General features: G+C 38.9%; 53 protein-coding genes (1 of these 53 running past the window's edge). 10 read left to right on the top strand and 43 right to left on the bottom strand.

What is annotated here, in order from left to right; all coding sequences use genetic code 11:
- The 3 genes from fusA to rpsL all read right to left on the bottom strand — a co-directional run.
- Positions 1–97 carry the 5' portion of an elongation factor G gene (fusA, locus tag IGL31_RS00265; protein ID WP_002294317.1) on the bottom strand. Its footprint begins 1,991 nt before the window's first position, so 97 of the gene's 2,088 nt are visible here — the first part of the coding sequence; its start codon is at positions 95–97; its stop codon lies beyond the left edge, outside the window.
- A 93-nt stretch (positions 98–190) separates the two neighbouring features.
- Positions 191–661 carry a 30S ribosomal protein S7 gene (gene rpsG, locus IGL31_RS00260; protein WP_002290440.1) on the bottom strand — a complete coding sequence of 157 codons (471 nt, stop codon included), beginning with the start codon at positions 659–661 and terminating at the stop codon, positions 191–193.
- 83 nt (positions 662–744) lie between these two features.
- Complete coding sequence (rpsL, locus tag IGL31_RS00255; RefSeq protein ID WP_002294318.1) at positions 745–1,158, bottom strand: 30S ribosomal protein S12; 414 nt, start codon at positions 1,156–1,158, stop codon at positions 745–747.
- A gap of 318 nt (positions 1,159–1,476) precedes the next feature.
- Here rpsL and rpiA point away from each other — a divergent pair, with 318 nt between their 5' ends.
- The 3 genes from rpiA (at position 1,477) to gpmA (ending at position 3,732) form a co-directional block, all read left to right on the top strand.
- Positions 1,477–2,160 (top strand): ribose-5-phosphate isomerase RpiA, encoded by a 684-nt coding sequence (gene rpiA / locus IGL31_RS00250; RefSeq protein WP_002294319.1) that lies wholly within the window; start codon positions 1,477–1,479, stop codon positions 2,158–2,160.
- A 132-nt stretch (positions 2,161–2,292) separates the two neighbouring features.
- The gene (locus IGL31_RS00245; RefSeq protein ID WP_002294320.1) at positions 2,293–2,874 is read left to right on the top strand and encodes a recombinase family protein; all 582 of its coding nucleotides are present in this window, start codon (positions 2,293–2,295) and stop codon (positions 2,872–2,874) included.
- Between the two features lie 171 nt (positions 2,875–3,045).
- Positions 3,046–3,732, top strand: a complete 687-nt coding sequence (gpmA, locus tag IGL31_RS00240; protein ID WP_002294321.1) for a 2,3-diphosphoglycerate-dependent phosphoglycerate mutase — start codon at positions 3,046–3,048, stop codon at positions 3,730–3,732.
- Positions 3,733–4,029: 297 nt separating this feature from the next.
- On the opposite strand, the gene deoD is transcribed toward gpmA, so the two are convergent.
- The 12 genes from deoD to IGL31_RS00180 form a co-directional block, all read right to left on the bottom strand.
- On the bottom strand, positions 4,030–4,737 hold the full coding sequence (gene deoD, locus IGL31_RS00235; protein ID WP_002289197.1) for a purine-nucleoside phosphorylase: 708 nt from the start codon (positions 4,735–4,737) through the stop codon (positions 4,030–4,032).
- 16 nt (positions 4,738–4,753) lie between these two features.
- Positions 4,754–5,572: a purine-nucleoside phosphorylase gene (locus IGL31_RS00230; RefSeq protein ID WP_002289198.1), complete on the bottom strand. Its 819-nt coding sequence runs from the start codon at positions 5,570–5,572 to the stop codon at positions 4,754–4,756.
- 23 nt (positions 5,573–5,595) lie between these two features.
- Positions 5,596–6,762 carry a phosphopentomutase gene (deoB, locus tag IGL31_RS00225; RefSeq protein ID WP_002289199.1) on the bottom strand — a complete coding sequence of 389 codons (1,167 nt, stop codon included), beginning with the start codon at positions 6,760–6,762 and terminating at the stop codon, positions 5,596–5,598.
- A gap of 98 nt (positions 6,763–6,860) precedes the next feature.
- Entirely contained in the window at positions 6,861–7,817 is a 957-nt protein-coding gene (locus tag IGL31_RS00220) for an ABC transporter permease (RefSeq protein ID WP_002289200.1), read from the bottom strand.
- On the bottom strand, positions 7,817–8,950 hold the full coding sequence (locus tag IGL31_RS00215; RefSeq protein WP_002289201.1) for an ABC transporter permease: 1,134 nt from the start codon (positions 8,948–8,950) through the stop codon (positions 7,817–7,819). The genes IGL31_RS00220 and IGL31_RS00215 overlap by 1 nt, the downstream gene beginning before the upstream one ends.
- Complete coding sequence (locus IGL31_RS00210) at positions 8,943–10,505, bottom strand: ABC transporter ATP-binding protein (RefSeq protein ID WP_002289202.1); 1,563 nt, start codon at positions 10,503–10,505, stop codon at positions 8,943–8,945. Before IGL31_RS00210 ends, IGL31_RS00215 begins: the two co-directional genes overlap by 8 nt.
- Before the next feature lie 211 nt (positions 10,506–10,716).
- Complete coding sequence (locus IGL31_RS00205) at positions 10,717–11,799, bottom strand: BMP family lipoprotein (RefSeq protein WP_002289203.1); 1,083 nt, start codon at positions 11,797–11,799, stop codon at positions 10,717–10,719.
- A gap of 65 nt (positions 11,800–11,864) precedes the next feature.
- Positions 11,865–12,263: a cytidine deaminase gene (locus IGL31_RS00200; RefSeq protein WP_002298572.1), complete on the bottom strand. Its 399-nt coding sequence runs from the start codon at positions 12,261–12,263 to the stop codon at positions 11,865–11,867.
- Positions 12,264–12,283: 20 nt separating this feature from the next.
- A complete protein-coding gene (deoC, locus tag IGL31_RS00195) occupies positions 12,284–12,946 on the bottom strand; it encodes a deoxyribose-phosphate aldolase (RefSeq protein WP_086299946.1) in 663 nt (220 codons plus the stop codon).
- A gap of 45 nt (positions 12,947–12,991) precedes the next feature.
- Positions 12,992–14,293, bottom strand: a complete 1,302-nt coding sequence (locus IGL31_RS00190; RefSeq protein ID WP_002289207.1) for a pyrimidine-nucleoside phosphorylase — start codon at positions 14,291–14,293, stop codon at positions 12,992–12,994.
- Positions 14,294–14,433: 140 nt separating this feature from the next.
- Positions 14,434–15,450 (bottom strand): LacI family DNA-binding transcriptional regulator, encoded by a 1,017-nt coding sequence (locus IGL31_RS00185; RefSeq protein ID WP_002291103.1) that lies wholly within the window; start codon positions 15,448–15,450, stop codon positions 14,434–14,436.
- Positions 15,451–15,755: 305 nt separating this feature from the next.
- The gene (locus IGL31_RS00180) at positions 15,756–16,361 is read right to left on the bottom strand and encodes a class I SAM-dependent methyltransferase (protein WP_002304012.1); all 606 of its coding nucleotides are present in this window, start codon (positions 16,359–16,361) and stop codon (positions 15,756–15,758) included.
- A gap of 195 nt (positions 16,362–16,556) precedes the next feature.
- Here IGL31_RS00180 and coaA point away from each other — a divergent pair, with 195 nt between their 5' ends.
- On the top strand, positions 16,557–17,480 hold the full coding sequence (coaA, locus tag IGL31_RS00175) for a type I pantothenate kinase (RefSeq protein WP_002288627.1): 924 nt from the start codon (positions 16,557–16,559) through the stop codon (positions 17,478–17,480).
- Positions 17,481–17,538: 58 nt separating this feature from the next.
- On the top strand, positions 17,539–19,104 hold the full coding sequence (gene guaA, locus IGL31_RS00170) for a glutamine-hydrolyzing GMP synthase (RefSeq protein ID WP_002298578.1): 1,566 nt from the start codon (positions 17,539–17,541) through the stop codon (positions 19,102–19,104).
- Between the two features lie 83 nt (positions 19,105–19,187).
- Here the strand turns inward: guaA and IGL31_RS00165 are convergent, their stop codons facing one another.
- Entirely contained in the window at positions 19,188–19,385 is a 198-nt protein-coding gene (locus IGL31_RS00165; protein WP_081156559.1) for a hypothetical protein, read from the bottom strand.
- A 234-nt stretch (positions 19,386–19,619) separates the two neighbouring features.
- Here IGL31_RS00165 and IGL31_RS00160 point away from each other — a divergent pair, with 234 nt between their 5' ends.
- Positions 19,620–20,237: a CPBP family intramembrane glutamic endopeptidase gene (locus tag IGL31_RS00160; RefSeq protein WP_081156560.1), complete on the top strand. Its 618-nt coding sequence runs from the start codon at positions 19,620–19,622 to the stop codon at positions 20,235–20,237.
- Positions 20,238–20,933: 696 nt separating this feature from the next.
- On the opposite strand, the gene IGL31_RS00155 is transcribed toward IGL31_RS00160, so the two are convergent.
- The 9 genes from IGL31_RS00155 to IGL31_RS00115 form a co-directional block, all read right to left on the bottom strand.
- Positions 20,934–21,050 carry a putative metal homeostasis protein gene (locus IGL31_RS00155; RefSeq protein ID WP_002288644.1) on the bottom strand — a complete coding sequence of 39 codons (117 nt, stop codon included), beginning with the start codon at positions 21,048–21,050 and terminating at the stop codon, positions 20,934–20,936.
- A 475-nt stretch (positions 21,051–21,525) separates the two neighbouring features.
- Positions 21,526–22,404, bottom strand: coding sequence for an acyltransferase domain-containing protein (locus tag IGL31_RS00150; RefSeq protein ID WP_025479233.1), 879 nt, complete (start codon positions 22,402–22,404; stop codon positions 21,526–21,528).
- A gap of 297 nt (positions 22,405–22,701) precedes the next feature.
- A complete protein-coding gene (locus tag IGL31_RS00145; RefSeq protein ID WP_086299947.1) occupies positions 22,702–23,727 on the bottom strand; it encodes an FUSC family protein in 1,026 nt (341 codons plus the stop codon).
- 272 nt (positions 23,728–23,999) lie between these two features.
- Positions 24,000–24,431, bottom strand: coding sequence for an HIT domain-containing protein (locus IGL31_RS00140; protein ID WP_025480016.1), 432 nt, complete (start codon positions 24,429–24,431; stop codon positions 24,000–24,002).
- A 126-nt stretch (positions 24,432–24,557) separates the two neighbouring features.
- Complete coding sequence (locus tag IGL31_RS00135) at positions 24,558–25,487, bottom strand: ATP-binding cassette domain-containing protein (RefSeq protein WP_086299948.1); 930 nt, start codon at positions 25,485–25,487, stop codon at positions 24,558–24,560.
- Entirely contained in the window at positions 25,477–26,565 is a 1,089-nt protein-coding gene (locus IGL31_RS00130; RefSeq protein ID WP_002292656.1) for an ABC transporter ATP-binding protein, read from the bottom strand. Before IGL31_RS00130 ends, IGL31_RS00135 begins: the two co-directional genes overlap by 11 nt.
- Before the next feature lie 10 nt (positions 26,566–26,575).
- Positions 26,576–27,487 (bottom strand): oligopeptide ABC transporter permease OppC, encoded by a 912-nt coding sequence (gene oppC, locus IGL31_RS00125; protein WP_047928056.1) that lies wholly within the window; start codon positions 27,485–27,487, stop codon positions 26,576–26,578.
- A 25-nt stretch (positions 27,488–27,512) separates the two neighbouring features.
- Positions 27,513–28,994 carry an ABC transporter permease gene (locus IGL31_RS00120; RefSeq protein WP_010723449.1) on the bottom strand — a complete coding sequence of 494 codons (1,482 nt, stop codon included), beginning with the start codon at positions 28,992–28,994 and terminating at the stop codon, positions 27,513–27,515.
- Positions 28,995–29,075: 81 nt separating this feature from the next.
- Positions 29,076–31,061 (bottom strand): peptide ABC transporter substrate-binding protein, encoded by a 1,986-nt coding sequence (locus tag IGL31_RS00115; RefSeq protein ID WP_086299949.1) that lies wholly within the window; start codon positions 31,059–31,061, stop codon positions 29,076–29,078.
- Positions 31,062–31,684: 623 nt separating this feature from the next.
- On the opposite strand from IGL31_RS00115, the gene IGL31_RS00110 reads away from it, so the two are divergent.
- Positions 31,685–32,188, top strand: coding sequence for a VanZ family protein (locus IGL31_RS00110; RefSeq protein ID WP_086299950.1), 504 nt, complete (start codon positions 31,685–31,687; stop codon positions 32,186–32,188).
- Positions 32,189–33,000: 812 nt separating this feature from the next.
- On the opposite strand, the gene IGL31_RS00105 is transcribed toward IGL31_RS00110, so the two are convergent.
- Together IGL31_RS00105 and IGL31_RS00100 are read right to left on the bottom strand one after the other, a co-directional pair.
- Positions 33,001–33,138, bottom strand: coding sequence for a hypothetical protein (locus IGL31_RS00105; protein WP_002294338.1), 138 nt, complete (start codon positions 33,136–33,138; stop codon positions 33,001–33,003).
- 94 nt (positions 33,139–33,232) lie between these two features.
- Positions 33,233–33,811 (bottom strand): TMEM175 family protein, encoded by a 579-nt coding sequence (locus IGL31_RS00100; protein ID WP_002288651.1) that lies wholly within the window; start codon positions 33,809–33,811, stop codon positions 33,233–33,235.
- Between the two features lie 168 nt (positions 33,812–33,979).
- On the opposite strand from IGL31_RS00100, the gene IGL31_RS00095 reads away from it, so the two are divergent.
- Positions 33,980–34,177, top strand: a complete 198-nt coding sequence (locus IGL31_RS00095; RefSeq protein WP_002294340.1) for a hypothetical protein — start codon at positions 33,980–33,982, stop codon at positions 34,175–34,177.
- Positions 34,178–34,279: 102 nt separating this feature from the next.
- Here the strand turns inward: IGL31_RS00095 and IGL31_RS00090 are convergent, their stop codons facing one another.
- Complete coding sequence (locus IGL31_RS00090) at positions 34,280–35,098, bottom strand: ZIP family metal transporter (protein ID WP_002294342.1); 819 nt, start codon at positions 35,096–35,098, stop codon at positions 34,280–34,282.
- Between the two features lie 164 nt (positions 35,099–35,262).
- Between IGL31_RS00090 and spxB the strand changes: the two genes are divergently transcribed.
- Positions 35,263–36,993, top strand: a complete 1,731-nt coding sequence (spxB, locus tag IGL31_RS00085) for a pyruvate oxidase (RefSeq protein WP_002301048.1) — start codon at positions 35,263–35,265, stop codon at positions 36,991–36,993.
- 429 nt (positions 36,994–37,422) lie between these two features.
- Here the strand turns inward: spxB and IGL31_RS00080 are convergent, their stop codons facing one another.
- Positions 37,423–37,944 carry an HdeD family acid-resistance protein gene (locus tag IGL31_RS00080; RefSeq protein ID WP_002309892.1) on the bottom strand — a complete coding sequence of 174 codons (522 nt, stop codon included), beginning with the start codon at positions 37,942–37,944 and terminating at the stop codon, positions 37,423–37,425.
- A gap of 248 nt (positions 37,945–38,192) precedes the next feature.
- Between IGL31_RS00080 and IGL31_RS00075 the strand changes: the two genes are divergently transcribed.
- Complete coding sequence (locus IGL31_RS00075) at positions 38,193–39,815, top strand: ABC-F family ATP-binding cassette domain-containing protein (RefSeq protein WP_010829507.1); 1,623 nt, start codon at positions 38,193–38,195, stop codon at positions 39,813–39,815.
- 128 nt (positions 39,816–39,943) lie between these two features.
- On the opposite strand, the gene IGL31_RS00070 is transcribed toward IGL31_RS00075, so the two are convergent.
- The 14 genes from IGL31_RS00070 to dnaA form a co-directional block, all read right to left on the bottom strand.
- Entirely contained in the window at positions 39,944–40,807 is an 864-nt protein-coding gene (locus IGL31_RS00070) for a DegV family protein (protein WP_002288377.1), read from the bottom strand.
- 786 nt (positions 40,808–41,593) lie between these two features.
- Positions 41,594–42,886: an adenylosuccinate synthase gene (locus IGL31_RS00065; protein WP_002288375.1), complete on the bottom strand. Its 1,293-nt coding sequence runs from the start codon at positions 42,884–42,886 to the stop codon at positions 41,594–41,596.
- A gap of 532 nt (positions 42,887–43,418) precedes the next feature.
- Positions 43,419–44,786 (bottom strand): replicative DNA helicase, encoded by a 1,368-nt coding sequence (gene dnaB / locus IGL31_RS00060; RefSeq protein ID WP_002288373.1) that lies wholly within the window; start codon positions 44,784–44,786, stop codon positions 43,419–43,421.
- Between the two features lie 273 nt (positions 44,787–45,059).
- Positions 45,060–45,512, bottom strand: a complete 453-nt coding sequence (rplI, locus tag IGL31_RS00055; RefSeq protein WP_086299952.1) for a 50S ribosomal protein L9 — start codon at positions 45,510–45,512, stop codon at positions 45,060–45,062.
- Positions 45,513–45,517: 5 nt separating this feature from the next.
- Entirely contained in the window at positions 45,518–47,491 is a 1,974-nt protein-coding gene (locus tag IGL31_RS00050) for a DHH family phosphoesterase (RefSeq protein ID WP_002288371.1), read from the bottom strand.
- A 142-nt stretch (positions 47,492–47,633) separates the two neighbouring features.
- Positions 47,634–47,870 carry a 30S ribosomal protein S18 gene (rpsR, locus tag IGL31_RS00045; RefSeq protein WP_002288370.1) on the bottom strand — a complete coding sequence of 79 codons (237 nt, stop codon included), beginning with the start codon at positions 47,868–47,870 and terminating at the stop codon, positions 47,634–47,636.
- A 25-nt stretch (positions 47,871–47,895) separates the two neighbouring features.
- A complete protein-coding gene (gene ssb, locus IGL31_RS00040) occupies positions 47,896–48,408 on the bottom strand; it encodes a single-stranded DNA-binding protein (RefSeq protein WP_002288368.1) in 513 nt (170 codons plus the stop codon).
- Between the two features lie 49 nt (positions 48,409–48,457).
- On the bottom strand, positions 48,458–48,757 hold the full coding sequence (gene rpsF / locus IGL31_RS00035) for a 30S ribosomal protein S6 (protein ID WP_002288366.1): 300 nt from the start codon (positions 48,755–48,757) through the stop codon (positions 48,458–48,460).
- Between the two features lie 235 nt (positions 48,758–48,992).
- On the bottom strand, positions 48,993–51,464 hold the full coding sequence (gene gyrA / locus IGL31_RS00030; protein ID WP_002325156.1) for a DNA gyrase subunit A: 2,472 nt from the start codon (positions 51,462–51,464) through the stop codon (positions 48,993–48,995).
- Between the two features lie 19 nt (positions 51,465–51,483).
- Positions 51,484–53,430: a DNA topoisomerase (ATP-hydrolyzing) subunit B gene (gene gyrB / locus IGL31_RS00025; RefSeq protein WP_002288364.1), complete on the bottom strand. Its 1,947-nt coding sequence runs from the start codon at positions 53,428–53,430 to the stop codon at positions 51,484–51,486.
- Positions 53,427–54,551, bottom strand: coding sequence for a DNA replication/repair protein RecF (gene recF, locus IGL31_RS00020; RefSeq protein WP_081156902.1), 1,125 nt, complete (start codon positions 54,549–54,551; stop codon positions 53,427–53,429). Before recF ends, gyrB begins: the two co-directional genes overlap by 4 nt.
- Positions 54,538–54,780 carry a S4 domain-containing protein YaaA gene (gene yaaA, locus IGL31_RS00015; RefSeq protein WP_002295251.1) on the bottom strand — a complete coding sequence of 81 codons (243 nt, stop codon included), beginning with the start codon at positions 54,778–54,780 and terminating at the stop codon, positions 54,538–54,540. Before yaaA ends, recF begins: the two co-directional genes overlap by 14 nt.
- A gap of 228 nt (positions 54,781–55,008) precedes the next feature.
- Positions 55,009–56,139 (bottom strand): DNA polymerase III subunit beta, encoded by a 1,131-nt coding sequence (gene dnaN / locus IGL31_RS00010; protein WP_002288361.1) that lies wholly within the window; start codon positions 56,137–56,139, stop codon positions 55,009–55,011.
- A 197-nt stretch (positions 56,140–56,336) separates the two neighbouring features.
- On the bottom strand, positions 56,337–57,671 hold the full coding sequence (gene dnaA, locus IGL31_RS00005) for a chromosomal replication initiator protein DnaA (RefSeq protein ID WP_002288360.1): 1,335 nt from the start codon (positions 57,669–57,671) through the stop codon (positions 56,337–56,339).

Below are 57,671 nucleotides of genomic sequence, written 5' to 3'. Positions count from 1 at the left end.
AGTACAAGATACGTTCAGTAGCAGTCGTTTTACCAGCATCGATGTGGGCCATGATACCGATATTACGAGTGTTTTGTAAAGAAAATTCTCTGGTCATTCTCCTTGTTTCTCCTCTCTTTACTATCTAGTTGCTAAAAATAAGGACACTATCTGAGGTCGACTTATAAAAGCCGACCAAACAGAGAGAATCTTACCAGCGATAGTGAGCAAACGCACGGTTGGCATCAGCCATTTTATGAGTGTCTTCACGTTTTTTAACAGACGCACCTGTGTTGTTTGCAGCATCCATAATTTCTTTTGCTAAGCGTTCTTCCATTGTGTGTTCACCGCGCAAGCGAGCGTAGTTTACTACCCAACGAAGACCTAGAGTAACGCGGCGTTCAGGGCGAACTTCAACTGGTACTTGGTAGTTTGAACCCCCAACACGACGTGCTTTAACTTCAAGAACAGGTTGAACGTTTTTCATTGCTTGTTCAAACACTTCTAATGGATCGTTACCTGTAGATTCTTTGATCAAGTCAAAGGCATTATAGATAATGTTAGCTGCAATCCCGCGTTTTCCGTCAACCATTACACGGTTGATCAAGCGAGTTACTAATTTTGAGTTATAAATAGGATCTGGTAAAACATCACGTTTTGCAACAGGACCTTTACGTGGCATCCGTAACTCCTCCTTCCGAAATATTGTTCATAGTAATTACTTCTATATAGTAGAAGCAAGTTTCATTTGTTTAATAATTAAAATTAAGCTTTAGGTTTTTTAGTTCCGTATTTAGAACGGCTTTGTTTACGGTCGTTAACACCAGCAGTATCTAAAGCACCGCGAACGATATGGTAACGTACCCCTGGTAAGTCTTTTACACGACCACCGCGTAATAATACAACACTGTGTTCTTGTAAGTTATGACCAATCCCTGGGATATAAGCAGTAACTTCAATTAAGTTTGACAAACGAACACGTGCATATTTACGTAAAGCTGAGTTCGGTTTTTTAGGTGTCATTGTACCCACACGAGTTGCTACCCCACGTTTTTGAGGTGAGTTTACGTTAGTTTGAGTTTTCTTAAAGCTGTTATATCCTTTGTTCAAAGCAGGTGAATTAGATTTTTCCACCTTTGATTTACGAGGTTTACGTACTAATTGGTTAATTGTAGGCATTCCTTGTTTCCTCCTTCCCACGATTTGCGTCTAGTTCCACACATCCAGGTGGTTCTTTTTTTGTGATAAAAAATAAATGCAATGTCTGCATCCTTATCAAATATGCTTTGATAAACAGTCAGCACGTTTCTTCACAGAAACCTGTAGATAAAGCACCTTTGTTAGAATATCACGAATGAAAAAACATGTCAACAAGGGATGCAATTTTTTTTGAAAAAGCTTTATTGGAATAAAAAAGAATGGTATCTTTTTACCGTAAATCACGCTAAAATAGTGAGGAAAGCACGATGCTCAAACTAAAAAAAGGTGGACGCAAAGATGAATTTAAAACAATTAGCTGGCATTGAAGCCGCGAAATTCGTAAAGGACGGGATGATCGTAGGTCTCGGGACCGGTTCAACCGCCTATTATATGGTAGAAGAGATTGGTCGCCGTATGCGTGAAGAAGGTTTACGTATCACAGGAGTTACTACTTCAAATGCGACAAAAGAACAAGCGGAAAAATTAGGAATACCGTTAAAGAGTATTGATGAAGTCCCCGTAGTCGATTTGACAATAGACGGTGCTGATGAAATCAGTGCTGATTTTCAAGGGATCAAAGGCGGCGGCGCTGCTTTGCTTTTCGAGAAAATAGTCGCTACGTACTCAAAAGAAACGATTTGGATCGTTGATTCTTCTAAATTAGTCGATAAACTTGGGAAGTTCCCACTCCCAGTTGAAGTGATCCCTTATGGCTCCCAACAGCTACTTCATATTTTTGAAGAAAAAGGATTCCAACCTGTCTTGCGTACAGACGAAAACGGAGAAGTCCTAACCACAGATGGTGGTCATTACATCATTGATCTGCATCTAGAAGTCATCGAACAGCCAGAAAGCTTAGCTACCTATTTAGATGAACTTGTTGGGGTAGTAGAACATGGGCTTTTCCTAAACATGGTTTCTAAAGTAGTTGTCGGCTCAGAAAAAGGCGTTGAGATTCTTGACGCAATCCGTCGTAAATAAAGAAAAACTGCTTGATCATCCAATAAAAAAAGACAGCGGAAAATTTGCGAAAAAACTATCTTTTTGACGTACTTTATGCTACATTTTTACTGTTATATCCAGTTAGAAAATCACTGCTAGAAAGGAATCACCATGAAAATTATTGGTTATGCACGCACAACCATAAATGACGTTGATTTAACAACTCAGGTTGATCAATTATCTGACTTTGGTTGTCAAGAAATTTTCCATGAGACATATGAAGTGGAACAAAATGATTCTACTGCTGTTCATTTGGAGTCAGTGATCGCTGACATGCAACAAGGCGATGCACTAGTCATTTGCCAACTTCATCGATTAGGCAAATCTACGCGGCAATTAACAGAACTCACGCAATTATTCAAAGATCGCGGGCTGCACTTGATTAGTCTTGATGAAGGAATCGATACGCGCGAAATGGGAAAAATCTATTTCCAATTAATGGAAAACCTAGCAAACATGGAGTGCGCATTGATCAAAGAACGTACATTAGTTGGATTAGATGAAGCTCGTAAAAAAGGAAAAATCGGCGGAAGACCAAAAATCGATGCAAAAACGATCAAAAAAATCCGACGTCTCTATTATGAAAAAAAAGAAACGATCCAATTTATTTCTTCAAAATGCGGTGTTTCAGTTGGAACATGTTATAAATATATCAATTTACCTGAAAAAGAAATCGAGCAATTATGCATCTAATACCTAAAAACGAACAGTTGCGTGGGCACTGTTCGTTTTTTTATATTCTCTACTTGTTTTCTCATAGAATCTTATCTAATTTTTCGATGGAAATCTCTTCCAAAAAATTGTACAATAAAACAGAACTGAAAATTTCAGAAATATAAACCTATCTTAAAAGGAGAGCTAAACATGCCAAAATTAGTTTTTTCTCGTCACGGTCTTAGTGAATGGAATGCATTGAACCAATTTACTGGTTGGGCTGATGTAAATCTAGCACCAGAAGGAATCGAAGAAGCAAAAGAAGGCGGACGCAAAATCAAAGAAGCTGGAATCGAATTTGATGTTGCTTACACTTCTGTTTTAACTCGTGCAATCAAAACATGTAACTTGATCTTAGAATATTCAGATCAACTTTGGGTACCACAAATCAAATCATGGCGCTTAAACGAACGTCACTATGGTAAATTACAAGGTTTGAACAAAAAAGAAACAGCTGAAAAATACGGCGACGAACAAGTACACATCTGGCGTCGTTCTTACGATACTCTTCCTCCATTAATGGAAGAAACTGACGAAGGTTCTGCAGCAAATGACCGTCGTTACGCAATGTTAGACAAACGCGATATTCCTGGTGGAGAAAACTTGAAAGTGACATTAGAACGCGCTTTGCCATTCTGGCAAGATGAAATTGCTCCAGCATTACTAGACAACAAAACTGTTTTAGTAGCTGCACATGGTAACTCATTACGCGCCCTAGCTAAACATATCGAAGGTATCTCTGACGAAGACATCATGGATCTTGAAATTCCAACAGGTCAACCACTTGTTTATGAATTAAATGATGACTTAACAGTTGCTAAAAAATACTACCTATAAAAAACACTATAAAAAAGGGACTGTGACACGATTTGTCACAGTCCCTTTTTTCGTATAAACGGTGTTCTCCTGCCAACTTCTCGGTCACAAGTCACAATATTCATCAAACATGAAAAGCTGTTTTTTGAAATTGTTCCTTGTGAATCAGAGTTAAACGGCAGATTCACAACCTCTTGGTAAATGGTGTTCAAAAGCTTACATTTGCAATAATAAGTCCAGCCAAGTCAAAAACATGAGGAGCTATTTTTGCTTGGATGTTCTTATTACTTAATGCAGGGCAGCTTTTTCATTTCCTTCTTATTCTGCTATCGCTGTTTCCAATCCTACTTCGATCATTTCATTGAACGTAGATTGACGTTCTGCAGCTGTTGTTTCTTCACCGGTGATCAAATGGTCGCTAACGGTCATCAAACTTAATGTCTGCACATGGTATTTCGCGCCTAAGTAATAAAGAGCCGCTGCTTCCATTTCCACTCCTAAAACGCCAAGTTCAGCTAATTGGAATGTCTCTGTCAAATCATCTTTGTAGAAAGAATCTTCCGAAAGAACATTTCCTACATGAACCGTATAGCCCTTTTCTTTAGCTATCTCATATGCTTTCAGTAATAGATTGAAATCACTAATTGGAGGAAAATGAAAGGCTTGGAAATTTTTTTCGATCATCGAAGAACTGGTCGCTGCACCTTGTGCTAGTACTAAATCACGAACATGGACGTCTTTTGACAATGCACCGCATGTACCTACTCGAATCAATTTCTTTACACCATACGACTGGATCAATTCATGGGCATAGATGGTGGCTGATGGCATTCCCATTCCTGTTCCTTGAACAGAAATACGTTCTCCTTTATATTTGCCGGTAAAGCCTAACATACCGCGTACCTGATTGTAACAAACTGGATCTTCCAAAAAAGTCTCCGCAATATATTTAGCTCGCAAAGGATCTCCCGGAAGTAAAATCTTATCGGCGATCTCGCCTTCTTTCGCTTCAATATGCACACTCATTTTATTGTTCCTCCTATTACAATAATGTCAATGTTTCTTTAACCAATGCTTTAAAAGATTGTTTGACTCTCTGAGTTGTTTCTACAACTTCTTCATGGCTCAGATTCGCTTGCATACCTGCTGCTAAGTTGGTAATACAAGAGATTCCTAACACTTTTAATCCGCTGTGAGCTGCTACGATGACTTCTGGAACAGTCGACATCCCTACTGCATCGGCTCCTATTGTCCGAGACATTCGGATCTCCGCAGGCGTTTCATAAGTTGGTCCAGAATAGCCCATATATACGCCTTCTTTAAGATCCAAACCTAGTTTTTCTGCTGCTGCTTTTGCTGTTGCTTGATAGTCAGGCGTATAAGCTTGACTCATATCTGGAAATCTAGGGCCCATTGCATCTTCATTCGGACCGATCAAAGGATTTTCACCAGTAAAATTGATATGATCGGTAATCAGCATCAAATCTCCTGGTACAAATGATTCGTTGACACCACCACATGCATTAGTCACAATGACTGAATGGGCTCCTAGCCCGGCCATCACACGTACTGGATAGGTCACTGTTTGCATGGAATGACCTTCATAGTAGTGGAATCTCCCTTGCATGGCTAACACTTTCTTGCCTGCCAGAGACCCATAAACTAGCTTTCCTGCATGCCCAACTACTGTCGAAACAGGAAAGAACGGGATCTCATCATAAGAAATCATTACAGCATCTTCGATTTCATCTGCTAATTCACCTAATCCTGAACCTAGAATCAAACCAAAATCAATTTCTTTTACTCCTTTATCAAGGATAAACTGGGTCGTTTCTTGTAACATCTCGCTTAACTTGGTCATTTGCTTTCTCCTATTTAAAAAGATTATTTTAATAATTTCAAGAAGCTTTCGCCATTTTCAGTCGAAGAAACACTAAAGTTCTCAGCAATCGTTGCTGAAATATCTGAATAATATCCTTGAGGCAATGCCCCTTGTTCTTTCATTTTTTTACTGTAAACCAATAACGGTACATATTCTCGCGTATGATCGGTACCAGTAAACGTCGGATCGTTTCCGTGATCGGCTGTAATCATTAGCAAGTCGTCTTCTTCCATCGCTTCAAGCAATTCTGGAATTCGTAAGTCAAATTCTTCAATCGCATGCGCATAGCCGACTACATCCCGACGATGACCGTATAATGCATCAAAATCTACTAAATTGGTAAAGCTGATTCCTGAAAAATCGTTTTTCATAACTTTCAGTAGCTGGTCAACGCCATCCATATTGCTTTTCGTGCGGACAGATTCAGTGATTCCTTGTCCGTTGAAAATATCGTTGATCTTTCCAACAGCAATCACGTCCTTTCCTGCTTCTTTCAAAGAATCAAGGACTGTGTGTCCGAATGGATTCAACGCATAATCATGGCGATTGCTTGTTCGTGTGAAGTCTCCTGGTTCACCCACGTACGGACGTGCAATGATTCGGCCAATCATATACGGATCATCTTTTGTTATATCACGAACGAATTGGCAAATCCGATATAATTCTTCTAAAGGAATGATTTCTTCATGTGCCGCGATCTGAAGGACAGGATCGGCAGAAGTATATACAATTAAATCGCCTGTTTTCATTTGGTGTTCACCGTAATCGTCAATAACAGCTGTTCCGCTATAAGGTTTGTTACATACGACTTTACGGCCAGAAAATTCTTCGATTTGTTTGATCAGATCATCAGGGAATCCGTTCGGAAACACACGAAATGGAGTTTTGATATTCAATCCCATGATTTCCCAGTGGCCTGTCATCGTATCTTTCCCTACAGAAACTTCTTCTAATTTCGTCGCATAGCCTTGATGATCTTTCACTGATTCCACACCTTCAAGAGGACGGATCGTTCCTAAACCAAGCTGCTCTAAATGTGGAACGTTCAATCCTGCTTCTTTCGCAATGTGTCCTAATGTATCAGAACCAACATCACCGAACTTATCGGCATCTGGTGCTTCTCCAATTCCTACTGAATCCATGACGATCAGATGTACGCGTTTAAACATGATTATTCCTTCTTTCTTTTTATTTTTATTGCCTTTAAAACAAAAAGGGCGAGACGAAAAACACTTCCCGTAACCCACCCTTTTTATTCGCTAAAAGATTATTTTGATTTGATATAGTTCTTCCCGTTTGCTTTTGGACCAGAAGCTTTCCCTAAGAAAACAACCAGCACAATGATTGTCAGCAAATATGGAGCAATTTGCAGCAATACTGGCGGAATCGAAGAAATAACTGGTAATTGTGCGCCAATGATACTCAAGCTTTGAGCAAAACCAAAGAACAATGAGGCACCCATTGCCCCTAAAGGATTCCACTTACCAAAGATCATAGCAGCCATGGAGATGAACCCTTGTCCAACGATCGTACCAGCTGAAAAGTTACCGGAAATCGACTGAGCAAAAACAGCACCGCCCATACCGCCTAACAAGCCAGAAATCAGTACGCCTGAATAACGCATAGCATATACATTGATACCTAATGTGTCGGCAGCTTGAGGATTTTCACCAACTGAACGGAGGCGCAAGCCGAATTTCGTCTTGAAGATGATCACCCAAGCTAGGACAGCAATCAAAATAGCACAATAAGCAGGTAAGAATGTATTTTTAAAGAAAATTGGTCCAATGACCGGAATATCTGCTAATCCTGGGAAAGAAAAATACCCCAGATTCTGCGTGATGTTATCAGTTTGACCTTTACCATACCATGCTTTGATCAAGAAAACACCTAAAGCAGGTGCCATCAGATTAATTACTGTCCCGCTGATAATATGGTCAGCACGCAAACTGACTGTTGCTACTGCGTGAATCAGAGAAAATAGGATACCTACGACGCCACCCACTAAAATAGCGATCCATGGTGTCATAGAACCAAGTGATGGACTCATCGTCAAGTTGAAAACGATGGAACTAAAAGCACCCATGACCATGATTCCCTCTAGCCCTACGTTTACGATCCCGCTTCGTTCAGAAAAAGTTCCGCCTAGTGACGTTAGAATTAGCGGTGTTGAATAAACCAGTGTAGAAGTAAGGATCAAGGCAATTAATTCGATAGTCGACATTATAGTTCGCCCCCTTCATGGTTTTGATTCGTTGGTTTCGATTCTATTGTCGCAACGATCTCTTCTTGTTTTTTCCCTTGGAAGACTTTAGCCATGACGAAACGAATCAGGAAGTTGATCCCGACAAAGAAGATAATCAAAGCAATCGATACATTGACGATCTCAAACGGAACACCTGCTCCTGTCTGCATGCCAAGTCCACCGATCTTCAAAATACTGAACAAGATCGCTGATAAAAGAATACCGATTGCTGATCCAGAACCAAGCAAGGAGACAGCCATTCCGTCAAATCCAATAGATAGCGAAGTCGTTTGAACAAAGAAGTTTTGATACGTTCCTAATCCTTCAACCACACCGCCAAGCCCTGCCAAAGCGCCAGAAATGACCATCGACAAAACGATCGTACGTTTACTACTCATTCCTGCATACTCAGAAGCAAAAGGATTCAATCCAACAGAACGGATTTCAAATCCTAAAGTCGTTTTCTTCATCAGCAGCCAAACGAAAATAAGCGCGATGATTGCTAAAAATAATCCTGAGTTTACGCGAGAGCCGCCAAAAGCTTGTGTTAACCATGGTAACCGCAGTGAGGCATTTTGACTGATCATATTGGAAGAGTCCAAACTTGAGCGATAGCTTTCAGGCATCACTTCATGTAAAGCAAATGTGCTTACGTATAATAAGATATAGTTCATCATGATTGTTACGATCACTTCACTTGTTCCAAAAAATGCTCGAAGTAAACCTGGAACAGCCGCTGCCATCGCACCAGCTAAGGCACCTAAGATCACGCATAACGGAAGCAAAACAACTTTTGGCAGATCTGGAAACGCAAGTGCCACCCAGACACTGACGATCCACCCGCAAAGTGCTTGTCCAGAAAGCCCAATATTGAAAAACCCAGCTGAGTTAGCTACAGAAAAACCTAATGCTGTAAAAATCAACGGCGTTGCTTGCCTTAACGTTTCACCTATCCCTCTTTGCGAACCAAGGGCTGCATCTAGCATAGAAGAATAACCTTGGATGGGCTGAAAACCAAAAGCAGCCATCAATATCGCGCCTAAGATCAATCCTAAAACAACTGAAAGTACAGGCACTAATAAATTACGGAATTTTTCGCTGCGATCATTCATGTGCGCCAGCCCCCTTTTCTAACTCTTTTCGTGCTTCTTCTAAGGTATAGCCCGCCATCAATAGACCTAATTCATTTTCAGATGTTTCTTTCGGATCAACGATACCGACAATTTCTCCTTCATGGATAACAGCAATACGATCCGAAACATTTAAAATTTCTTCTAATTCGAAACTGATCAGTAACACTGCTTTGTATTTGTCCCTTTGTTCGATCAGACGTTTATGAATAAATTCGATCGCACCTACATCCAGTCCACGAGTTGGATTTGCAACAATCAACAGATCAGGATCTCGGTCGACTTCACGAGCGATAATTGCTTTTTGCTGATTTCCGCCTGATAAAGCTTTTGCGGGAACAAGTTCATTCGTTGTTCGAACATCATATTCTTCGATCAATTCTCTGGCATGTTCATTCATTACTGAATAATTCAGCATGCCGTTTTTACTGTAAGGTTTTTGATGATAGGTTTGTAGTGCGATATTTTCAGATAATGTCATATCTAGGACTAACCCGTATTTATGACGGTCTTCTGGCACGTGTCCTACACCATGTTCAGTGATTTTTCGGGGTTTTTTATTAGTGATGTCTTCCCCTTTTAGCTTGATATGTCCGCTTTCTGCCTTTCGCAAACCAGTCAAAGCTTGGATCAACTCCGACTGCCCGTTTCCATCGATTCCAGCGATACCAAGTACTTCGCCAGCACGAACCTCTAAGTTCAAGTTTTTCACGGCTTCTAATCCACGATTTTCTTTCACCACTAGATTTTCAATAGACAAAACGACTTCTTGAGGCTTCGCTTCTTTTTTCATCGTTTTGAATGAAACCGTTCTTCCAACCATCATATCGGCTAATTGTTGTGAGGTTACGTCTTTAACGTTGACTGTACCGATTCCTTTTCCACGGCGGATAACTGTACAGCGGTCAGCTACTGCTTTGATTTCATCTAACTTATGCGTAATCAAAATGATCGACTTGCCTTCTTTGACTAATTCCTTCATGATCACGATTAATTCATCAATTTCTTGAGGGGTCAATACAGCTGTCGGCTCATCAAAAATCAGTACATCTGCTCCTCGGTAAAGTGTTTTTAAAATTTCTACCCGTTGTTCCATCCCAACTGAAATATCACGAACGTAAGCATCTGGGTTGACTGACAATCCATACTGTTCAGAAACTTTTTGGATCTCTTTTCGTGCTTTTTTATGGTCAAGCATCCCTGCGCGACTAGGCTCGCTTCCCAACACGATGTTTTCTGTTACAGTAAAGGCATCAACAAGCATAAAGTGCTGATGGACCATCCCAATCCCTAATTGGTTGGCTTTGGTCGGACTTGTGATCTTTACTTCTTTCCCACGCATCAAAATTTTCCCTGATGTCGGCTCTAATAATCCGGAAAGCACGTTCATCAATGTAGATTTGCCAGCACCGTTTTCTCCAAGCAACGCATGAATTTCTCCTGCCTTTACTTGTAAATTGATGTTGTCATTTGCCTTGAATGTTCCAAATTCTTTGGTAATATTCTGCATTTCTATGACAATATTTTCTTGAACCACCTTTTTTTCACATCCTAACGATTTCTATCTAGGGCAACGATTGACTAAGATTCACGCTTAGTGAGCGTTCTTCTTTTGAAACAAACATTACTTCAGGGAGTTGTTCCCTTATCCAAACTGTCACAAGGCAGCTTGGATAAATGAACAATTCTTGTTCTAATCAAACCATAGCCTTGTCAAACATGTGTCTAACAAGGCTATAGAAATGGTTTTAGTTTTCTTCAGGAGTTTCTGGAACTTTTACGTCACCTGAAATGATTTTTTCTTTTGCTTCATCAACTGCTTTTTTCGCTTCGTCAGAAAGTTGTCCTTCTGTTAGACCAACACCGTCTTCTTTCAATCCATAAACAGTGTGTTCGCCGCCAGGGAATTTACCGTCCGCTGATTTTTGTGCCAAATCTTCTACTACTGTTCCAACTGCTTTCAGTGTAGATGTCAATGTGAAGTTTTTCTTTTCGCCGTTTAATGTGTATTCGCCTTCGTCTGATTGGTCGCGGTCAACACCGATAACCCAAACTTTTTTGTCGCCTGATTCGTTCAATGATTTTGCTTCTTGGAATACACCGTTACCTGTACCGCCTGAAGCATGGAAGATGATATCTGCGTTTTGTGCATACATACCTTGAGCAATTGAACGTCCTTTATCTGGAGCAGAGAAGTCACCAGCATATTGATTCAATACTTTGATTTCTTTTCCTAATTCTTTCGCACCTGCATCAACACCGGCTTTGAATCCAGCATCAAAACGATCGATTACTTCACCTTTTACACCGCCGATAAAGCCGACTACGTTTGTTTCAGTCGTATAAGCTGCTGCAACACCTGCAAGATAAGAAGCTTCGTTGTCTTTGAAAGTTGCAGATACAACGTTATCTAATCCATCGATGACATCATCGATAATAACAAAGTTCGTACCTGTATTGTTTGTTGCTTGTTCTTGGATCGCTGGTTTTAGTTTATAACCAATACCAAAAATCGTTTTGAATCCAGCATTCAATGCTTGGTCAATATTTGGGATGTAATCTGATTCATTTGAAGATTGGAAATATTGGAAGCCATCATTTCCTCGTGAAAGTCCTTGATCTTTCCCCCATTTTTCTAGTCCTTCCCAAGCTGACTGGTTGAATGAACGGTCGTCTACACCACCTGTGTCTGTGATCAATGCTGCAGTTGTTGTGTCTGATGAGCTTTTGCCACCGGATGAATCAGTAGAGCCGTTGTTGCCGCATGCACCTAAAAATAACCCTGCTGCTAGTGCGACAGCACCTAAACCAAATAATTTTGCTTTTTTCATTTCTGTAAAGCCTCCTAAAATAATTGTTTTATTTTTCAACAGTCAGCTGACTGAATGAACATGAGTTATAGATCTTTTTCAGTAAATGCATAAGGCAGCAGTTCACGAACGGTCGTTGCCTTCGTCACACCATTGTCTCCTACTAGCGTAACCGGCATATCAGGGGAACAGAATTCTGCCATTACTTGTCGACATGCACCACAAGGAGAGATAGGATCGGGGGTGTGCCCCGCTACGACTAGATGCGTAAATGTTTTTTCTCCTTCAGATACTGCTTTGAAAAAAGCTGTGCGCTCGGCACAATTCGTTAATCCAAATGATGCATTCTCAATGTTGATGCCTTGATAAATCTTGCCTGATTCCGTTACGAGACAAGCGCCTACCGGAAAATGGGAATAAGGAACATAGGCTTTATCTAACGCTTCAATAGCTGTGTTGATCCATTCTTGTTTGAGTTCTGCCATGAGCTTCTCCTTTGAAAAAATTAATAGCCTTCACCAGTTGAACCAGATACGATTGCTACTCCTGCGCTTGTTCCGATTCTTGTAGCACCAGCTTCGATCATTGCCATTGCTTCTTCTTCGTTATGGATACCGCCGGAAGCTTTGACACCCATTTCTGGTCCTACAGTTTCACGCATCAAACGGACATCCTCTACCTTTGCTCCGCCTGTTGAGAAACCAGTTGATGTTTTGACAAAATCAGCGCCTGCAGCTTTTGCTATTTCGCAAGCTCGGATGATTTCTTCTCTATCTAATAACGATGTTTCAATAATAACTTTGACAAGCGCACGATCTTTTGCTGCTTCAACAACTGCTTCGATATCTTTTTGGACTTGTTGATCATCCTTTGATTTCAAAGCACCGATATTGACGACCATATCGACTTCATCTGCACCGTTATTGATGGCATCTGTTGTTTCAAATGCTTTTGTCTCGGGTGTGTTTGCTCCTAGAGGAAACCCGATTACTGTACATACGGCTACTGGCTCACCTTGTAATTGTTCTTTCGCTAGCGCAACCCATGCTGGATTGATGCAGACAGAATAAAAATGGTATTTTTTTGCTTCTTCGATAATTTGCATCACAGCTTCTTTAGATGCGTCTGCTTTCAAAATAGTATGGTCGATCATTCGGTTTAGTTCCATTTCTTTTCCCCTTTTCTTTAAAACGGTAAAGTCCGCTTTTTTCCTTTATTCTGTGATGATGTCATGAATCAACGTTGGTTTCATTGCCGATTCACCAATTTCAATATTTTTATATAATAATTCAATGACAGAAGTGATTTCTTCGTCGTTACTATAGATCGTCAATAGTGACTCACCTTTTGTCACAGTGTCACCAATTTTTTTATGCAGTTTCAATCCAACAGCGTGATCAATATCTTCTTCTTTGGTTTTACGCCCAGCACCTAGCATCATTGCAGCAATTCCTAATTCATTTGCCACGATTTTTGACACAACTCCGCTTTGTTTAGCAGGAAGCTCCATTGTGTAGCGTGCAGTCAAAATTCGTTCTGGATGTTCCACGATCGCTGGGTCTCCCCCTTGATTTTGGATCATTTCTTTGAATTTTGCTAACGCTTTACCTGATTCCAGAGCTTCTTGAAGCAACGTTCTTGCTTCATCGGTTGTCTTAGCTTTGCCAGCAAGAACAACCATTTGGCTTCCTAAGGCGTAGCACATTTCTACTAGATCTTCTGGACCATTTCCTTGTAATGTTTCGATTGCCTCGACAACTTCTAGACTATTTCCGATAGCTTCGCCAAGAGGTTCTGACATATCTGAGATAACCGCCACTGTTTCTCGGTTAGCCAGTTTCCCAATGCTCGTCATGGTCTTTGCCAGACGTCTTGCATCTTCGATGTTCTTCATGAAAGCACCGTCTCCAGTGGTCACATCCAAAACGATTGCATCTGCTCCTGCCGCGATTTTTTTACTCATAATCGAACTGGCAATCAGCGGAAGAGAATCAACGGTCGCTGTGACGTCACGCAAGGCATACAATTTTTTGTCCGCCGGTGCCAAGTTTCCTGATTGACCAATTACCGCTACTTTACTTTCATTAACAATGCGTACAAATTCTTCATCCGAAAGCTCGATCTGAAATCCGGGAATTGCTTCTAGCTTGTCTAGTGTACCACCTGTGTAACCTAGACCGCGTCCAGACATTTTAGCCACTGTCACTCCGACACTAGCTACTAGGGGGGCTAAAATCAATGTGGTCGTGTCACCAACGCCACCTGTCGAATGCTTATCTACCTTTATTCCTTCAAGAGAACTCAAATCGATGACATCACCAGAATTAGCAATCGCCAATGTTAAGTTCGTGATTTCTTCATTTGTCATGTCTTGATAAAAAATTGCCATCAATAATGCACTGACTTGATAATCTGGAATCTTTCCATTCGTATAGTTTGTGACGATGTACTCGATTTCCTCTTTCGACAGCTCGTTTCCATCCCTCTTTTTTTCAATCAGATCCACCATTCGCATTGCCTGATCCTCCTTGTCTTCATTCGGTATTATACATTATTTTTAGGAAAGGTAAACCACTTTAGTAAACTGGTTTACTAAAAATAAAAAAAGCACTAACTCGCCTTTGTAAATGCTTACATAAGCAATATACCGCCGAGTTAGCCCTTTGTCAATACTTTTACGCTCTCACGAATAATTAATTTTGTTTCGAACACTTTGTTCGGAACTTTTCTTTGAGGAAATTCGATCGTATCGATCAGGAAACGTGCAGCATAAAATCCAATATCAAAACTTGGCTGCTGCACTGTCGTCAATTGCGGAATCATGTATTCTGACAGCTTTAATCCATCGAATCCTATGACTGAGATATCTTCTGGGATTTTTTTGCCCAATTCATCGATTGCCTGATAGCATCCGATCGCCATGGCATCATTCCCGCAAAAAATAGCCGTGATATCTTTATGTTTGAGTAATTTTTTTGATGCAGTATATCCACCTTGAACAGTCAACTCTCCATGTTCAACAAATTTCCCATTAAAAGGCAGGCCATGATCTTTCAGCGCATGACGATATCCGTTGAAACGTTCTTCTAATTGATAGTATCCAGTGGTTTCCTTCAGCATGCCGATCTTCGTATGGCCACTTTCAATAAACAGCGAAACAGCTTGATAGGCGCCCTCATATTCCTTTACGATAAGCCGTCCGTTATCCCGACGATTCAATCCGCGATCGATTAAAATGATTGGCATTTTTTGATAAAATCCGCTGTCTAATGCGTATTTCTCAGGTAAAATATTTGGTGTGGCCAGCAAGATTCCGTCCACTGAGCGGTGGGAAAGCTCTTGTAAATACTTGATCTCATTTTCTTGGCTATGACGAGAATTGCATAACATGATCACATAGCCCAAAGGATTCAAATAGCTCTCTACACCTTCGATCAGTTTGGAGAAGAAGAAATCAGTGACATCAGGGACGATCATTCCGATGGTCTTTGAATGTCGATTGATCACATTTGAAGCGAAATAATCGGGTTTATAATGATGTTCATTCACGATCGACAACACTTTTTTTCTTGTCTTATCACTAAATCTGCTTCCTTTGTTATTCAAAATCTGTGAGACAGTTGTTACTGATACGCCTGCCATTTCTGCGATATCTCTGATGGTCAGCTTCATCCTATTGGCTCCCTTCTATCTAAATTCCCTATCAGTGTACCAAAACCCCCAAGAAAAGAATAGAGAAAAAAGGAAAGTATGTTTTTTGATAAAAATCTCCTTTATCTACCAACTTGGCAGCCTTCTATACAAGTTCTGTATCTTATTTATTTTATCGTAAAAAAACATGATTCTGCTACTTCTTTTTTAAGAAAAGATAGTTCCTTGATTAAAAAAGTCATCAATAAAAAAGAACTGATGCGTACCATATATGTAATATGTACGCCCAGTTCCACTCTTTCGTCGCTCCACTATTTTTCAGCTAGTTATTCTTTCACACTTTTGATGATATAATATCCTTTATCTTTTGTGACGATTTCTGCATTACCAAATGTTTCTTCCATTTTCTTTTGCGCACTCGGCGCTCCTTGTTTCTTCTGGATCACAATTGTCAGTGTACCGCCCTTCTTCAACCGAGGATATGCGCCTGTCAAAATTTCATGTACAACTTTTTTTCCAGCACGGATCGGCGGATTGCTTACGATAGCTGCATAGGTTTCTTCATGAACTGCTTCATAGATATTCGATTGATGGATATCAACATGTTCGATTTGGTTACGCTTTGCGTTTCCTTGTGCTAGACTTACCGCTCGTTCATTAATGTCGACCATTTCAACAAACCGCTGTGTCGCAAATGCCAAAGCTAACCCAATCGGTCCATACCCGCATCCCACATCTAAGATCTTTCCTTCATCAGGTAACTCTTCCCAATCGAAAGCATCAATCAGGACACGTGAACCATAATCCACTGTTTCACGTGAAAATACACCAGAATCTGTTACAAATTGAAAGGTTCTGCCTTTTAACTCAAAAGCCCATTGTTCAAAATCGTGCGCCGTATCTGGGCGTTCAGAATAGTAATGATTTGTCATGTCTTCCATCCTTCTCATTTCTTTCATGACAACAGTCTATCCTTTTATGTATCCGTGCGCAAGTCAAGAATAAGACTCCGTTTCTTTCTATTATAAAGATTATACAAAAAGATCGGCAATCTCTCTTAAGTGGTGGGGTTTGCGTTTATTTTGTGTTAAAATAGTTCCATTGATGGGAGAACGCAGGAGGCTAATATGAATGATCCAATGAACTACTACCGTGTGGCAAGAGAAGAATGGCGAGAATTTTATCGTAATGGGCAAGCACCTTTGACACAAGATGAACTAGATAATATCAAAAGTTTGAATGACCGCATTTCCATGCAGGATGTTCGAGATATCTATGTACCTCTTGCTCATCTGATTTATCTTTATATGAAAGAATTTGAATCTTTGTTCTTGAGTAAAGGTTTATTTCTTCATAAATACGTAGAAGTACCGCCTTTTATTATCGGGATCGCCGGAAGTGTAGCCGTTGGAAAAAGTACAACAGCCAGACTGCTGCAGACGATTTTGTCTCGTACCTTCAAACGAAGAAACGTTCAGCTGATCACGACTGACGGATTTCTTTATCCAAATCGTATATTAAAAGAGCGTGGAATCATGGACCGTAAAGGATTTCCTGAAAGTTATGATATGGAGATGCTGATCGATTTCTTGAACCGTGTAAAATCTGGTCAGGAAGAGATAAAAGTACCTGTTTACTCACATGATGTGTATGATATCATTCCAGACAAGTACGAATTGATCCAGCAACCTGATATCTTGATCGTTGAGGGGATCAATACGCTTCAATTACCTGCGAATCAGCAAATCTACGTCAGCGACTTTTTTGATTTTTCTGTCTATGTCGATGCCGATCCCGTGCTGATCGAAAAATGGTATTTGGATCGTTTTGGTGCGTTACTGGATACGGCTTTCCAAAATCCAGAGAATTATTATTATCGTTTTGCTATCGGAGATCGTGAAGAAGCCTTTAAAATGGCAAAAGATGTATGGAAAAATGTGAATTTGAAAAATTTACAGGAATATATCTTGCCTACACGAGGAAGAGCCGATATAATTCTCCATAAAACTGAAAATCATATCATCGATTCGATTTTCATGCGAAAATATTAGCATTTTAAAATAGTTTGACTATTTTGAGATAAAATTTAAAGGGATAGGGGTAATAAATTTGACAAACGTTGCCGATATGACGAACGTTGAAAAGATTATCGTATTAGACTACGGTAGTCAGTATAACCAATTGATCACAAGACGTATTCGTGATCTTGGAGTCTTTTCCGAATTATTGAGCCACCGCATTACTGCAGAAGAAGTAAAAGCGATGAATCCAAAGGGAATCATTCTTTCTGGCGGACCAAACAGTGTATATGATGAGAATGCATTTGGGATCGATCCTGAGATCTTCAATTTAGGTATTCCTGTATTAGGGATTTGCTATGGTATGCAATTGATCACGTACAAACTTGGCGGTTCCGTAGAGCCTGCTAAAAACCGCGAATATGGGAAAGCCTTGTTAGAAGTAACAAGCGATCAAGCTGTCTTGTTTAAAGAAACACCAAAACAACAAACAGTATGGATGAGCCATGGTGACTTGGTAACTAAAGTTCCTGAAGGCTTTGAAACAGTCGGAACAAGCAAAGATTGTCCGATTGCTTCTATCCAAGACACAACACGTAATTTTTATGGTATCCAATTCCATGCAGAAGTACGTCATTCCGAATACGGAATCGAATTGCTGCGCCACTTTGCCTTTGATGTTTGTCACTGTGAAGGTAACTGGACAATGGATAACTTTATCGATATGCAAGTAGAAAAAATCCGTGAACAAGTTGGTGACAAAAAAGTCTTGCTTGGTCTTTCAGGTGGCGTTGATTCTAGTGTCGTTGGGGTTCTTTTACAAAAAGCGATCGGTGACCAATTGACATCTATCTTTGTTGACCACGGTCTGCTACGCAAAGGCGAAGCGGAACAAGTAATGGAAAGTCTAGGCGGAAAATTCGGCTTGAACATCATCAAAGTCGATGCAAGAGATCGCTTCTTAGACAAGTTGAAAGGTGTATCTGACCCAGAACAAAAACGTAAAATCATTGGGAATGAATTCGTATATGTTTTTGATGATGAAGCAACAAAACTTGCTGGTGAAGAAGGCGTCTCTTTCTTAGCACAAGGAACGTTGTATACTGACGTTATCGAATCTGGTACAGAAACAGCACAGACGATCAAATCTCACCATAATGTAGGCGGACTGCCAGAAGATATGCAATTTGAATTGATCGAACCATTAAACACATTATTCAAAGACGAAGTCCGTGAATTAGGGACTCAGTTAGGCATGCCTGATTCAATCGTTTGGCGTCAGCCATTCCCTGGTCCTGGTCTTGGTATTCGTGTTCTTGGCGAAATCACTGAAGACAAGCTAGAAATCGTACGCGAATCTGATGCTATCTTGCGTGAAGAAATCGCAGCTGCTGGACTTGACCGTGATATCTGGCAATATTTCACTGTTCTTCCAGGGATCCGTTCTGTCGGTGTTATGGGTGACGGACGTACTTACGACTACACAGTCGGTATCCGTGCTGTAACTTCAATCGACGGAATGACCGCTGACTTTGCCCGTATCCCATGGGAAGTCTTGCAAAAAATCTCTGTACGTATCGTAAACGAAGTAGCCCACGTCAACCGTATCGTGTATGACATCACTTCTAAACCACCAGCAACAGTGGAGTGGGAATAGAATAAAATTAGCTAACAAACCCTTGGTATTAAAGAGTTTGTTAGCTTTTTTCTTTGTCGCTGGTATCCAATTTGGTAGCCATATTACTTTTTCTCGTTCAATTCACTTCGTTTAAAGTTCTGATTTCCGCCCCATTTAGATAAACTTTCAGTTGCTGTTTGGATGTTTATTCCCCCTGTTAGTTGATTAGCTATTTCATCATCAACATTTGGATAGAGATGGCTATATACACTCAAGGTAATTTGAATATCTGAATGTCCTAATCGTTGTTTGATAATCAAAGGGTTTGCTTGTTCTTTTTATATTCACCTTATTTAGTGAAAAGTAAAAGAGTTTGACCGGAGTGGATAATCATTTGGCATAAAGATTGACGGGTGAATAGTCGCCAATTACGACAGTGGCTAGGATATTGAACCGACTGAGAAGCGGGTGAAAAGGCGTTCCTTGTTGTTCTACTACTTATAACTACCCCTGTGTTATAATTATTTCAAAAGCAACAGGAGGTGAGAGAACTAATGGGAGAATTTATTTCACAAGTTTTATCTGCGTTAGTTCAATTTGGTGTAATCTGGTTAATCTTGAAGATTTTCTGGACTATTAGAGAAAAACCAATGGGTGGTCAATTTGCTGACTATCTTGGATTTAAGGCACCGAAAGGAAATATAAACAAGATTTTGGGGTACAGTGTGGGCTCATTGCTTGCTTTTTGTGCCGTTGGATTTTTGATATTGAAAGCATTACCTGATCCATCAATTCTCGCGAATGGGAAGTTTACGGTGCTCAATGTATGGACTACACTTTCAATCCTTGTGTATGCGTTCATCCAAACGTCACTGACCGAAGAATTATTGTTCCGTGGTTTCTTAGCAAAACGGTTCATCGTAAAGTTTGGGTTTATAAAGGGGAATTTGATACAAGCAATATTATTTGGAATTCTTCATGTTGCTCTACTTGTAAGTGCAGGGCTAAATGTTTTTGTCATTGTTTTGATTGGGATATTTACTGGAGTTATTGGTTACATTCTTTGTTGGATTGATGAGAAACTTGCTTTAGGCTCTATCTATCCAAGTTGGATTATCCACGGATTATCAAATGTCGTGAGCTCATTAATGATTATTTTTGTTTTGAAATAACAATAACGAGATTGTTATAGGACTGCTTAACAGTCTCTTTTAGTACAAGGATTTTGTACTAGATTAACTACTTCCCACCATCTCGGTGTTTTTAGTTCATAGATAAGATTTAAATTCCTATTTCAAAACGAATAACGAACGAATGTTATCTTATTAAATCACTGGTAGCTATTTTGGTAGCCATTCATAATATTTAAGTAATATATTTCAAATCCAAACTCTCTTAAACGTTGATACTAAAGGATTCCAGTTTCAATTTTTCAACAAATCTTTCGAGTGGGAATAATAAAAGAAACCGTGAATCCTTTGATAATTAAGGGATTCGCGGTTCTTTTTTTATTTTTGTAACCAACCTTCTATCGTGACAGAATGGAACTAAAAATGTTTCAAAAACGAACAAAGGTGTTAAAAGGTAAAGTGATCAATACTACTGGTCAAAATAAGAGGTTGAAAGGGAATTGAAAAATAACTACAGATAATACTTTTATAAACGTACGTGCTTTGTGGTTCTGTAGTTAACTATATAACTGGAATTAGGGAATGGTATCAATTTGAAAAGAAAGATTCTACCAATTTATCATATGTTAAAAATGGAAAATCAACAGCAGTTCTTTCGGAAACCTTACACAAAAACCGATTATTGAAAATAGCCGAAAAACGTTTTTCGGCTATTTTTTTAATTAAGTTTCCTTCTTCTTACCTTTTCCCACTATTCCGTTTCACATCTTTGATGATCTTCAGCGCACGTTTTCGTGTTTTGATATTTGGACTTTTCAAGCGGCGGTATGCACTTGAGATATCTGTTTTTTCCATATGGACGACCCACTTTCTTCTTTGATTGTAGTCATGCTAAAAAACACAAATCGAAACAATTACGATTTGTGTTTTAAATGGTATCAAAAGTTAAAAAGAAAGTCAACTTGTTAAAACAGTCGATCAGACTAGCTGATTGACTCCTATCTCTAGAAATAAATTTTCATTATTACGTTTTAGCTACCTAAAAAAGGCCCTCTTGTCCGTTAACTTTAATATCTATTGTTATAGCTAGTTTACCTATTGAACGTACTGTTTGTTCGATAGAACACTAAAAAAGAGGCTGGGACAGAAGCGTTTAACTCCAAGAAATAAGAAGAAATTCACGAAAATTGCTTTTCAAATTTTTGTGAATTTCTTCTTATTTCCGAAGGAGTTGCTTCTGCTTCCGCCGTTTATACGTGTTTAGAGCGTGAGACAAAAGTGTTCTTTACTTTTGTCCCACGCTCTTTTAAACTATTTCGAAGTACTAAACTTATGAAGTAAGAATACCTAAGCCAGAGCCAATGTGCTCGCCTGCAAGCAATTGTTTTTTTGCTTGTCGCTGTAAACTCGTACTTTCTGGATAATCATGTATTTGGGCATCTACTCGTCCAAAGATCCAAGGGACTCCACTATCGTCCTGTTTATCAACTGATAATAATCGATAATCGGCTGCAAAAAGACAGATTTTTGACTCTTTTTTCAACCATTTAGTAAGATTGGGTGATAGTAACCAAGTATCTGTGTACATCACTTGGTAATGGTAATCAGGAAAATAAAGTTCAAAAAAACGAATGGCACTTTCGTAACTATCTCTTATCTTATTCTGAGATAAATCTGCATCGGAAGGAATATGAAGAGAAAGGCACTGCTTTCCTTCTAATCTTAGATCCGTGTACCCTTTCGGAAAATATGTCATTTCGTACTCCAATTCACCAATCCGAAAGATCAAGCCACTAGTGTAATGCCAAATCCAAAAACCACGGTCAAAGCGATAGCTTCCTGTTACTTGGAAATGTTCATGAATAAATCTAGTAAAAGCATTCATTGTTGCCAAATAGATAGTTCTTGGAATCTTCAATGGTTGATAAATTTTTTTCCAACTTTGAGAAGCTGCATATAGATAAATAGCTAATGCTGCAAAAGGTTCCTCTTCATAGACTTTGTCTATTTTCTTTGCAGTCGCCTTTGCTTTATTAGGATCCATTAGTTCATGACTATATTGCTCAAACACCTCATCAAGGATGTTTTTTGCTTGTACAATCATTTGCTCTATAACGACTTTGGGAAGAGTTAAAGTTTCTGCCAGAATTTGGATTTCATTGCTTATTTTCTTCATCAAATTTCCCCTTTTCATATCTTTGAACCTCATTGTTTAAATGACTGATTATCCGGACACCATATGGTATAAACATACTTTTATTGTACACTAACTATAAAACTTAAACTTTCTATGAAGAAAGAATATCTGTAAGACTTTCAAGGAAAGCATTGACCATCTCAGGAAAGTTTATTCAGTTACCATCATAAACAAAATTTTTTGAAAGTTCCTTTCCACATTTTTGTGTGAATTTGACTTAATGCTGAGAATCTGGCTTTTGAACACCTTGAATTAGAGGTTGTGACAAAAATCTTGTCATAACCTCTTTTGGCACATATATTTGTCCTTCTATTCTAATTTTTGACGAACAACCGTTAAATAATGTTGCAAACCAACCGTCATTACCCACGCAACACCTAAACCGATGAAACTTCCTATGACGATCCCTAAAAAACGATATTCGATCAAAGAAATCAAGTATGCTCCACGAATAAGTGTAGATAGCATCAACGCCATCGGATTAAGAAAAATATTAGCAACTGCATAATTTCTAGCAACTAGAAATTGTGCGATTCCATATAGAAAAGTGATCAGAAAAATGGTCTGCAACTGCGTAAACGGCACAAATGACAAGAATGCCGACACACATAGCCCACCCATCGATCCAATCAGATATTGGACTTGTCGATGCTTCATCGCATCCAAGTTTTCTGCTAGCAAAATCGATGCACATGACAAGGTCAACCAATAAGGATTATGCAGATTCAAGCCGTGACTGACATAAACGGAAAGAAATAAGGCAGCGCTGTAGAAAACAGAATCAATGATCACTAAAGGCTCTTCGTGAAATCTATCTTTTAAAGTTGCTTTTTCAATTGTCTGCTCAGGCCGTGAATCCAGTAATTTTGTAATCACTGCCGCAATCAGTGCAAAAACGACGCCCATAAAAAAATAAAGTGAGACGATTGGCAATTGGACGATCGGCAGCTGCATACTCGTTCCCATGGCAGAAAGCATCGCAAAAAACAAGCCACCTGGTTTAGAAATATGGAATAATCGCAACACGAATCTGCTGGAAAAAGCAACCAAAGCTACGGCAAATGGTTCAAGCCATAAAACATAAGTCGATAAGATCCCCAAAACGAAAGCAACCAACAGTCCACAACCGATCAAAAACATACGTTTCAACAAAGATTTCATCGGTATGTTTTGATAATAGAAAAAAGTAAAGATTCCTAATGATGAAAAACTTGAAATCAAAAAGTCATGATTTATGTAACCTAACCATAATACGATAAAGATAAGTAGCATCAGGTTCATGATACGAAAAGGATTATCTTGTATTTTATTGAAACGAAAATAAGTCTTGAACAATCTATCCCTCCTTCCTAGTAATTGGAAAAAAAGCTGAACCAAGATGAAATGTCAGCTTCTTTTATCAGCATTACCTAGTATAACAACTATTTCTTGATTTTTCATAAACTTAGTATCAAAAAGTAAACAACTTGGAGAAATTAGAACAAAACACGAACATTCCGAGTCGTTTTGACATAAAAAAGATAGCAAGTTTTCCAAGCAACTCGCTACCTTATCTTTTTTTATTAAAAACCGAATGAATCGTATCTAAGAGCGTATATTCTTCTCTTTTATGCACTGGATTTTTCTCCTGTCCTTTGTCTCATATCAAGAAGCTGGTGCATAGTCTCTAAATCATTCATCGCGCCGGTAAATAAGGGCCAAGCATCCACCCCATCTTGTTTCTTTCTAGGAATAATATGGAAATGAAGGTGAGAGACATGTTCTTCTACTGTCTCATCTTCTGCTTTGATCAAATTGACGCCATCAAAACCGCAATTTTCGACACAATGAAGAGAAACTGATCGAATGACGTTCATCAATTCGATAAATAGTTCTTGCTCGCAATCAATTAAATTGACCCGATGTTTTTTGACTAGAGCGATCATATGACCATCGACATCTCCTGCGTTATCTAAAAACACAAGAATATTTTCACTCTCAACTATTTTTCTTCGGTGTAATCTTCCATTCACTATTTTACAAAATAAACAATCCTCCAATTCATCCACCCCTTTGTGGACTAAGAAGGGGTAAGACTTCTCTGTCTTCCCCTTGCTTTTACCAAAATATCGATTAACTATCATGTTTGATCACCTGACTTTCGGTGCTCAGTCAAACTGCAGATCTCACAATTTTCGATACGCTTCTAATTCCTTTTGATTCCCGTATACAAAATGTCCGGGGCGTACTTCCTCGAAAACCGGACCGTCTTTTGTATAATCGTGTATGCTAGGATCATACACATGCAATTTTCTTTTCCTTGCTAAAATAGGATCTGGTATGGGCACAGCTGAAAGCAATGCCTTTGTATATGGATGAAGCGGATGGTTGAATAACTCTTCCGTTTCAGCTAGTTCTAAAATATGTCCTTGTCTGATCACAGCGATCCTATCTGAAATAAAACGTACGACTGATAGATCATGAGCGACAAAAAGATATGTCACTTCTCGTTTTTTTTGTGCATCTTTCAGTAAGTTCAACACTTGCGCACGGATCGAAACATCTAAAGCAGAGATTGGTTCGTCCGCTACGACTAATTCAGGTTCCATCACTAATGCACGAGCGATTCCGATCCGTTGTCTTTGACCGCCGGAAAATTCGTGAGGATAGCGGTACATATGCTCTGGAAGTAGTCCGACTTCTTTGATGATTTTTGCCACCTTTTCCAAACGTTCTTCTTCCGAGTGGAAAAGGTTAAAATTATAGAGGCCTTCTGAGATAATATATTCTACTGTTGCCCGTTCGTTCAACGATGCGGATGGGTCTTGGAATATCATTTGGATCTTACGGATTTTTTCTGCTTGTTCTTTTTTCGACAAGGGACCATTGATCTTTTTCCCTTCAAAGAGAATATCCCCTTTGCTTGTCGGATTTAATCCAATGATTGCTCTGCCAATCGTCGTTTTGCCTGAACCAGATTCTCCTACGAGAGAGAACGTTTCTCCTTTATAAATATCAAAGTTGGCGTCTTGGACAGCTATGAATTTGCTTTTTCCTTCTCCAAAAGTGATTTCTAAATCTTTTACAGTTAACAAAGTTTTTTTATCAGCTGACAACTTGCTTCCCCCCGTCTTGTTCTTCACTATCCAATTCTGCAGCCAAAGCAATCATTTTTTCATGAAGATTTTCGATTTGTTTTGGTTTAAGTACTTTCGGTGCACGAGGATCCAGCAGCCAAGTCTTCGCAAAATGGGTTTCGGATACTTGGAACATAGGCGGTTCACTAGTAAAATCGACCTTCATCGCATAGGCGCTGCGAGGCGCAAAAGCATCTCCTTGGATATCTTTATATAAAGAAGGTGGTGTTCCTGGTACAGAGTAAAGCACATCTCCTTTTTGTGCTAATTGTGGTAAAGAAGAAAGCAAGCTCCATGTATAGGGATGTTTTGGATCATAAAAAATTTCTTCAACTGTTCCGCTTTCGATGATCTGTCCAGCATACATAACAGCTACTTTGTCTGCTATAGCCGCGACAACGCCCAAATCATGGGTGATAAAAATCGTTGTGAATTGATATTCTTCCTGAAGCTCTTTGATTAGTTCCAAGATTTGTGCCTGGATCGTTACATCCAAAGCGGTTGTCGGTTCATCACAAATCAAGATTTTAGGTCGGCAAGCCAATGCAATAGCAATGACGATCCGTTGTCTCATCCCACCAGAGTATTGAAAAGGATATTCATCATATCTTTTTGCCGCATTAGGGATTCCTGTTTTTTCCATCAATTCGACAGCTAAGCGTTTCGCTTCTTTCGCTGATTTCTTCTGGTGTTTGATGATGACTTCTGAGATTTGTGAGCCAATTGTTTTGATAGGATTCAGTGAAGTCATAGGATCTTGGAAGATCGTCGCGATTTCTTTTCCCCGAATATCTTCCCATTCTTCATCCTTTTTCAATTCGCTTAATATCTTGTCTTTATAGCGGATCGTTCCTGAAGTGATATTGCCGTTTTGTTCCAGCATCCCAGTGAATGTTTTTGTCAGAACAGATTTTCCTGATCCTGATTCACCAACGATGGCTAATGTTTCTTTTTCTTTTAGCTCTAATGAGACATTTCTGATCGCTTTTAATTCACGGTGACGAACATGGAAGCTGACCGAGATGTTTTCTACTGATAAAATTGTTTGATTCTCCATTGTTTGCCTCCTAAATATGTGTTCTTGGATCTGCCGCATCTGCAAGAGTTTGTCCTACGATGTATAAAGAAACAGAAACTAACGCCAGTACAGTCACAGGAATCCAGAAAAGATAAGGGTAATTGCTCATGTTATTCGTATATTTTGCGATCAATCGTCCGAGGGAAGGAACATCACTGCTTAACCCAACGCCTAAGAATGAAAGAAAGGTTTCATATGAAATAAACGAAGGTAGCGCTCTAGATACATCTGTAACGATGATAGAAATCAAATAAGGCAGGATATTACGAAAAATCATCCGCAATGTCGGTGTTCCTAGTGTTTTTGAGGCTAAATTATACTCGCGGTCGCGGATGATCATGACTTGTACCCGAATAAAGTAAGCTACGCTCAGCCAGCTCGTCACACACATCGCAAAAATCAAATTCCAAAATCCGGAACCAAACGTATACGAGAGAACGATGACGATCAGTAAAGTTGGCACATTCGAGATGATGTTGTAAATTTCCAACATGAAACGGTCAATTGCTTTAGATGTTCCCCAAATCGCCCCTACTACTACACCAATAACTGTAGTGATCAATGTAGCAATGACACTGATGGAAATCGATGTTTTCGCCCCTGCCCAAACTGCATCGAATAAGGACATGCCGTTAGCATCTGTACCAAACCAAAATTTTGCACTTGGTGGATTATAGCGTTTCGTAAAATCATTGATATCTTTTACATCCATAAATTTATATCCGCTGAATAATGGCTGGATAAAGCTCATCAATAAGACAGCCAGCATCAGTATCAGCATAAAAATCGCTACTTTATTTGAAAAGAATTTACGCATGACCGAACGCCAATACGAATACTTCGGCGTATCAATTTTTTCTGAAGCTAACGAATTCGTTTCTACAAAAATGAATTCGTTCATTTGTTCTGTTTTCACATTTTCCAAGCTATTTTCCTCCTGACGATAGTTTGATTCGCGGATCGACTAATGCCATCGCAATGTCCCCGGCTAAGATTGAAAATACGGATACTGTGGTAAAGACAAAAACGATTGCGATAACTAATGGATTGTTATGGGTAATGATCGCATCAGGTAGCATTTTCCCCATACCTGGTGCAGCAAACACTGTTTCTGTGATCGTCGCCCCAGCGATCGCTCCAATGATACTTCCTGGAATCCCATTGACGATTGGGATAGCGGCATTTTTGAAAATGTGTTTTCTAGCAATTTCTTTCGCGTTCAAACCTTTTGCTTTCGCAAATTTAACATAATCAGAAGACTGTTGGTCGATCATATAACGTCTCAGCCAAATAACGATTCCAGAAACAGACAATAGTCCTAGAATCACTGTTGGTAATATATAGGAGCGAATATCTTGTGCGCCCAATGCTGGGAAGGAATCTGGCAAAGAAAACCAGCTGCTTCCAATAAATCGGAAGAAATAGATAAAGGCTAGACTTGGCACGGAAATCAGCACCGTTACGATAGCGATCCCTGCTTTATCTGGTATCTTTCCTTTGTAACGAGCCATCAACATCGCAGCAGGTATGCCGATTGCATAAGCAATAACAACAGCGATGGCTCCCATACGAAATGATGTACCGATCATCGATGGGTCTTGGTAATTCGTATCTGTGATGACATAATTGTCAGAAAAATATTTTTTGTCTCGTGAAGAGATGTTTTTTGTTTTCTGATATTGACGGAGATAGATATTAGCAGAAGAGCGCGCTGTAAAATCATCATTAAATGTTGTCTCTGTACTTTCTGTTTTCCCTTGTCCTCCTGAAATGATGCTTGTTACCGCTTGTCCGGCAAATGTCGGATATGAAGTGCCTAGATTCAAATGAACGATATTTTGATGGATATAAGGAAATTGTCCATTGAAATAGATTTGGTATTTATATTGTGTTCCCGAACCGACAAGTGCCCAACCGACCAACTCATCGTTTTCGATACGCAGAGAATGTTTTAAGTCAGGATTGCTAGCATCTTTTACTTTCCAAGGGTGATCGATTTGGATCATATTCGCATAGAAATTCACTACGCGTTTTACTAATGGAATATCTTTTGTCGCATAATATTCTTTGCTGATTGGAAATTGTTTGAGCGTCCAACCATTTTTCTTCGCCCAATCTTGGTATTTTTCTTCTAACTGCTCAGAAGAGGCTTTTTCTGATGAACTGCTTCCTACTTCTTTTTTCAGTTCTTTCGACGTGTGGTATTCGATATAACCCATCTTGCTGAAGGCTGTATTCTCATAATCTGCTAGCTCATCTGGTTTTGCCTTTAATTTTCCGTAATTCACATCATTTTGAAATATCGTTTTTCTCGGAACAAGTGAATAGATCACCGCATAGGTTAAGGTAGTTACAAGAAAAATACTAAGTATAGAGCGCAGGACCCTAAATAAAAGGTATCTTTTCACAATTTTCCCTCTCTTTCATCATATAAGTAAAAAAGGCTACAATAGAAATTGAAAGCCTTCTTTACTATTCATTCAGCTAAATTACTTAGAACTTGTTGTTTCTGCTTCTTTCGCAGCTTCTTCTTTTTTCGTTTCCCAAGCTTTCTTCGCTTTGTCGTATTGTTTTGTTGTAACGATATCGCTTTGTACTTCTATATATTTCAGTTTATTTGTAGCAATACCTGTCCAAGCGAATGGCTTGCTAAATGGAACAACATTTGTGACACGCGGCGTACCGCCGTATGCATAGATTGGTACTTGCAAAGCATTATCTAACAACCAAGCTTCTGCATCTGCGTAAGCGGTGTAACGAGCATCTAAATCATCAGTGATAGCAGCAGCTTTATCCAATAATGCGTCGTATTCAGATAAGTTGATTGCTTTTTTCGCAGCAGCTGAAGGATCCGTTCCTTGTACTACGGCAGAAGCTTCTAGTCCAAGTGTTTGGATCATATCTCCTTTGCGTGAATCATAGATATTCAAGTAAGAAGATGGATCAGTGTAGTCTGGGCCCCAACCAGAGGCATTTGTAATGTCAAAGTCGCCAGCTTGTCCCGTCGTTGCTTGATAAGTAGCAGCTAAATATTTATTATCATTTAATAATTGAACATCGACTACTACGTTATCTGATCCTAAAGAAGCTTCCACTGATTTTTTCAAAGATTTGACTATGTTGACACTGATCTCAGAAGTTTCTTCAACCGGCATATCTAAATGGATAGGGAATTGGACACCTTTTGCTTCTAGTTCTGTTTTTGCTTTTTCCATATATTCTTTGGCTTTGTCTGCGTTATAATACCCATCTTGTCCATCAGATAAATCTACATCGCCAAAAGCATCTGAATCCAGTGTTTTTAATTTGCTTGCCACTGTATCACCGTAAGGTTTTCCGCCAATTTCTACAAAATCGGCAGGAACAAGTGTATTACGTAATGCTTTATTGGCTCCTTCTTCTCCTACACTCTGTGCGTTATAGCTTTTCTTATCAAATCCGAATAGAACAGCTAAACGGAAATTGCGGTCTAAAATAGCAGTGTGTGTGTCTTCTTTTTCTTTGTCTGTTGTTTTTGAAGTTGCATCAAATGTACCTCGGTTAAAGTTGAAGGTTAAATTATATGTTGATGCATCTGTTTCAGACCAAGTCACGCCATCGGGATAAGCTTTCGTTACATCTTTATACCCTGGAGAGTTTGGATAAACTCTGGCAGCAGAGAGTTCGCCATTTTCATAAGATTTGAATAACCCATCGGGATCACTTCCATCATTATAGGTCCATTTTACTGTATCTAAATGGACATTTTTAGGATCCCAATACGATTCGTTCTTCGTATATTCGATGACTGATTTAGCTGTGTTGTTTGCAAGGATGAATGGTCCATTATAAAGGATAGAGTCTGGTGTTGGTTTACCGAAATCTTTTCCTTTTGATTTTAGGAACTCTTCATTGATTGGATATAAGATACCGTAAGTCGTTTTTGAGTTCCAGAATGGTTCAGGTTTATTCAATGTGTATTGCAACGTATAGTCATCTACTGCTTTTACCCCAACAGTAGAAAAATCATTCGTTTTACCATCTATATAATCAGATAAGCCTTTGATACTATCTGCCACGATATATAACGTTTCTGATTGTACATCTACCGCGTGTTTCAACCCAGTAACAAAGTCATTTGCTGTCACATCAGCCCCATACTCATTTCCTTCACTATCCACCCAAGGAACACCTTTGCGAAGATGATACGTATAAGTCAAACCATCATCACTGACTTCCCATGACTTGGCCATATCGCCTTTCAGGTTCCCGTATTGGTCATTTTCCAAAAGACCTTCCACAAAGTTAGTATAGTGGTCACTATTCGTTTTACGGGATGAGAATGTGTAATCTAGCGTTTCAAGATCTGTTACATATACAGAACTATATTCTGATACAAGGTCACTTTTCTTTGAAGAGCTAGACCCTTTTGCATTACTCCCGCATGCTCCCAGCATAACTGCACTTACTAGAAGCAAAGCTAAAACTTTTTTCATATAATGTATATCCCCCTCTTATTTATACTGCTTTCACCCTTTTCAACCCCTATTAACCAGATAATTGCGCAACATATTTAATTAATAAATCACCTGAAATAATTAAAAGATAATGAAAGTTATTGAAATAATACATTTGGCATTAGGCAATGTCAAGGTAATTCAGCGAAATAATTCGAATTATCTGAAATTTATATATATAACTACATATGCAATTATCTAACTTTTCATTTTTATCATCAAGAAAATAAAAAAATAAATATTATTAATGTAATAAGCTTAAAACGCATGTATTCGAAAAAAAAGCGTTGAATGACTTATCTTTTCATAATTTTTTCATATATAACATATTCCTTTTTTATACGAAAAATAATATATATATGCATGTAGCTTATATAATTATTAAAAATAATCTTCGAGAGGAAAAAGCGAACGAATAAAAATTACTTAAGTTATACATTTGAATGTTTTCTCATTTTAAACTCATTTAAAAGAAACCGGATTCCCAACAAAAAAAAGCTTTTAATTTTCGTACGATAACTACGCTGGTCCTTAAACTTCATACTTTTTTATGATTTTTCAGCGGTTTTCGATGGTATACTTTTTAAATGGAGGAGATGTCTATGCGGTATGTATCAAAATTTTTATTAGGGATTTATTTATTCTTTGTATTATGGTTGATTTTATTCAAGCTATCATTTAATCTTCCACAATTCCTCACTTATTCTTACAGCAATGTCAATCTCGTTCCTTTTTCTACTTTTTCTTTTGAAAATACGACGGTTTTGCGCGAGACCACTTATAACTTGATTGTCTTTTTTCCTTTTGGGGTGCTTTTGAATGTCAATTTCAAGAGACTTTCTTTTTCTAAAAAATTAGGGATTATATTCCTTGTAAGTTTCTTGGCAGAATTGATTCAATTCCTATTCGGTATTGGCGTAGCGGATATCACTGATGTAATTACTAATACAACAGGAGGTCTGATTGGATTATGGTTCTATCAGCTTTTAAACAAACACCTATCGACAAATAAGTTGGATCGCCTAGCCGTTATTTCGGGGTACATTTTATTGTTATTTCTAATCGTAGCTTTTTTATTTTTGACACGCACTATCCGTCTTCGATAAAATCGTTCGTAAAAAAGGACCGTAATAGACACATTCCAATGTGTATCTATGACGGTCTTTTTATTCAGTCATTGGTTTAAAAAAATCTATTTTCATCTCTAATCTACTATATTATTGCAGCAGGACGACTTGCAGTTTGAAACTGACAGGCTATATTCCCCTTATTTAACAAAAAGGGTTTTTTTTTAGCTTAAAGGCTTAAAATCTTAACATTCTTCCTAGTCAATATCTCAATCTAGAAAGGAATTCCGTCTTAATTTATACCCTACTCAGGTATATTATTTTTCTATAAAAAGCTTGTTTTATAAGTAATTACTTTATATTTTCTATGGTTTTTCTCCTTATTTAGGCTCCCTTTTCCTTGATTCTGCCAGTATATTCTGCCTGATCCTACTTTTTGAAGGCATTTCAAAGGAAAAAAACAGTAGTTTTTAGAAGTAGTAGAGAAATCTGAGACACGGTATTTTCTGTGTCGTTATTTTTTAAGTATAAAATAACAAAATCGTGAAATGAGATATGTTATTTTTTTATTCCAAAAACCACACCGTTTTATACTGTTTGAAAACACGTTAATATTTATTCATTTCTGTTGTATATCTCCTATCAAAAGAAATCTATACGCCCTTCTTTGACTAGTTTTTTATTTTTATCTCTTACGAAGTTATCCACTGTGGAAAAACTAACTATCTATTTTTCGATACACTTTTCTAAAAATTAAATTTTCCACAAATAAAAACACGTTTACAACAGAATCATACTGCTGTAAACATGCTTTTCTTAAATAGATAGAACATCAGATTACATAAAGATGTTTATTTTTTTATTGCTGTGAATAATGTCAAAAATCCTACGACACCAACTACTGTCCAAGTCAAATGACCTTGATCCAAATAAATAAGCATCGTGACAAAACTAGTAATCAGTCCTACATGAATTCTTTTTTGATCCATCTGCATCCCTCTTTGAATACTAGTATCACTCGGATATTTGATCGTTTATTTATTTTTTCTATATTTTTCTCTTAAATTTTAAACACGGATCATTTTACCGATATTGTGATTCGATGGTACGACTTGGGATGATCCAAGCAGCTAGAATCACGATGTTTGCGATCAGCACGGCTACGGGTGCTACTAAATACCCTAAGACAATTCCTAACACATTCAAGCCAATCGATAGATACGATTTCTTGTAATTATTCAACATCGCCTTCAATGCTTTCTCGTGGCCTTTATTTGCTTTGACAAGTTCTTTTGCCAAGATATAATACGCAATATTAGCGGTCAAGGTAACAAAACCATAAGTCATTTCTGGAGCCAGGCTATTGATGTACTCACTGATCCATGAAGTTGCAAACGGAAAAAGCGAAAGCGCAAAAACAAAGAAACTGTTCGCCCATAAGACCCGTCCATTTATCTTATGTACAACTTGAAATAAATGATGATGATTGTTCCAATAAATCGCTAAAATGATAAAACTGACAATATAGATAAAAAATCGGTAACCTAATGCAGCGAGCGCCTCCCACGTATCTCCGTTAGGTTCATGAAGTTCTAAAACTAAAATAGTCATGATAATCGCGATTACAGCATCTGTAAATGCTTCAAGACGATTTTTAGGCATGATATTCTCCTCCTTTTCCGCTCTATTTTAGATGATAAACCAGAGAAAAAGCAATTGTTTGATCATTTAAGTAGATGAAGTAAAAATCAGTCTTCAGTTGGAGGTGTTTTTAAACAATCCCTGTTATACTTTTTCTATAGTAAAGAATGAACAAGAGGAGGGTTTTGTATGCGTCAAAAAAATATGTTCTTAAATATCTTCATGGTTCTTTTAGTGCTAATTGCAGCTAGCTTCGTCATCAGTCTTTTTGTCAGTGTCCTAAGCGGGCTTTTATGGTTTGCGGTCAAAGTTCTAATCCCAATCGCACTTATCATCTGGCTTGTTCGCTGGATCAAAGGAAATACACATAGAAAAAACTATTATTAATGTATGATACCATTCACTTCATTATGATATAACTTACTAAAAAAATAGGGTCGCGATATAAGTTCGCGACCCTATTTGATATATCATATATATTTTTTTTATTTATCCTAATGCCACATCCAAAATCATCATAATGATAAATCCACTCATGACGCCAAAAACTGCAAAATGACGTTTGCTGGACAATGTCTGCTGTGCTTCGGGGATCAATTCTTCCACCACGACATAAATCATTGCTCCTGCGGCAAAAGCAAGTGCATAAGGAAGCAGCAGCTCCACTTTCGTTACTAGTAGCGCTCCAATCACTCCAGCAATTGGTTCAACGATTCCAGAAGCTTGTCCGTAAACAAAAGCCTTTTTACGACTCAGACCTTCTTGTCGCAACGGGATTGATACAGCTGCTCCTTCTGGGAAGTTTTGGATACCAATACCTAGCGCCACCGAAACAGCGGCTAATATAGCGGCTGTCGGATTATCCGCAGTTGCTGCTGCACCGAATGCTACCCCCACGGCTAAACCTTCAGGAATGTTATGCAATGTAATAGAAAAAACAAGCAAGATCGTCCGTTTTAAATGGGTAGGCAATCCTTCTGCTTCATGTTGTGGTCCAAAATGCATATGGGGCAGTGTTTTATCTGCCATATATAAAAACACACCGCCTAAACCAAACCCAATACTTACAACTAGCCAAGCAATATCTCCATTTTCTTCTGCTTTTGTAATAGCCGGATCTAACAAAGACCAAAAACTTGCAGCAATCATGACACCAGAAGCAAATCCTAACATCAAGTTTAGCACTTCTTTTTTGATTTCTTTAAAGAAAAAAACCAACCCGGCACCAAGAGCTGTCATAAAATAAGTAAAAGCTGTCCCAGCAAGTGCTTGCTGCCAAGGTTCAAGTCTCAATAGCCATTCAACCATGCCATTCCCCTCTCTTGAATCTATCTATGTACTACTCTAGCATATTCCCAAAAACATGACTACATTTTTGTGAAAAGACGAATTAGTTGGGATTTTCGATAAAAAGTTCTATACTCTAGATACAAAAAATTTATGTATCATCATTGCTAAAGGAGTGAAACACCATGTCAAAAATCAATGCAGGAATCGCAATGGTAAAAGTTCTTGAAAGCTGGGGTATCGACCATATTTATGGCATTCCCGGAGGATCTTTCAATTCAATTATGGATGCGCTATATCAAGAAAAAACCGAAATCAACTACATTCAAGTTCGTCATGAAGAAGTCGGCGCACTCGCAGCCGCTGCAGATGCAAAATTAACGGGGAAAGTCGGCGCTGTCTTCGGCTCTGCAGGACCTGGTGCGACACATTTGATCAATGGTTTGTATGATGCACAGATGGACCATGTGCCTCTAGTAGCGTTCTTAGGACAAGTTGCTTCTACATCCATGAACTATAACTCTTTCCAGGAACTAAATGAAAATCCTATTTTCGCAGATGTCAGCGTATACAATCGTACAGTCATGACACCACAAAGTCTTCCGCATGTAGTAGATGAAGCCATTAAAGCCGCCTATGAGCATAAAGGCGTGGCTATCGTGACTATCCCTGTTGATCTTGGTTTTGAAGAAATTGACGAACAACCTTTCTCCACCGCTCACACTCACAAAACAAGTGTGATATTACCAGAAGAAAAAGATTTGCTAGCTGCTTTGCCTTATCTTGAAAAAGCAAAAAAACCAGTTCTTTATGTTGGTCAAGGAACGCGAAACGGATTTCCGCAAATCAAAGAATTCTCAGAACATTTTTCAGTTCCTATTGTCGCTTCCGTTCTAGCAAAAGGAATTATTCCTGATGATTATGAAAACTTTCTTGGTTTTGCTGGACGTGTCGCTACTAAACCCGGAAATGAAGCATTGGCAGAAGCCGATCTGATCTTATTTGTCGGTAGCGACTTCCCATTTGGACGTGCATTTTTTAATCCAACTGCTGAATTTATCCAAATCGATATCGATGCGTCAAAATTTGGACGACGCCATGAAACATCTTTGTCGATCCTCGGTGATGCAAACACAGCTTTGCAAAGACTTGTCGAGTTAGGGGATGCTCGCCCTGCTGATAGCTGGTACCTAGCAAATCAAGAAAATAAAGAAAAATGGGTAAATTGGTTGAAATCTTTTGAAGATCGAGAGGAAGAACCGATTCGTCCAGAGGCTGTCTATAAAGAAATCAATCGTATTGCTGAAGACGATGCGATTTTCGTCACAGATGTCGGTAACACGACTATCCATTCTATTCGTTTATTGAATATGAACGGTAAACAAAAACATACAACTTCTGGATGGTTCGCAACTATGGGTAATGGTGTGCCTGGAGGAATTGCCGCACAACTAAGCTACCCAGAAAAACAAGTATTTACCTTAAGTGGTGATGGCGGATTTGCTATGGTCATGCAAGATATCATTACACAAGTCAAATATCAGCTTCCAATTATTAATGTTGTCTTTTCGAATGATTCTTTTGGTTTCATCGAAGCAGAACAAGAAGATACGGAACAAAAGAAATTTGGTGTATTTTTAGAAGATGCAGATTTCGGTAAAGTTGGAGAAGCGCTCGGGGCAAATAGCTTTACAGTCACAGAATACTCGCAACTTCGATTTGCCTTTGATGCAGCTGCAAAATCAGATCGTCCTGTAGTAATCGATGTGAAGATCAATAACAAGCGCCCATTGCCAGTAGAAGATCTGCATTTAGATCCAAGAAAATATTCTGAAGAAGAAATCCAAGCATTCAAAGAAAAATATGAAGTCCATGATTTGCCAGTATTGAATGAATTATATGAAAAGAGGTTGTGAAAACTGCGCTATGCTTCGAGTAATAAGAACGATGGACAGAAAATAGTTCCTCATATTTTCTAGGACGGCGATCTTATTACCGAGAAGCAGCAGGTGGAGCACCGTTTATCAGAGGTTGTGAAAAAGCTGGTCTGCATCAAGTAATAAGAACAGCCAAACAAAAATAGCTCCTCCTATTTTTCGTTTGGTTGGGCTTATTACCGCAGATGCAAGCTTTTAAACACCGTGTATCAAGAGGTTGTGACAACTGCGCTATACTTCGAGTATTAAGATACAATTTGTGTATATAGCTTCTCACATTTTTGCATAAATTTGTCTCGACACCTAAAAATCACCTCGTGCATATTTGTCCATGATAAAAAAGCCAGCTTCCAATTACAACAGTAAAACTGTAATCGGAAGCCGGCTTTTTTATTTGTTTGATTTTGCTTATCTAAATGCATAGACGATATGTGTGATACCAAATAACATAAAATAGAAGCCAACTAAAAAGCTTAATGTCAACGCAGAAGAAATTGGATTAAACAATAAGAAAATTCCTAATAAAATTCCTAAAATATTGACGATGATCGTAAACCAATAATATCCTTCACTTACTCCTCTTGCCAAGTCAGCAGTAAATAACGCTAAAACTGAATCAGCAATAAACCATACTGCAAAAACAAAAGGCAATGCTGCGACTCCTGCACCAATATTGAATAAGAAAAAGACGCCAACTAGAATATCGATGATCCCGATTATTAAGGGCATCTTTCCTTTATATCCTGTTAGCTCTTTTAATCTGTTCCGTACAAACAGTTCAAATATCCCTTTAATAAAGGCAAAAATCGCAAAGACTACTACAATTGCAACTAAATTTCCGACAGGGTCTTGAAATGATAACAATGAGACAAGTACAAATAAAATTCCCAAAATCAATGAGCCCCAGTCGATGGTTCTTTTTTCATCCATTTTCAATCCTTCTTTCATTTCTTTTACAGTTTTATAGTACTCCCTCTTATAAATAACGTCAAAAATTATGCTGTTGCAAACTAATAAATCCTATAGTAGCTATTTTCGCTCCGCTTTTATTTTTATTTTTTTCATTCTGTTTCACGTGAAACACAAAGAATGTTCGATTGCCTTGAATCTTTTACCTTTCCCCTATATAATTCTATAAGACTTGTCAAAACTAATAATGATAAAAGTGAGGAAAAAAATTGATTACTGTAAATGATGTGAGTTTGCACTTTTCAGACCGCAAACTATTTGATGATGTGAATATTAAATTTACCCCCGGAAACTGCTATGGCTTGATTGGTGCAAATGGTGCAGGTAAATCAACGTTCCTTAAAGTGTTATCAGGGGATCTGCAGCCTTCCACAGGTTCCGTTACTATGGGACCAGATGAACGGATGGCCGTATTGAAACAGAACCATTACGACTATGAAGACTATACTGTACTTGAAACAGTCATCATGGGACACAAGCGTCTGTATGAAGTGATGAAAGAAAAAGATGCGATTTACATGAAAGAGGATTTCACTGACGAAGATGGTATTCGAGCAGCTGAATTAGAAGGAGAATTTGCTGAGCTTAATGGATGGGAAGCTGAACCAGAAGCAGCTGTTTTACTGCAAGGTCTGAACATCCCTGAAGAATTGCACCATCAGCAAATGAGTGAATTAACTGGTGGACAAAAGGTAAAAGTGTTATTAGCACAAACACTATTTGGTAAACCTGATGTTCTTTTGCTAGACGAACCAACAAACGGTCTGGATATCCAATCGATCAATTGGTTGGAAGAATTTTTGATCAATTTTGAAAATACTGTGATCGTTGTATCCCATGACCGTCACTTTTTGAACAAAGTATGTACACATATGGCGGATCTGGATTTTGGTAAAATCAAACTTTATGTAGGAAATTATGATTTTTGGTTGGAATCTAGTCAACTAGCGGCTAAACTTCAAGCAAACGCAAATGCCAAAAAAGAAGAACAAATCAAAGAACTCCAAGAATTTATTGCCCGCTTTAGTGCGAATGCATCAAAATCAAAACAAGCAACTTCACGTAAAAAAATGCTTGAAAAAATTACTTTAGACGATATCCAACCTTCTTCTAGACGTTATCCATTCGTTGGATTCAAACCTGAACGTGAGATTGGAAACGACTTATTGCAGGTAGAAAATGTAAGTGTAACGATTGATGGAAAGAAAATTTTAGATGATATATCTTTTAATTTGAGCAAAGAAGACAAGGTCGCTTTCATCGCAGAAAATGATATAACAACAACAACGCTATTCAAAGTTATCATGGGTGAAATTACGCCAGATACTGGAACAGTACGTTGGGGTGTGACAACAAGTAATTCTTATTTACCAAAGGATACAACGAAAGAATTCGATACTGATCTAACAATTTTAGACTGGTTGCGTCAATATGCAAGTAAAGAAGAAGATGATAACACCTTCTTAAGAAGCTTCTTAGGAAGAATGTTGTTTTCTGGTGAAGAAGTATTGAAACCAGTGAATGTTTTATCTGGTGGAGAGAAAGTCCGTTGCATGCTTTCAAAAATGATGCTTTCGAAAGCTAACGTACTTGTATTAGATGATCCAACGAACCATTTAGACTTAGAATCAATCACAGCATTGAATGACGGCTTGATGGCATTTACTGGCTCAATCTTATTTGCGTCACATGACCATCAATTTATCCAAACATTGGCAAACCGCATCATTGCCGTTTCGGATAAAGGTGTGATCGATCGAGCTGATACGACATATGATGAATTTTTGGAAAATGCAGATATTCAAAAACAATTGAACGAGTTATGGGCATAATGGCCTATTTAGCTTAAAAAATAAAAAAACAGCGACCTCTAAGAGATAGGATGCTCATCTATCTTTTAAGAGTCGCTGTTTTTGTTACAATCAATTTCTGGGCTTTTTTACAGAATGAGTTACTGCTTTTATCGACTGATTCCCATCGAAAAAATCGCGATACAGCCATAGCCTGTGTGACTGGCGATCGTTGGTCCTAAGGGATAAAGCTTCACATCTTTCATCTTTATCTGCTCTTCCAAAAGCCGTTTTGCCTTCTCCGCGCTCTCTAGATCCCCAGCGTAAGCCACATAAACGATTTGATCAAGTGGTGCAACGATTGTTTTTACCGTCTCATTGACGATTGTCTGGATCGACTTGTTTCTTCCTCGAACTTTGTCAACATTCGTCAGCCTTCCTTCTTTATCCACCGTAATAATAGGCTTTACACTCAATAGACTGCCAAGAGTAGCACTTGCTTTGGAAATCCTACCGCCTCGTTCTAGATATTTCAGATCGTCTACTGTTACCCATGAATGGACTTTCAAATAATTACTTTCCAGCCACTCTAGGGTTTCTTCGATGCTTTTACCTTCTTTTTTCAATCTTACAGCTTCCAATACTAAAAGCCCTTCCCCAATACTTGCAGCTTTTGTATCAAAAACATAGATCTCAGGGTCTTCATATTCTTCCTTCAGCAATTCAACCGCTTGAAGCGCACTACTGTAAGAGCCGCTTAATCCACTGGAAAAAGCCACATATAAAACAGGAATCTGTTTTTCCGCATAAGAACGGAAAAATTCTAAATATCGGCCAACATTGATTTGTGATGTCGTAGGCATCGCACCATTTTTCAGCTGATTCATGTAGCGGTCATAATTGAATGTCTTTCCGAGGTCATCTACTAACTCTTGATCATTCAATTGGAGATTCATTGATAAAAAATCAACTTTTTCTTTTGCTAATACATGGTATGGCAGATCACAACAAGAATCTGTTACAATTTGATACACATTTTTCAACCCCTTCTCGTTACATTTTACCCTTATCGTCTATTATAGCAAATCTCTTGCGCTAGACACACTTTAACCGGTTTATTTTCGCAAGTTCTAATCAAAATAAGAGGTTGTGACAGAAGTGGTCAGCTTCAAGAAATAAGAAGGAATTTACGAAAATTGCTTCTCAAATTTTTGTGAAATTTCGGCTTATTTCCGTAGAAGCTACTTCTGGAACACCGTGAATCAGAGGTTGTGAAATCAGCGTTTTGACCTGAGTATTAGAGAAAAAAACGGAAAAAATAGTTCCTCATATTTTGCCGTTTTTTGAGCTAATACCGAGGGTCAGCTGATTGAACACCGTTTACCAAGAGGTTGTGAGCCTGCCGTTTAGCTCCGAGTCACAAGGAACAATTTCAAAAAACAGCTTCTCATGTTTGTTGAATATTGTGACTTGTGACCGAGGAGTTGGCAGGAGAACACCGTTTAGTGGAGAGGTTGTGAAAAAGCTGCTCTGCATCAAGCAGTAAAAACAATCAGATAAAAATAGCACTCCATATTTTTCATCTGATTGGGCTTAGTGCCGTAGATGCAAGCTTTTGAACACCGTTTGTTCGAAAAAAGGGACTGTGACACGGTTTTTGTCACAGTCCCTTATTCTGAATAAACAGTGTTCAAGAGACAGCCTATCGGCAATAAGGTTAAACGTCTCTTTCACTACCTCTTCAAGTTATTATTATCGTATAGATAAACACTTCGACTCTCTCTGGTAAGAACGTCCTGATTCAGTCGTCGTTTTTATCCTTAGATTTGCGCCCAGACGCTTTCTAAGATGTTTGTTTGTGTTCTATCAGGTCCGACAGAAAATGTTGAGATACGTACACCAACAAGCTCTGAGATACGACGTACATAGTTACGTGCGTTTTCTGGCAGTTCTGCAAGTGTTTTGCATCCTGTAATGTCTTCTGACCAGCCTGGCAATTCTTCATAGATTGGTTTGCAGCGGTTCAACTCTTTCAAGCTTGCTGGATAGTGGTAGATTAGTTCGCCATCTAATTCATAAGCCGTACAAATTTTTACTGTTTCCAATCCACTTAATACATCGATCGAGTTTAAAGATAGGTTGGTAATACCTGAAACTCGTTTAGAATGGCGCATAACTACAGAATCAAACCAGCCGACACGACGCGGACGACCAGTTGTCGTACCGTATTCTCGTCCTACTTCGCGGATTTGTTCTCCTGTTTCATCAAATAATTCAGTTGGAAATGGTCCATCACCGACACGTGACGTATAGGCTTTGCAGACGCCGACAACTTTATTGATTTTTGAAGGCCCTACACCGCTTCCGATTGTTACCCCACCGGCTACTGGGTTAGAAGAAGTAACAAAAGGATAAGTTCCCTGGTCGATATCCAGCATTACACCTTGTGCGCCTTCAAACAACACGCGTTTGCCTGCATCCAAGGCATCATTCAAGATAACGGAAGTATCTGTGACGTATTGTTTGATTTGTTGTCCGTATTCATAATATTCTTCAAAAATATCGTCAAAATCAAGTGGTTCTGAATCAAACATTTTTACAAATTGACGGTTTTTGTCATCTAGATTCAAACGAAGACGTTCTTCAAAAATTTCTTTATCTAATAAGTCTGCAATACGGATACCTACACGAGCTGCTTTATCCATATAGGCAGGTCCGATTCCTTTAATCGTTGTACCAATCTTGTTTTCGCCCTTAGCATCTTCTTGTAATTGGTCCAATTTGATATGATAAGGCAAGATTACGTGCGCGCGGTCAGAAATACGCAAATTACTTGTTTCTACACCTTTTTCATGTAAATAAGCTAATTCTTTAACCAATGATTTAGGATTGACTACAACGCCGTTTCCGATCACACTGATCTTGTCTTTATAAAAAATCCCAGAAGGAATCAAATGCAGTTTATAAGTCACACCGTTAAACTTAATTGTGTGCCCTGCATTGTCGCCACCTTGGTACCGTGCAATCACTTCAGCATTTTCACTGAGAAAGTCTGTGATTTTTCCTTTCCCTTCATCGCCCCATTGCGTACCTACTACTACTACAGATGACATGTGAACACCTCGTTCTATATTATTTAATCCTGAACCATTGTATCAATAATAGATACATATTTCAAATAAAATCGAATGATTTTTATTTTTATTTTATAAAAACGCTTAAAAAACGAACTTTATCTTTTTAGAATGGTTATTAAAAAAGAGGTTGTAACAGAAGTGGTCAGCTTCAAGAAATAAGAAGGAATGTACGAAAATTGCTTCTCATGTTTGATGATATTGTGACTTGTGACCGAGGAGTTGGCAGGAGAACACCGTTTAAGGAAAAGAGGTCGTAAGATCAGCGTTTTGACCTGAGTATTAGAGAAACAAACGTCAAAATAGTTCCTCATATTTTGACGTTTGCTGAGCTAATACCAAGGGTCAGCTGATTGAACACCGTTTATTCGGAAAAAGGGACTGTGACAAGACTTTTGTCACAATCCCTTTGGAGATCTGTTTAAATTAAGTACTCTAGTCGTTCCTGCGGTTACTCCTTGCATCTTCTTACGAGAGCTCTCGGGATTGCTCAAGGCTCACAACCTCTTCTTTAAAATTCTTCTCTTGGCGAAAGCGACGAAAACTTATTGTATTCTTTGATAAACAGTAGTTCAACTGTTCCTCGTGCACCGCTTCGGTTCTTCTCGATGATGACTTCGATGACGTTGTCATTTTTTGGCTCGTTTCCATCATCGTCATCTCCGCCTTCTCTTTCATAATAATCATCTCGATACAAGAAGGCTACGATGTCCGCATCTTGTTCAATTGATCCGGATTCACGAATATCACTTAGCACTGGTCGTTTGTCTTGTCGCTGTTCTACTCCACGAGATAACTGTGAAAGAGCAATGACAGGTACTTTCAGCTCTTTCGCCAGTTTTTTCAGTTGGCGAGAGATATCTGATACTTCTTGTTGACGGTTCTCTTTACCGTTACCTTCAATCAACTGCAAATAATCGATCAATATCAAGCCTAGATTGCCTTTTTCTTGCGCTAGTTTCCGACATTTCGCACGGATTTCAGAGATTTTGATCCCTGGTGTATCATCGATAAAAATATTTGCTCGAGAAAGACTCCCCATCGCAACGATCAGATTCGACCATTCTTCTTCCGAAAGCTGACCTGTACGTAAATGGCTGGCCTCAATCGAACCTTCTGCACAAAGCATCCGATTTACAAGAGATTCTGCCCCCATTTCCAGACTGAATATCGCAACAGAACGATCTGTTTTGGTTCCTACATTTTGAGCAATATTCAATGCGAACGCTGTTTTACCTACCGCTGGACGTGCAGCAAGAATGATTAGTTCTTCGGGCTGGAAACCTGCTGTCATTTTATCCAGACCTTGATAGCCAGTTGGTAGACCTGTGATTTCTTCATTGTTTTGAGCTAGTCGATCGATATTTTCAATCGTGGAGTTCAGTACTTCAGCAATAGATAAAAAGCCGCTTCGATTTCTTTTTTCCGAAACCTCCAAGATACTGCGTTCGGCATCATCTAAAATTGTTTGAACTTCTTCTCCTTGCTCGAATCCTTTCGTAACGATTCCTGTTGCTGTCTGGATCAATGTACGCAGCAATGATTTTTCTTCAACGATTTTCGCATAGTAGACGATATTTGCTGCTGTCGGAACTGCTAATGCCAAGTCTGAGAGATAACTTAAACCACCGGCATCTTCTAACAAATTGGCTTGTTCCAGCCGGTCTTTGACAGTAACCACGTCAATCGCTTCATTACGATCATTTAACTCGATCATTGTCTCAAAAATAATTTGATGGCCGCGACGATAAAAGTCTTTTGGCTCTATGTACTCCATGGCATCAATGATCGTTTCTGCGTCAAGAAAAACAGAGCCTAAAACCGCTTGTTCAGCTTCAATATTTTGCGGTGGGATTCGATCCTGCCACACTTCATTCATACGTATCGCTCCTTGTCTTCAATTGCTTCATTTTACAAGAAAATGAGAGAAAAGTCATCATTCGTACCGAAAGTGTAATAAAAAAATAGTTCTCTTTTATTATACTCGTTTTCTTTATGCTATTTTGCTGTTCCCAAAAAAGAAACCGAAATCAATCTGAAATCGATTTGCAGCTTTTGCTTTCATTGCTGCAGCTGTTTTCTCAGATAAATTTCGGTTTGTCTTTTCTCCTTCTGGTTATACTTACCAGCTGAACATCGCTATCAAGATTTGTTATTCTTGTACGACATGAACTTTGATCGTACCCGTCACCTCATGATGAAGCTTAACAGGTACGTTTGTGTAGCCTAGTGAACGGATCGGATTTTCTAATTCGATTTTTCGTTTATCTAATTTGATTTTGTATTGTTTGTTTAACCCTTCAGCAATTTGTTTTGAAGGGATCGAACCAAACAAACGGCTGTCTTCCCCTGCTTTCGCCTTCAATTCGACTACAGTATCTTCTTTTTCCAAGAATTCTTTTAACTTTTTAGCTTCTTCCAAGATTTCAGCTTCGTGTTTTTCTTGTGCTTTCTTTTGTCCTGCTAACTGACTGATACTGCTTTTCGTTGCTTCTTTTGCCAAGTTATTTTTGATTAGATAATTTTGTGCATAACCTGCTGGAACTTCTTTGATGTCCCCTTTTTTACCTTTTCCTTTTACATCTTGTAAAAAAATTACTTTCATTTGGATTACTCCTTATCATATATTTGATTCATATTTTCTTTGATTGCAGCAAATAGCTTCTGTTTTGTTTCCTCAACTGTCGTATTTTCCAGTTGAGTAGCTGCGTTTGTGAAGTGTCCTCCGCCACCTAAGGATTCCATGATGATTTGGACGTTGATCGTGCCGGTACTTCTGGCACTGATCCCAATCAAGCCGTCTGTCCGCTTTGTAATGACGAAAGCTGCATTGATATTGATCATCGAAAGCAATGTATCTGCTGTTTTTGCTGCTATAACACTATTATACTCTTTTTCGTCTGTCCCTGCCGCCACAACAATATCAGAAGTCACATAGTCGCTTCCAGCAATCAAATTGCTGATCTCCAAGTATGTCGCTAAATCCGAGCTCAATAAATATTGTACTAAGGATGCGTCTGCTCCACAAGACCTTAAATAGCTGGCAACGTCAAAAGTTCGTGCAGTTGTACGGACATTGAAACTATTTGTATCTACAACCATCCCTGCAAGCAATAATGTGGCCTCAAAACGATCTAAGCGATTTGTTTTGCTGCTTTGGTATTGGATCAGCTCAGAAACTAGCTCTGAAGCTGAAGAAGCTGAAGATTCAATATAAGTCAGCAGAGGTTTACTTGGAAACTCTTCCCCACGACGATGGTGATCAATGATCACAATCTTATCAAATTGCTCATATAGGCCCTGAGAGATCGATAGAGAAGGTTTATGGTAATCCACCATCACGAGGAGGTCCTCTTCTTTTTTCAGCTCTATGGCACGTTCTGGAGAGATTAGTTGCATTTCTAATTCAGGATGCTTATGGATTTCTTCAAGACACCGTTCTACATCTGGAATGATCTCGTTCTCATTGATAACGATGTAAGCTTTTTTCTGGTTGAAGCGTGCCAGACAACTGACACCAAAAGCAGAGCCTAAAGCATCCATATCTGGAAACTTGTGCCCCATGATAAACACATCGCCTGTTTCATCAAAAATCCGACGCAAAGCGGTACTCATCGCTCGAGAACGAACACGCGTGCGTTTGACATTCTTAGCAGATTTCCCCCCATAATAAACAGGTTTTGCTCCTTCTTTTACCTCTTTCACGACAACTTGGTCGCCTCCACGGACTAAAGCAACATCTAAATTATTCTGAGCTTCTCCACCGATTTCATCGAGGGTTCTTGAGCCATAAGCAATCCCCATACTAAGGGTGATAGGCGAGCTCTGTTTTTCAGCTTCTGCTCGAAAGCGATCCAGCAAATCAAATTTTTTATCCATCATCTTTTTCAGATCGATCATCTGTGCTACGAAGAAAAACCGTTCTGCGTTGATTCTTTTGAAAAAGACATGGTATTCATTCATCCAGTCAGAAACTAGTGTAGTGACGAAAGAGTTCAAATAAGAAATCTCTTTGTCATCTAATTTATCAATGGCATCTGCATAGTTATCAATAGATAAAATACCAATCACCGGCTGACTGTTCGTCTGATGGAGTTTTAACAACTGGTTTTGGGTAATATCATTAAAATAAACAACACCCTTTACTGTATCCATATCAAACTGAAATGTTTTATCTGCTAGATAGACTTGGTTTTTCTTTTTTTCTTTTGCAGTAAAAAAAGTATCTAGCAATTCTTCCTCTGTTAATCCACTTTGATCTTTGATTTTCAATGCTAATGGATTGAGCCATTCGATTTTTTGGCTTGACGGCTGATAAGCAATCACTCCTACAGGCATGACTTCTGAGACATAAGCTAGATTGGTTTCAGCTACAGTCGAAGCCTGCTGGATTTTTTCACGTTTATTTAAAATAAGCCAACGTTTCATTTTCAACCAATAGCGAACACCCCATAAATTCATCAATAGAATGACCGAAGCGCTAACAAAACGAAATGGTAAAATTAAGACTACCAATACTTCGATTAATATAAACAGGATAAGGAAGAGAGGTTTCGGGGATAAATGATTGTTTTTATTTTCCATAATTTTCCTCCCATATATGACTAATTTGATTTTACCATAACTTTCGTCATTCGAGCGACTAAACGAATAGAGGTTATTTTTACAGAAAAAAAGGAATTGAATAGCTGATCAAAAGGATCAGTCATTCAATTCCTAGGATTTATTAGTCTTCGCTAACGAAAGGTAGCAAGCCCATGATACGAGCGCGTTTGATTGCAACAGTAATTTTACGTTGGTTTTTAGCGCCTGTACCAGTTACACGACGTGGCAAGATTTTACCGCGTTCTGAAATAAATCTTTTTAGTAATTCGATATCTTTATAATCGATATATTCAATATGGTTAGCAGCAATGTAGTCTACTTTACGACGTTTACGTCCGCCTCTTCTTTGTTGTGCCATTCTATTTCCCTCCTATCAAATTCGTTTAGAATGGTAAATCATCGTCTGAAATGTCGATCGTTGAACTTGAGCCGAATGGGTCAGAAGTATCACGGTCGAAATCAGGCATACCGTTGGATGATTGAGATGTTTGATTAGAGTTATTGTTTCCGCCAAATCCGCCAGCTGATTGACCAGAACTTTGGAATCCGCCGCTTTGTTGGCGATTTTCAGATGCAGAACGACTTTCCAGCAATTGGAAGTTGTCAGCTACTACTTCTGTCACGTATACACGTTGTCCTTGCTGATTATCATAAGAACGAGTTTGGATACGTCCAGTAACACCTAAAAGTGTTCCTTTACGAGCATAGTTTGCTAAAGTTTCTGCTGATTTGCGCCAAATCACACAGTTGATAAAATCAGCCTCGCGATTGCCGCTTTGGTTTGTAAAATTACGATTCACAGCCAAAGTAAATGTTGCGACTGCCGTACCACTTGCTGTGTAACGCAAATCTGGATCTTTCGTCAGACGTCCAACTAATACAACATTATTAATCAAAATAGTCATCTCCTCTCATCGTTTTCTATTGTTTCACATGAAACAACAATTAAGCTTCTTCTTTAACAATCATGTGACGAATGATATCGTCGTTGATTTTAGCAAGACGGTCAAATTCATTGACAGCATTTGCTGATGATGGAGAAGATACTTTAACGATGTGATAGATACCTTCACGGTAACCGTTCATTTCATAAGCGAAACGGCGTTTTTCCCAATCTTTTGATTCGATAACTTCTGCTCCGTTATCTTTCAAGATTGCATCGAAACGTTCGATTAAAGCAGTTTTTGCTTCTTCATCAATGTTTGGACGAATAATGTACATGATTTCATATTTCGTGTTTTCCATTGATATTCACCTCCCTGTGGACTTTCGGCTCTTAGGTTCCTAAGAGCAAGGAGAGTTATCTAATTAATTAGACTACTCACAAGCTCTGATTATACACTCTATTTTGGTCAAAAGCAATACAGAATGAACAGTTTCGAATATTTTAAGAGAAATTCAACTAATCAAAAAAGCCAGCAGGAATAACCAGATTTTTTAATCGGTTATTCTTGCTAGCTTACACACTTAGTCTTGATGGTTATTCTTCTGAACCTTGTTCTTCAACTGTTTGTTCTGCAGCTTCTGGTTCGACTGCTGCCATCGTGACAACTTTCGTATCAGCTTCCATCTTCATCAAACGTACGCCTAATGTTGAACGTCCAGTTTGAGAAACAGTCGATACGTTGAAACGGATAATGACACCTTTATCTGTAATCAGCATGATGTCTTCATCTCCAGAAACAGTGGTCAATCCAGCTAGTGGACCATTTTTTTCAGTGATGTTCGCCGTTTTGATCCCTTTACCTCCGCGGCCTTTCACTGGATATTCCGATACTTTTGTCCGTTTTCCGTAACCTTTTTCTGTGATCACTAATACTTCTTGATCTTCCTTCATTAAGGCTGCCCCAACGACATAATCTTCCTCACGCAGGCGTATTCCTCTGACCCCGGAAGCTGTACGTCCCATATCGCGGACTGCTTCTTCTTTGAAAGTGACAGAGTAGCCGTTATGTGTTCCAATAATGATATTAGATTGACCATCTGTCAGTAGCACATTGACGAGCTCATCGTCTTCTTTCAAACCAATTGCGATCAGACCATTACTTCGGATGTTAGCAAAAGCAGTGACAGAAGTACGTTTTACTGTACCTTGACGCGTCGTAAAGAAGAGATAGTGGCCTTCTTCTGCTTCTCCCGTCACCGCAATGATTGCCTGGATGCTTTCACTCGAATCGATACCTAGTAAATTGATAATTGGTATTCCTTTGGCTGTGCGCCCGTATTCTGGAATTTCGTATCCTTTTGCCCGATACACTTTTCCGTTATTCGTAAAGAATAACAATGTATCATGGGTAGAACAAGAAACCAGATTTTTGACGAAGTCGTCATTGTGGATACCCATTCCTTGGACACCACGTCCACCCCTTCGTTGAGCTCTGAATTCATTATTTGCCAAACGTTTGATGTAACCATTGTTTGTCAATGTAATAACGATTTCTTCTTCTTCGATTAAATCTTCATCTTCCAGACTTAAGACCTCACCGACTAGTAATTCTGTGCGTCGTTTATCACCAAATCGTTGATTCAAGTCTGCTAATTCATTCTTGATGATTTCTGTAACACGTTCTGGTCTTGCCAGAATGTCAGTTAAATCTTCAATCAGTTTTAAGAGTTCTTGGTATTCATTTTCGATTTTTTCCCGTTCCAAACCGGTCAATCGGCGTAAACGCATATCTAAAATAGCTTGAGACTGGCGATCGGATAAATCGAACCGTTCGATCATCGTCGCTTTTGCTTCGTCATCTGATTTAGACCCGCGGATAATCGCAATGATTTCATCGATATGATCCAAAGCAATACGCAAACCTTCTAAAATGTGTGCCCTTGCTTCTGCTTTTTCTTTTTCAAAGACCGTCCGTCTTGTGATGACTTCGCGCTGATGTTCGATATAGTTTTCAAGAATTTGTTTCAAGCTCAAAACTTTCGGCACACCTTTTTCGATCGCCAACATATTGAATCCAAATGAATTTTGCAAGGATGTCAATTTATATAAGTTATTCAAGATAACGGATGCGCTGGCGTCACGACGGATGTCAATGACGATCCGCATACCTTCACGGGAAGATTCGTCCCGCAAATCTGTGATCCCTTCGATACGCTTGTCTCTGTGCAGTTCAGAAATCCGTTCGATCAATTTTGCTTTATTGACCATATAAGGCAATTCTGTCACGATGATCCGTTCTTTACCATTTGGCATCTCAGTAATCTCAACTTTTGCACGTACGGTAATAGATCCCTTACCTGTTTCATACGCTCTTCGGATTCCTGATTTCCCCATAACCAAACCACCTGTTGGAAAATCTGGTCCAGGTAATACTTCCATCAATTCATTGGTCGTCACATCAGGATTATCCATCAGCAAATCGATAGCCGCTACTACCTCAGACAAGTTATGAGGTGGGATATTCGTGGCCATACCTACGGCGATCCCCGTTGTTCCGTTCACTAAAAGATTCGGGAAGCGAGCAGGTAGTACAACTGGTTCTTTTTCTGTATCATCATAGTTGCTTTGGAAATCAACAGTGTTCTTATTGATATCACGCAGCATTTCTGTAGCGATTTTGCTCATCCGTGCTTCGGTATAACGCATAGCGGCGGCACCGTCACCGTCAACAGAACCAAAGTTTCCATGACCATCCACTAGCATATAACGGTAGCTGAATGGCTGCGCCATCCGTACCATTGACTCATAGATCGCACTGTCTCCATGAGGATGGTATTTACCCATGACATCTCCGACGATTCTGGCAGATTTTTTATGGGCTTTATCCGGTGTTACACCTAATTCGTTCATGCCGTATAAAATACGGCGGTGAACGGGTTTCAGACCATCTCTGACATCAGGAAGTGCACGTGCGACAATAACACTCATCGCATAATCGATGAAGGAGTCTTTCATTTCGCTGGTTAGATTGACATCATGGATGTTTTCTCTGATTTCTTCACTCATTCTTTTTCCTCCTTCATGATTAAATATCTAAGTTCTTCACATAGTGTGCATTTTCCTCGATGAATGCACGACGGGGTTCTACTCGATCCCCCATCAACATTTCAAATATCTGATCTGCTGCAATAGCATCGTCCACACTGACGCGGGCCATCATCCGATTGCTTGGGTCCATAGTTGTTTCCCATAGTTGATGATCATCCATTTCTCCAAGTCCTTTATAACGCTGAACGCTTGGTTTTGGTGAGGCAGGAAGTGAAGCAACGACTTGTTTCAACTCTTCTTCTGCATTTTTTCCTGGTTGTACATACGTAATATTCTTCCCTTGTTTTACCCCGTATAAAGGTGGCTGAGCAATATAGACGTATCCAGCTTCAACAATAGGACGCATGTAACGATAAAAAAGAGTCAGCAGCAATGTACGGATATGCGCGCCGTCGACATCGGCATCAGTCATGATAACTAATTTGTGGTAGCGAGCTTTCGATACATCAAAATCTTCTCCAAACCCTGTACCCATAGCAGTAAATAAAGACCGGATCTCTTCATTTGCCAAGATCTTGTCCATGCTTGCTTTTTCAACATTCAAGATTTTCCCACGAATAGGCAAGATGGCTTGAAACTCTCGATTACGACCTTGCTTAGCTGATCCGCCGGCCGAATCTCCTTCGACGATGAACAATTCGCATTTTTCAGGATCGTTGCTAGAGCAGTCCGCTAATTTTCCTGGCAGATTACTGATCTCTAAAGCACCTTTACGTCTCGTTACTTCACGCGCACGTTTCGCTGCTAGACGAGCTCTGGAAGCTAGTAATCCTTTTTCAACAATTTGACGGCCCACACTTGGGTTTTCCAGCAAGAATTTCATGAAATGTTCGCTAAATAACCGATCAGTGACTGTCCGTACTTCGGAATTGCCCAATTTTGTTTTTGTTTGTCCTTCGAATTGAGGGTCAGGATGCTTGATAGAAATAACAGCTGTCAATCCTTCTCGCACGTCTTCACCGGTCAAGTTGTCGTCATTTTCTTTCATCAGCTTTTGTTTTCGGGCATAATCATTTATCACACGAGTTAAAGCAGTCTTGAATCCTGATTCATGTGTTCCGCCTTCATACGTATGGATATTGTTGGCAAAACTCATGATATTGGAATGGTAGCCGTCTGTATATTGCATAGAGACTTCAACTGCGATATCTTGCTGTTCACCTTCCAAATATACAGGTTCTGGAAAAATCACGGTTTTGTTTGCATTCAAGTATTCGACATAACTTTTGATCCCGCCGTCATAATGGTATTCATTGATGACTGGTTCTTCTTCTCGTTTGTCTTCAATCGATATACGCATCCCGCGGTTCAAGAAAGCAAGTTCACGGATCCGGGTAGCCAATTTTGAAAAATCAAACTCAGTTGTCTCTGTAAAAATTTCAGGGTCTGGCGTAAAGTGAACCGTTGTTCCATGGCGATCCGTTTGTTCGATAATCTTTAAGTCGTCCACTACAGCTCCACGACGATATTCTTGATAGTACACATTTCCTTCTTTGTATACTTTGACATCAAGCTGTGTAGAAAGCGCGTTAACAACAGAAGATCCTACTCCGTGAAGTCCACCAGAAACTTTGTACCCACCACCGCCGAATTTTCCTCCAGCATGTAAAACAGTAAAGACCGTTTCAACTGCAGGACGTCCAGTTTTTGCCTGGATATCTACAGGTATCCCCCGACCGTCGTCAATAACGGTGATACTGTTGTCTTTTTCAATAATCACATGGATTTTCGTTGCAAAACCTGCTAATACTTCATCGATCGAATTATCGACAATTTCCCAAACAAGGTGATGCAGACCCTCAGAACTAGTCGAACCGATATACATGCCAGGTCGTTTACGAACGGCTTCAAGTCCTTCAAGTACTTGAATCTGACTGGCATCATACTCTTTAGCGCGTTCTACTAAACTTCTTTCTTCTGTCATTCAGTTTCTTCTCCTTTTAGTTTCCCTTGTTGAACATAAAAAATCTCAGGTTCAACAGTCATTTTATTTTTTACATGGTCAAGTGTCGTTGTTGTTAAGAACGTTTGAACTTTTCCTTCGATTGTTTCTAGCAGATGGAGTTGACGATTATCATCCAGCTCGCTCATCACATCATCTAACAAAAGGATTGGATATTCCCCTGTCTCTTCTTTAATCAAATCGATTTCTGCTAATTTGACACTTAGTGCAGTTGTTCTTTGCTGTCCTTGCGATCCATAAGTCTGCACATTTTTCTGATTAATAAAAAAGGAAAGATCGTCACGATGAGGACCAGCTGTCGTTGTTCCCCGAAAAAGGTCTTTCTTTTTATTTTGGTTCAAAAGTGCGAGAAATTGTTCTTGGATTTGCTCTTGCGTATGTGTTTCTAAAGAATCGACTGCGGTGAGATACTCGATTTCCAGCTGCTCTTTTTGATGGGTGATTTGCTGATGCAAAGAATTAGCCCAAAACTCCAATCGCTTGACGAACTGTGCTCTTGCTTTCAATACTTTGCTGCCAAACGCTGCTAGTTGTTCGGACAAAATATCCAAATAAAGCAAATCAGTTTGTTTTTTTTCATTCAATTGCTTTAAATACTGGTTTCTTTGTTTCAAAATTGCTTGGTATTGGACAAGATCATAAAGATAGATTGGATTGATCTGGCCTAATTCCATATCTAAAAACTTCCGCCTGATCTGCGGGCTGCCTTTTACTAAAGAAAGATCTTCTGGTGCAAATAAAATGACATTCATTTGTCCCACGTAAGTACTTAACTTTTTCTGTTCGATATGGTTGATCTTGGTTTTTCGGCCTTTTTTAGATAATAAGATTTCTAATGGAAGAGTGGATGAACCTTTTGTGATCTCTCCTTGAATCATCGCCTGATCGTCAGTCCAGCCAATCAATTCCTGCTCACTACTTGTCCGATGACTTCGCGTCATAGCTAATACGTAGATACTTTCTAAAAGATTCGTTTTTCCTTGCGCATTTTCTCCTAAAAAGATGACGAGGTTCTTGGAAAATTCGATGTTCAGCTCTTCGTAATTTCGATAATTTTTTAAATACAGCTTATTCAGCCTCATTATCGTCGTTTCCTTTTTTTACCATAAAAAAAGTTCCTACTTCTGGAACTTCAACCATCATGCCGGGATAAAGTTTGCGTCCACGACGATTTTCTGGTTCGCCATCGACTAACACAGTGTTTTCTGCCAAATACCATTTTGCTTGTCCGCCACTACCGATAACTGTGACTTCTTTCAACATTTGGCCCAACGTCATGAATTCCGTATTTAGAATGACTTGTTGTTTCAATGCCCATCCCTCATTTTCATTATTAAAAGTATACTCTATTATACCTTTTTTTTCGCAATAAAACAAATTTATCCATATATTTTTCCATATAAGACGATTTAATCTAAAAAAGGTGATTTAAACAAAAATAAACAGAAAGCCTTAAAAGAGATTTTAGGGCCTTCTGTTTAAAATTTTATTTTTTCTATTTCTTTTCAATTAAATTTTCAAGAACATTGAAAATCATTGTTAATTTGTACGTACAGGAGTAATCAGCTGAATAAATTGAACGCCATCTTCCGTTGGTTCCAATGTAAATGGACGAATAGCAGAGATAAATTTCACTTTGATGCTCATATCTCCAAATGCACGCAACGCTGCTTTCATATAATCCGGATTGAAAGAAATATCTAATGGATCGCCACTGCTTGCTGTATAACTCAAGCTTTCTTCTACTTTCCCGATTTCTGGCGAATTTCCGTATAAAACAACCGCATCTGGACGAATAGATAAACGAACGATGTTGTTACGGCCTTCATGAGAAAGTAAAGAAGCCCGTTCGATCGCCGCTAAAAAGCTAGGAACAGAAAATTCAACCTCTGTATTAAAACTTGAAGGAATCAAACGATTGGTATCAGGATAGTTTCCTTCTAGCAAACGGGAATAGAAATACATCGTTTCTGTTTTGAACAACACTTGGTTTTCCATAATGCTGATTTCGACGATCTCTTCTTCATTTGTTAATGAGCGAGATAATTCGATCAAACTTTTTCCAGGAATAACAATATCAAAATGATCAGCCGCTTGTTCTACTGGAATCACGCGTTGACTTAGACGGTGAGAATCAGTAGCTACAGCCAATAAAGAATTATCAGATAAAATGAAATGCACACCTGTCAAGATTGGACGACTCTCATGTTGTGAGACAGCAAAAACTGTTTCGTTGATTAGTTTAGTCAATACGTGTACAGGTAATTTCATCTGGTTATGGCTTTCGACAACAGGAAGATGAGGATAGTTATCTGCATCTAATCCATTTACGATAAAATTCGCTTTTCCAGAAGTAATCGCTACTTGTTTATTTTCTAAAACTTCTAAAGTAAATGTTTCTTCAGGAAGTCTCCGAATGATTTCGCTAAAGAAACGTGCTTGTAAAACAATGGAACCAGTAGATTCGATTTGCATATTTGCTTTTTCGTTTTCAACAGACAAAAAAGTTTCAATTGATATATCAGCGTTGCTCCCCGTCAAAGTCAAACCTTCTTGTGTCAGTGTGATTTTTACACCTGTCAAAATAGGGATCGTGGTTTTGCTTGAAATAGCTCGTTGAACAGTTTGCAATTCCTGCATAAAGCTAGCTCGGTTTAAAGTAACTTTCATGATGTATCTCCTTTGAATGTTTGTTTATTTATTATTAGTTAAAAAGAATAATAAAAGTAATAGGGCATGTTGATTCTGTGGAAAACTCAAAAAACGTAAGAGAGAAACGAAAAAACAGCTGTGGAAAAAGTGTGCATAACTTTTGAACGTTTTTTTCTTTTATCCACATGCTATTTTCAGTTGATAGAATCGACAAATTAATTTAGTAAAAAGTTTTTGATTTCTGATACTTCATTTTGCATACTGACACTAGAATCCATCAGCTGCTGGATTTTTTCATGAGCATGGATAACCGTTGTATGATCCTTGCCACCGAATTCAGCTCCGATTTTCGGTAAAGAATTATCTGTGAGCTCACGTGCCAAATACATAGCGATTTGTCTAGGAACAACAATAGATTTGACGCGTTTCTTTCCTTTGAGATCTTTCAATTGGATGTGATAATACTTTGCCACTTCTTCTTGGATCTGCAGGATTGACAATTGAGGATGTCCTTTTCCTGATTTTAACGTTTTCAGTGCGTCTGCAGCTAGACTAGTCGAAATATCTTCACTATTCATCGCAGCAAAAGCTTGCACTCGAACAAGTGCACCTTCTAATTCACGAATGTTAGAATCAATTTGTCCTGCGATGTAGCTTAGTGTGTCATCTGGGATCTCTAGACGTTCAGCCGCCGCTTTTTTACGTAAAATCGCTGTTCTTGTTTCAAGATCCGGCGGTGTAATATCAACAGACAGCCCCCATGCAAAGCGAGAAACAAGGCGTTCTTGCAGTTTCGGAATCTCGTTTGGCAACCGATCACTGGTTAGTACGATTTGTTTCCCTTCATTGTACAAGGCATTGAAAGTATGGAAAAACTCTTCTTGCGTAGCTTCTTTTTCTGCAAAAAATTGAATGTCATCCACTAGCAGTAAATCAACATTTCGATATTCTTGACGGAACTCTTCTGCTGTTTTGTTTTGGATCGAATTGATGAAATCATTAGCAAAAGTTTCACTGCTTACATATTTTACTTTGGCATTAGGCTGACTTTGCAGCATTTGATGACCAATTGCATGCATCAAGTGAGTCTTACCAAGTCCCACGCCTCCATAAAAGAAGAGCGGGTTATAAATAGAACCTGGATCTTCTGCTACAACGAGCGCTGCTGCATGAGCCATCTGATTTCCTTTACCAATGACAAACGTATCAAAGGTATATTTAGGGTTCAGCATGGCTTTTTTTAGCGGACTAGGTGCCACAACTTTTGGATTTTTTTCTTCTATAACTTCTTCTTGCTCTGCTTCTTCGCCAGTAATAAAGCGAGGGATAATCTCATTTCCTGATAACATATAACCGACTTCAACGATTTTTGTCGCCAGGTTTTTTTCCCAATATTCTTTATGAATCTTGCTAGGAACCTCAACAACGAGCTGGTTTTGATCAAGGGTTCGAGGGTTCGCTGTTTCGATCCATGTATTATAGCTAGCAGGCGATAAATCCTTTTGGTATGTTGCTTTTAATTCATTCCATAAAGCATCGAGGGATACCAT

Origin of the sequence: Enterococcus sp. MSG3290 (assembly GCF_050555565.1) — a bacterium.
Lineage (GTDB): Bacteria > Bacillota > Bacilli > Lactobacillales > Enterococcaceae > Enterococcus_B > Enterococcus_B faecium.
Note: the sequence above shows the minus strand (reverse complement) of the source record. Positions and strands in the feature narration are given on the sequence as shown.

Bases quoted from the DNA above. Each gene is read 5' to 3' on its own strand.
- rpsG (WP_002290440.1), bottom strand. From the start codon at position 661: ATGCCACGTAAAGGTCCTGTTGCAAAACGTGATGTTTTACCAGATCCT.
- rpsL (WP_002294318.1), bottom strand. From the start codon at position 1,158: ATGCCTACAATTAACCAATTAGTACGTAAACCTCGTAAATCAAAGGTG.
- rpiA (WP_002294319.1), top strand. From the start codon at position 1,477: ATGAATTTAAAACAATTAGCTGGCATTGAAGCCGCGAAATTCGTAAAG.
- IGL31_RS00245 (WP_002294320.1), top strand. From the start codon at position 2,293: ATGAAAATTATTGGTTATGCACGCACAACCATAAATGACGTTGATTTA.
- gpmA (WP_002294321.1), top strand. From the start codon at position 3,046: ATGCCAAAATTAGTTTTTTCTCGTCACGGTCTTAGTGAATGGAATGCA.
- deoD (WP_002289197.1), bottom strand. From the start codon at position 4,737: ATGAGTGTGCATATTGAAGCGAAAGAAGGCGAGATCGCCGATAAGATT.
- IGL31_RS00230 (WP_002289198.1), bottom strand. From the start codon at position 5,572: ATGACCAAGTTAAGCGAGATGTTACAAGAAACGACCCAGTTTATCCTT.
- deoB (WP_002289199.1), bottom strand. From the start codon at position 6,762: ATGTTTAAACGCGTACATCTGATCGTCATGGATTCAGTAGGAATTGGA.
- IGL31_RS00220 (WP_002289200.1), bottom strand. From the start codon at position 7,817: ATGTCGACTATCGAATTAATTGCCTTGATCCTTACTTCTACACTGGTT.
- IGL31_RS00215 (WP_002289201.1), bottom strand. From the start codon at position 8,950: ATGAATGATCGCAGCGAAAAATTCCGTAATTTATTAGTGCCTGTACTT.
- IGL31_RS00205 (WP_002289203.1), bottom strand. From the start codon at position 11,799: ATGAAAAAAGCAAAATTATTTGGTTTAGGTGCTGTCGCACTAGCAGCA.
- IGL31_RS00200 (WP_002298572.1), bottom strand. From the start codon at position 12,263: ATGGCAGAACTCAAACAAGAATGGATCAACACAGCTATTGAAGCGTTA.
- deoC (WP_086299946.1), bottom strand. From the start codon at position 12,946: ATGGAACTAAACCGAATGATCGACCATACTATTTTGAAAGCAGACGCA.
- IGL31_RS00190 (WP_002289207.1), bottom strand. From the start codon at position 14,293: ATGCGAATGGTGGATCTGATTGAAAAAAAGAGGGATGGAAACGAGCTG.
- IGL31_RS00185 (WP_002291103.1), bottom strand. From the start codon at position 15,450: ATGAAGCTGACCATCAGAGATATCGCAGAAATGGCAGGCGTATCAGTA.
- IGL31_RS00180 (WP_002304012.1), bottom strand. From the start codon at position 16,361: ATGACAAATCATTACTATTCTGAACGCCCAGATACGGCGCACGATTTT.
- coaA (WP_002288627.1), top strand. From the start codon at position 16,557: ATGAATGATCCAATGAACTACTACCGTGTGGCAAGAGAAGAATGGCGA.
- IGL31_RS00160 (WP_081156560.1), top strand. From the start codon at position 19,620: ATGGGAGAATTTATTTCACAAGTTTTATCTGCGTTAGTTCAATTTGGT.
- IGL31_RS00155 (WP_002288644.1), bottom strand. From the start codon at position 21,050: ATGGAAAAAACAGATATCTCAAGTGCATACCGCCGCTTGAAAAGTCCA.
- IGL31_RS00150 (WP_025479233.1), bottom strand. From the start codon at position 22,404: ATGAGGTTCAAAGATATGAAAAGGGGAAATTTGATGAAGAAAATAAGC.
- IGL31_RS00130 (WP_002292656.1), bottom strand. From the start codon at position 26,565: ATGGAGAATCAAACAATTTTATCAGTAGAAAACATCTCGGTCAGCTTC.
- oppC (WP_047928056.1), bottom strand. From the start codon at position 27,487: ATGAACGAATTCATTTTTGTAGAAACGAATTCGTTAGCTTCAGAAAAA.
- IGL31_RS00115 (WP_086299949.1), bottom strand. From the start codon at position 31,061: ATGAAAAAAGTTTTAGCTTTGCTTCTAGTAAGTGCAGTTATGCTGGGA.
- IGL31_RS00110 (WP_086299950.1), top strand. From the start codon at position 31,685: ATGCGGTATGTATCAAAATTTTTATTAGGGATTTATTTATTCTTTGTA.
- IGL31_RS00105 (WP_002294338.1), bottom strand. From the start codon at position 33,138: ATGGATCAAAAAAGAATTCATGTAGGACTGATTACTAGTTTTGTCACG.
- IGL31_RS00100 (WP_002288651.1), bottom strand. From the start codon at position 33,811: ATGCCTAAAAATCGTCTTGAAGCATTTACAGATGCTGTAATCGCGATT.
- IGL31_RS00095 (WP_002294340.1), top strand. From the start codon at position 33,980: ATGCGTCAAAAAAATATGTTCTTAAATATCTTCATGGTTCTTTTAGTG.
- IGL31_RS00090 (WP_002294342.1), bottom strand. From the start codon at position 35,098: ATGGTTGAATGGCTATTGAGACTTGAACCTTGGCAGCAAGCACTTGCT.
- spxB (WP_002301048.1), top strand. From the start codon at position 35,263: ATGTCAAAAATCAATGCAGGAATCGCAATGGTAAAAGTTCTTGAAAGC.
- IGL31_RS00080 (WP_002309892.1), bottom strand. From the start codon at position 37,944: ATGGATGAAAAAAGAACCATCGACTGGGGCTCATTGATTTTGGGAATT.
- IGL31_RS00065 (WP_002288375.1), bottom strand. From the start codon at position 42,886: ATGTCATCTGTAGTAGTAGTAGGTACGCAATGGGGCGATGAAGGGAAA.
- dnaB (WP_002288373.1), bottom strand. From the start codon at position 44,786: ATGAATGAAGTGTGGCAGGATCGAATCCCACCGCAAAATATTGAAGCT.
- rplI (WP_086299952.1), bottom strand. From the start codon at position 45,512: ATGAAAGTAATTTTTTTACAAGATGTAAAAGGAAAAGGTAAAAAAGGG.
- IGL31_RS00050 (WP_002288371.1), bottom strand. From the start codon at position 47,491: ATGGAAAATAAAAACAATCATTTATCCCCGAAACCTCTCTTCCTTATC.
- rpsR (WP_002288370.1), bottom strand. From the start codon at position 47,870: ATGGCACAACAAAGAAGAGGCGGACGTAAACGTCGTAAAGTAGACTAC.
- rpsF (WP_002288366.1), bottom strand. From the start codon at position 48,757: ATGGAAAACACGAAATATGAAATCATGTACATTATTCGTCCAAACATT.
- gyrA (WP_002325156.1), bottom strand. From the start codon at position 51,464: ATGAGTGAAGAAATCAGAGAAAACATCCATGATGTCAATCTAACCAGC.
- gyrB (WP_002288364.1), bottom strand. From the start codon at position 53,430: ATGACAGAAGAAAGAAGTTTAGTAGAACGCGCTAAAGAGTATGATGCC.
- recF (WP_081156902.1), bottom strand. From the start codon at position 54,551: ATGAGGCTGAATAAGCTGTATTTAAAAAATTATCGAAATTACGAAGAG.
- dnaN (WP_002288361.1), bottom strand. From the start codon at position 56,139: ATGAAAGTTACTTTAAACCGAGCTAGCTTTATGCAGGAATTGCAAACT.
- dnaA (WP_002288360.1), bottom strand. From the start codon at position 57,671: ATGGTATCCCTCGATGCTTTATGGAATGAATTAAAAGCAACATACCAA.